A 57,671-nucleotide genomic window follows, 5' to 3' on the forward strand; every position below is an offset into this window, starting at 1 on the left:
GCCTTTTACCAGCAGCAGTGCGCGGTTGCGATACTTGTGCAACAAGCCGGGTACGACGCTGCGTTGTTCATCAAGTGGGTCATTGGTAAAACCGGGTACTGCGATAAACTCTTCGCGTGCGGTCAGCACCTGAAGCAATAATGGGTCAGACGGATCTCCCTGCCGCATACGCGCAACAAAAGCGCGAGGTACTCTGAGAGGGAATAAACGACGAGCCTCAATACCTTGTTGCAGGTTAGGGTGTTCATTTAAGGAAAGAATTCTTAGCAATTCGGCCGGATCAGTAATTACATCGGCGAGTTGTTGCAACCAATCTTCTCTAATTGGCATGTTTCGGGTTACAATACTTGCCATTTTTTAGGCTTAACTACCAGTTTCTTGAGGACCATTATGGCCACTTATTATAGCAACGATTTTCGTCCCGGTCTTAAAATCATGTTCGAGGGCGAGCCTTACGCAGTTGAAGCCAGCGAGTTCGTAAAACCAGGCAAAGGCCAAGCTTTTGCTCGTGTTAAAATGCGCCGCCTGCTGACCGGTTCACGCGTTGAAAAAACCTTTAAATCTACTGACTCAGCCGAAGGCGCAGACGTTAACGATTTGAACCTGACTTACCTGTACAACGACGGTGAGTTCTGGCACTTCATGAATAACGAGACTTACGAGCAGTTGCAAGCTGATGCCAAAGCCATTGGCGATAACGACAAATGGCTGATTGATCAGGCTGAATGTATCGTGACTCTGTGGAATGGTCAGCCTATCGCTGTCAGCCCACCAAACTTTGTTGAACTCGAAATCACTGACACTGACCCTGGTCTAAAAGGTGACACTGCCGGTACCGGTGGTAAGCCTGCAACTCTGAGTACCGGTGCCGTAGTCAAAGTGCCATTATTCGTACAGGTTGGCGAAGTTATCAAAGTTGATACCCGCTCTGGCGAATATGTTTCTCGCGTTAAGTAAGTCTTAATAAATAAGATACGCTGGGAATGAAAGAAAACCGCTTAAACGCGGTTTTCTGCTATCTGGGCCTGTCGGATGTGGGTTTTATCGATAGCGCACTGTTGTGCTGTTAATTGAGTCGGAAAAAGTGCAATGCTGTTTTTTTGACTATCCTTATAAGGTGAGTAAGCCAAATGCCCTATAAGGAGCCTTTATAATGTTGAAGAAAAGCATCGCCATTATTTTTTCATTGTTGGTTATCTCTTCATTGAGTGCCTGCAACACCACGAAAGGTGTTGGCAAAGATGTTCAAAGTGCAGGTAGTGCGATTGAACGTAGCGCTGAATAAACGTCTGTTTATATTCTTAACGGCGGCGATTGCCGCCGGATTTGTTTTTGATCGGTCATAATATTGCTGCTTATTATTTAGCATGATAACGTATCCTTCTTACCTTTCTGCTGTTCGGGACGACCTGGGCACGCATCTGTTTTTCGGGGACGACCCCGCCTGAGCGAGGTGGTTACCATGGCTTGGATTATTCTGGTTATTGCTGGTTTATTAGAAGTTATTTGGGCTATTGGCCTGAAGTATTCTCATGGTTTTACGCGGCTGACACCCAGTGTTATCACTCTGGTGGCGATGGCCGCCAGTGTCTTTTTACTGGCCTATGCCATGAAAACGTTGCCGGCAGGCACGGCCTATGCGGTTTGGACCGGTATTGGTGCGATAGGTACTGCTATTTTAGGTATTGCACTGCTTGGGGAGTCTGCCAGTTTGGCGCGGGTGTTTAGCTTGGGGCTGATTTTGGCCGGAATTATCGGCTTGAAGTTGGCGTCATAACAGGTAGGGGCCTTTAGCGCTTTCGAAATGAAAAGCAGATCGGGTTATAGTTCGATCTGCTGTTACAGATTGAAGGCTAAAACACAGCATTATTACTTGTTAATCTCTGCGCTCGGCCCTTCCTGCTTAACCCATATCAACTGATCAACCGGGAAACCATAATTCCTCGCTACGGCAACCAAGCGATCGCGGGTCTGAGTATCAATCGTTGGCGTACGGGATAAAATCCACAAATAATCCCGATTAGGGCCGGCAATTAAGGCATGCTGATATTTATCATCTAAATCAATGACATTATAGCCACCATAGAAAGGTCCAAAGAATGACACTTTAAGCGAGGCTTGTTGGGGGGAACCAATAAAATAGGCTTTGCCGATACTCTCCTGCCATTGCTGCTTCTGCGGGTTATAACCCCGGTTAATGACTTTTACACCACCATCATCTCGGGGCGTGTAATTAGCGGTGACCCTCTCCAATCCACGTTCAAAAGAGTGGTCCAACCGGGCTATTTCATACCAGGTGCCGAGGTAGCGAGGGAGTTGGAAGTTATCAACCACTTTCACGTCTTTAGGCGGGGTCACGCTACAGGCGACCGAAAGCAGAGTTGCAGTTAATACGGATAGTTTTGACCACAGGCGCATTGGCGTTCCTTAGTTTTCTGATAATTACTCTATGGTTGAGAATAGCTATCAGTTATCAGGGGCGCAAATAGATGAATCTGAGTTATTAGCTGAGTGCGGAAAAAAACGGCCCGCTAAAGAGCAGGCCGCAGATCAGGCATGAATAATTACAGCGTCAGGACACCGATGATAGTGACCACACTCAGAATGGCTGCCAGACCATAGAATACCCATTTCCCGGCAGGGACATGGATTTTCAAATCATGCATGGCGTGATGGATACGGTGTAAACCGCACCACAGTGGCAGAATAATCATCAGCAGCAGGAAGACCCGGCCAATGAAACTCTGACAGAATGCCAGAATACGCTCATAACTCAACGCATCACCAGGGAAGGCACCCAGCGGCAGCAAAATGGCAACCAGCAGAATTACCGCCGGTGCAATGATTGCACTCCACATACCACCCGCGCCAAACAGACCCCAGAAGATAGGTTCATCGGAGCGTTTAGGGACTTGATTCATCTTGTTCTCCTCCGAGTTAGAGTAAGGCAACGGCCAGAATAATCGCGGTAGCCACGACAGTCACAACCCACAGTGCCTTGATAATTGGCTCTGGACCCATTTTTTCGCTATTAACGATAATATTGGCGGCTTTCGGTGCCAGTTCAAACCAGGTTTTGGTATGCAGCACAGCGGCCAATAACGTAATAATATTGAAAAGTAACACCAGTGGGTTTTGCAGGAAACCAACGAAGCCTTCCCACCCCGCCGGGCCACTTTTCAACGCGAACACGCCGTAAATCAACAGAACACTGAACCATACTGTCGGAATCGATGTGCCTTCGCGCACCATATAAAAGCGGTAGAAACCGAGCTTCTGCCACCAGTTTGGGGCCATGGTGCGGACATAAGCTTTACGTTTAGTAGTCATTACTGTCTCCCCTCCCTTATTGTGGTTTAAGCATGGCGATCATGAAGTCTTTAGCACTCTCGACCTTGCCTTGTTGGATAGCAGCAGCCGGATCAACGTGCTTCGGACAAACTTCAGAACAGTAGCCAACGAAGGTACAGCTCCAAACACCATTTTTACCGTTAAGCTGTGGCATACGCTCTTTTTTACCGTGGTCACGGTTATCTAAATTGTAACGGTGCGCCAGGGTAATAGCTGCCGGGCCGATAAACTCAGGATTCAAGCCAAACTGCGGGCAAGCGGCATAGCACAAGCCACAGTTAATACAGCCGGAGAACTGATGGTATTTCGCCATCTGAGCCGGAGTCTGCTTATTCGGGCCGTCTTGCGGTTTCCGCTCGTTACCAATAATGTAAGGTTTGATAGCTTCCAGACTCTCAATAAAGTGAGTCATATCAACGACTAAATCACGTTCAATCGGGAAGTTACCCAGTGCTTCGACTTTCATTCCGCCAGTGTATTCGCGCAGGAAAGTCTTACAGGCAAGTTTTGGAACCTTATTGACCATCATGCCGCATGAGCCGCAAATCGCCATTCGGCAAGACCAGCGATAAGAGAGGTCCGGTGCCAGGTTATCTTTGATGTAGCCCAACGCGTCAAGCAGAGAGGTCTGCTCATCATAAGGTACTTCAAAGGTTTCGAAGTGAGGTTCGCTATCACATTCCGGGTTATAGCGCATGACCTCCATTTTCAGGAGTTTCATATCAGTCATTCGCCTGCTCCTTATCCTTCAAATCTTTTGCATCTTTCGCATCTTGTGCGGTGGCTTCGCCACCATAAACACGTTTTGCCGGTGCCAGCTTGGTAATCTTAACGTCGCTGTATTCAAGGCGTGGGGCGCCACCCGGAGTATGGAAGGCCAGCGTGTGTTTGAGGAAATTAACATCATCACGCTCGGTGCAGCCTTCATCCAGACGCTGATGCGCGCCACGGGATTCTTTACGGTTAAGTGCAGAGTGAGCCATACATTCAGCCACATCCAAGCCGTAACCCAGCTCAATGGTGTACAGCAAGTCAGTATTGAAAACACTGGAGGTATCGGTGATTTTCACGCGTTTGAAGCGCTCTTTCAACTCGGCCAGTTTATCCACCGTTTTCTGCATCAGTTCTGGTGTGCGGTAAATACCACAACCTTCTTCCATTGACAGACCCATCTCATCGCGGATTTTAGACCAATTCTCGGTCCCTTCCTGTTTCATGAGGTTACTTAGGCGGGTTTCCACATCACGGGTTTGTGCATCTAGCGCACTGCCATTTGCCGGGCCGGTTTCCATGGCACGCGCTGCTGCTTGTTCACCGGCAACACGACCAAATACCACTAACTCAGCCAGTGAGTTAGAGCCTAAGCGGTTAGCGCCATGTAAGCCAACAGAAGAACATTCACCTACCGCGAACAGCCCTTTGATACGGGTTTCGCACTGTTGGTTGGTTTCGATACCACCCATGGTGTAATGCGCAGTTGGGCGCACTGGGATGGGTTCTTTGACCGGGTCGACACCGACATAAGCTTTTGCCAGTTCACAGATGAACGGCAAGCGCTCAAGCAGTTTTTTCTCGCCCAAATGGCGCAGATCCAGATAGACCACATCACCACGTGGCGTGGCGATGGTGCGGCCAGCACGCCATTCATGCCAGAAGGCTTGCGAAACTTTATCGCGTGGGCCTAATTCCATGTATTTGTTTTTGGGTTCACCGAGTGGGGTTTCTGGTCCCATCCCATAATCCTGCAAATAACGGTAGCCGTCTTTATTGACCAGAATACCGCCTTCACCACGACAACCTTCGGTCATCAGGATGCCAGAACCTGGCAAGCCAGTTGGGTGATATTGCACAAATTCCATATCTCGCAGCGGAACGCCGTGGTGAAATGCCATCCCCATACCATCACCGGTAACAATACCACCGTTGGTGTTATAACGATAAACTCGGCCTGCGCCACCGGTCGCCATGATTACCGCGTTCGCACGAATTTGTACACGGGTGCCTTCCATCATATTCATGGCAACTACGCCGCGTGCCTGACCGTCATCGACCAGAATATCTAACACGAAATGCTCATCAAATCGTTGAATTTGTGGATATTTCAAAGATGTCTGGAACAGTGTGTGCAGCATATGGAAGCCGGTTTTATCGGCAGCAAACCAGGTGCGCTCAATTTTCATCCCACCAAAACGGCGAACGTTAACCGAGCCATCAGGTTTGCGGCTCCATGGGCAGCCCCAAATTTCTAGCTGTGCCATTTCTTGCGGGCAACTGTGGACAAAATGGTCAACAACATCTTGTTCGCATAGCCAGTCACCACCGGCTACCGTGTCGTGGAAATGATAGTCAAAGGTATCGTGGTCTTGTGTGACGGCGGCTGATCCCCCTTCGGCGGCCACAGTATGGCTACGCATCGGGTATACTTTCGAGATCAGAGCAATCTTCAGTTGGGGGTTGGCTTCCGCTGCGGCTATTGCTGCACGTAAACCAGCGCCTCCGGCCCCGATAATAGCAAGATCGGCGTTAAAGGTTTGCACTGCGCTTCTCCATTGTTCAAGTGAAATACCCTTCATACTTCAAGCTACATGTGCGTTGGCTGCTTTCATTCACCCGAATCATTGACTGGCGTCAACTCATCGGGACTCACTCAATTGCCGCCTTCCTGCAACTCGAATTATTTTGGGTATCTAATTAAAATATATATAATTTTAAATTATTATTAGGCTAACTTATTCGCCGTTAACCAGAATGATGGTATTAAGAATAGCTATTTCTTACTTTTTGTATGGGAATAATTATACCTAATGCTAAGTGCTATAAATTTGATGTGATCGATTGTTTTGTTTTATTTGAACCTACTCAGGGGCATTACTAGCAAAAACGTGATCCCAAACAGGATCTACTAGGCTAAAGTCTTTTTTGCAGCGTGAAATGCTGAATTCAAGTCAAAAATCGGGCTGATGAGTGACAGATTTGTCTGAGTGAGTAGATGCGAGTAGACTGCATCCCCTGTTTGATTTCGGAGTTAACCACCATGAGCGAAACGGCAAGCTGGCAGCCGATTGCACCTATCGCCAATTTGTTGAAACGCGCAGCAATAATGGCAGAGATCCGGCGCTTTTTTGCCGATCGTGGCGTATTAGAAGTTGAAACGCCAACCATGAGCCAAGCGACAGTGACGGACGTTCATTTAGTCCCATTCCAAACCCGGTTTGTTGGCCCGGGCGCTGCCGATGGTATGACGCTGTACATGATGACCAGCCCGGAATACCACATGAAGCGCTTGTTGGCGGCAGGCAGTGGATCTATCTATCAATTGGGGCGCAGTTTTCGCAATGAAGAAGCTGGCCGTCATCACAATCCTGAATTCACCATGCTGGAATGGTATCGCCCACATTATGATATGTATCGCTTAATGAATGAGGTTGATGACCTGTTGCAGCAAATACTGGATTGTAATAGCGCTGAAACCTTGTCTTATCAGCAAGCATTCCTGCGCCACTTAGACATTGATCCATTGTCGGCAGATAAAGCGCAATTGCGTGAAGCCGCGGCAAAACTGGATTTAAGTAATATTGCCGATACAGAAGAAGATCGCGATACGCTATTGCAGCTGCTGTTTACCGTTGGAGTCGAGCCACACATTGGCCGCGATAAACCCGCCTTTGTTTATCATTTCCCCGCGTCTCAAGCTTCACTGGCGGTGATCAGCACTGAAGATCACCGAGTAGCAGAACGTTTTGAGGTTTACTTCAAAGGTATTGAGTTAGCGAATGGTTTCCATGAACTGACTGATGGTGATGAACAACTGCAACGTTTTGAGCAAGATAATCGCATGCGAGCCAAACGGGGTTTACCGCAGAACCCAATCGATATGAACCTAATTGCCGCCTTGAAACAGGGCTTGCCGGATTGCTCAGGAGTGGCGTTAGGTGTTGATCGTCTGGTGATGCTGGCGCTGGGGGCGGAAAGGTTAGATGAGGTTATCGCATTCCCAGTAGGGCGTGCTTAATAACCCCTCGCCCTTGGCGCCGCAGCGGTGTTCGCTACGTTCACTAACACTGATGTAAGCTCATCGGGATTAATGAACTTGCTGCCGTGCTGCAACACCAATGACTTTGGGTAATATTCCTGATTATTGGGCCTGACTCTTCACAGAGTCAGGCCATTTCTCTATCGATACGTCAACTTAATTTACAAGCTACCCGGTGTGCGGCCACGCCCTGAAGTAATAGTGCGGCCAGCGCCACGCCCCAGTGTTTCCAGCCGAGCCTGGAAGGGTGGGAATGGCAGAGTAATGCCGTGCTCACGGTAACCGGCCAGAATCAACTGGTGGATCTCATGGCGCAGTGGCATACGATGGCCCATTTCGGCGGCGTAAATACGCAGTTCGAAAATCTGAATCCCTTGTTGAAGATCAACCAGATAGACCTCGGGTGGTGGGTTATCCAATACCAAGGTACAGCGGCGTGCAGCAGTAAGTAACACCTCAGTCACTTCCTCACTGCTGGTTTCAGCCGGAGCCGGTACTGTGAGTACCACACGGGTAATTGAATCCGACAGTGACCAGTTAATAAATTGCTCAGTAATAAATGCCTTATTCGGCACGATAATTTCTTTGCGATCCCAGTCAGAGATAGTTGTGGCACGGGTATTGATTTTGGTCACGCTACCGGTGAGATCACGTATGGTCACGGTATCGCCGATACGGATCGGTTTCTCGAACAAGATGATCAGACCAGAAACAAAGTTGGCAAAAATCTCCTGCAAACCGAACCCCAAACCTAAACCAAGTGCGGCAACCAACCATTGGAATTTCGCCCACTCGATCCCCAACATAGAGAAACCGAGCAAGCTGCCGAACAGGATCAACAGATATTTGGTGATGGTGGAGATGGCATAGCCCGTTCCCGGCGTCAGATCCAGATGCTGCAATAGCGCCAGTTCCAGTAGGGCAGGCAGGTTACGCACTAGCTGGGTAGTCACAACCATCACTAAAATAGCGATCAGCAGTGATCCCATGGTGATCGCCTGCACCGACTCAATACCGTTAATGGTGGATGACACATCCCACAGGCGAATATTTTCCAGAAAACCAAACGCTGAATGAATCTCAGACCACAATGCTATCACTGAAACCAAGGCGATCATCGTCAGGATCGATCGCACCAGACGCAGAGATTGGGCGCTGATCACATCCAGATCAATTACCGGTTCCTCAACATCAATGGACCCTTCGGTACTGTTATTGTGCGGCGTATCTTCTTCACCGCGGGCGCGCTGCGCCAGAATATCGGCTCGCCGCTGCTTAGCTCGGTCAAAAGCAATACGGCGGCGCTGAATCAGCATCCAACGGCGGATAATATGGTAAACCACCAACAAGAAGAACCAGATGGCAACCGAGGTTTCCAAACGCGCCAGTAGCGCCTGTGAGGTGGTGAGATAACCGAGCGCCGCGGCCAATGCCGCAATCAGTGGGGCAGATAGCAGTAGCCCCCATAACGCCACGTTAATGATGTTCTCGCCCGAGCCTTTTTTATCCAGATAGAGTGGAATACCGGCTCGTTTCAGGCTATTGGTCACCAGACTTAAGGCAACACACAGCAAAATAAAGCACAAGCGGCCCAGGGTGCCAGCGAATTCACGGTCGTTATAATTCTCGAATGTAATCAGTGCCATCATCAATGGGATAATCAACCACACTGACATGCGATAAAAACGCATTGCCCGCCCGACCTGCGCCGGTGACCAGCGGAAGTGGGTGATAAACAGGCCATGAGGATGGGCAAACGAGGCACTTATCATAAACAGCCACAGTACTGGCACGGTGGCAGTGACGGCATTACCAATGGCGATCGCCATCGGATATGACCAGGCGTTTTGCAGGCCATAGCCGAGCGCGGCCCACAATACCGGTAGCGGCAGCGCCATCAGAATTGACCAGAAAACGGTACGTAATGTCAGGGAGAAATGGTCTTGCGTAACCTTACCTACCCGGCTGCTAGCACGCTCCAGGAAGGCATGATAGTGGCGACGCAAGCTGATACTGAAACCGACAAACAGCAAGGCTGCGCTGATCGGTAGCAGTGTCTCCTGGCTGGTCATCATCATGACGAATGCGCCACTTAACTGCGAAAGTGTATCCAGCGACAGTAAGCGGGTCAGGTCATGGGCAACGTTAATCGGGTAAGACAGTGATATTGGGCTGACATCTGCGACCCAAAACAGATAACGGTGAGTGGCCTCGCGAACTTCACTTAGCGCATCCACCAACTGACTGTTGGCCACTTTCAACTTGGTTAATTCTAGAATCTGGGTGTCATAGCCGGACAGCAGAGAATTCAGCAATTCGCGCTGTGTGCGCCATTGAGCATCAAGGATCCGCTGCTGTTCGGTGGTGAGCGGTGTACCATCATTTTGCTTTAATTTGACATTTTGCTGCTGTAACTTCTCCAACATGTCTTCATATTGCAGACGTTGAACCCGCAACTGCGCCATATCACGATCCAGTTGCTGAGATTTCGGTACGTCAGGCAATCTTGCAACCTGTGCCCGCAGTGTTTCCCCCAGTGCGGTTGAAACGCCCAGCCACTGGGCCTGTTCACGAATAGTACTGAGAGCCTGCCGGACTTGTTGGGTCTGGGCTACCGCTTGCCGTTGTTGCGAAGAGATCAGATCAATGCGTTGCGCCTGTTGATTTAGCGCTTGAGATAGCTCGCGGTTGATTTGCAGTTGCTGGATGATTGACTCAGGTAAATCGCCCCCTTGTTCCGCCAGTAACTCGGTGCGCTCAAGTGCCTGTTCAGCCGCCTGCTGACGCTGGTTATTGAGATTATTACGTAAGGTTTGGAGCTGAGCATCAACCCGTTCTTGACGCTTTTTGTATAACTCGGCGCGCAGCCGTGACAGCTCTTGCCGGTTGTTGGCTGAGAGCTGAGAAAGCTCCAGTTCATTGGCTTTAGCCTTACGGGCCACGGCTTCTGCTTGTAGTAATGCAAACTGTGCCTGTGCGACCGGATTGGCGGGGTTACTTTGCGCCTGAAGGCGGGTGCTGATTTCAGTCAGAATTCGCCGAGCTTCTGATTGCTGCTGAGGCAACTGGCTGAGGGATTCACTGATTTCCCGCGCCCGATCCTGTTCTTGTTGCGACAGACGGCTTAATTCCAACAACTGGCTGCTGATTTGCAGCACTTGTTGTTCCAGTTCGGATGTAGACATGTTACTGGGTACGGGCAGGGGTTTATCCCCTTCTTGCGCCAGTTCCTGGCGTAACTCGCGGGTCAGTTTGGGGAAGTCATCAATGGCTTTTTGATACTGCTGGGCGCGGATATCAGACTCTTTTGCATCCGCCAGCCAGCTAAGAGCCGATTGCAGCGCCTGAACAATTTCGGTCTGATTTGGCATCCCTTTATTGGTTTCAGCCTGTTTCAGCTCTTGTCTGAGCTGATCTTCATTAGGCTGAGTTGCCGCATGCAACGGCAAAGACAGCAGCATGACAAATGACAGTAACAGGCCAAAAGAGAGTGATTTACCAAAAGATCGAGAAATTATTAGGCGCACGTAAGGGTTCCTTAACATCGATTACGTTTATACCCGTCATACTCCAAGCTGCATATGCATTGGCTGCTCTCGTTTACCCGAATCATTGACTAGTCTCAACTCATCGGGTTTATTCGCTTGCCGCCTTACTGCAACTCGAATTATTTAGGGTATAGCAGTAGGGACGGCTTCGGCTAATACTTCACCCATGCGGGTAACAGAACCACTGTTTAACTGTGGTGCTAAATAGACTTTACCTTCAGCAAACAGGTTAATCACTGTCGAGCCTAACTTAAAGCGGCCCATTTCTTGCCCTTTTTCCAGCACTACCGCGCCTTCAGTTCCTGCTTGCGGATAGGTCCATCGGCGAATCACACCTTCTCGTGGCGGGGTAATGGTGCCAGCCCAGACGGTTTCTATGCTGCCAACAATAGTGGCACCTACCAGAATTTGTGCCATCGGGCCAAAAGCGGTATCAAAGATGCAAATAACACGTTCATTACGTGCGAAGAGATTAGGCACATTGGCCGCAGTCAATGGATTGACCGAGAACAAATCACCTGGCACATAAATCATTTCGCGCAAGATACCGTCACACGGCATATGGACGCGATGGTAGTCACGTGGAGCCAGATAGGTGGTGACAAAATGGCCATTTTGGAACTCAGCAGCCAACATATAGTTACCGGCGAGTAGGGCTTCCAGCGTGTAGTTGTGGCCCTTTGCCTGCAAAATTTGCCCGTCATGAATTGCGCCTAACTGGCTAATAGCGCCGTCGGCAGGTTGGGCCAAGAGGTTTTCTTCCGTTACAACAGGGCGCACACCCGCGCGCAGTGGGCGCACAAAGAACTCATTAAACGAACGATAAGCAGAGAACTCAGGGTCCTGGGCTTCCTTCATATCAACATGGTAGTAGCGGGCAAATGCCTTGATCACCAGTTGGGTCAGCCAGCCACCTTGCTTATCTGCCCCCCAGCCTGCCAAACGAGTCAGGCCAAGTTTTGGGAGTAAATATTGTAATCTGATTTTGATACTGTCCAGCACGTAGACCTCTGGGTAAACGGTAAAATTAATGAGGGGGCGCATTATACTCGTCGCCCTTCAAGATACAGGGGTGTTGGCTGCCTTTACTCACACCAGTCACTTACTTGAGTAAGCTCCTGAGGCTTCGCTCAATTGCCGCCTACCTGCATCTTGAAGTCACTGGGTATATATCTTTCTGCGCCCACAGTTTTTAGCTAAAGCATGTTCAACAGGACTATTGAGACATCATTTCTCGTCGCTATCAGATGTCTTACGCGGCTTCGCCTGTTCCATACTTTCCAGGATTCGATGGTAATTATCGAAACGCTCTTCAGCGATTTTGCCTTGTTCTACCGCTTCGCGCAGTGCACAACCGGGATCGGTGGTATGGCTGCAATCACGGAATTTGCAATGGCCGAGATAATCACGGAATTCGACAAATCCTTGAGTGATTTGTTCCGGTGCCAGATGCCAGAGGCCAAATTCACGCACCCCCGGTGAGTCAATCACATCGCCGCCTTGCTGGAAGTGATATAAGCGGGCTGCGGTGGTGGTGTGCTGACCCAGACCTGAATTACCCGATACCGTATTCACCAGAATTTCGTTATCCGTTGGTGGTAACAGGGCATTCAGCAGGCTGGATTTACCCACGCCGGACTGACCGGCAAAGATACTGATGCGCCCGGCCAGTGCCTTTTCAAAGGCTTCCATCCCTTCACGGGTTTGACTTGAGACTTCCAGCACGTTGTAGCCAATGCGCCGGTAAATCTCCATCATGCCATCAACGAATTTACGGCCATCGGCATCCAGTAAATCGATTTTGTTCAACACAATTAACGGTTCGACTTCCAGTGTTTCACAGGCCACCAGATAGCGATCGATAATATTAAGAGAAAGTTCAGGTAAGATCGCCGAAACGATCACTATCTGATCGATATTTGCGGCGATCGGTTTCACGCCGTCGTACAGGTCAGGGCGTGTCAGCACGGATGTACGCTCATGTACGGCTTCGACAATGCCTTTAACCCGCACACCTTCCTGAGCTTGCAGGCCTGGACGCCAGACCACACGGTCACCGGTAACCAGTGATTTAATGGTACGGCGGATGTTACAACGGTGTTGAACACCATCGGTGGCTTCGACATCGGCGTGCTGACCGAAACGACTGATTACGATACCTTCTTGCGCATCGCCAAGCTGAGAGTCATCTAACTCAGGTTTTCTATCAGTGCGTAGCCGACGCTGATGGTTTGCCTGCACACGGCGTTGTTGACCTTTCGACAGTTTATTCTTACTCACTGCGCCTCACTTGAATCTGCATTAATACCCTTCATACTTGAAGCCGCTAGGGCCACTCGCTTCACTCCCCCGCATCGGTGTAATCTTATCGGGATTCGTTTGCTTGCTACCTACCTGCAACGCCAATTTCTTTGGGTATATCGCTGGTTGCGACCAAAAGGGCTATGATACACATTATTTTATCAATTAACCGTTTGTTCGGTAGTCTCACCCGCTAACAGGCAGGAAATATTATGGCAGAGAATCAAAATAATCTGATCTGGATCGATCTGGAAATGACCGGCCTTGATCCTGAGCGCGATCGGATCATTGAGATAGCCACTCTGGTCACCGATGCTAATCTCAATATTCTAGCCGAAGGCCCAGTATTGGCGGTTCATCAGTCAGATGAACAGCTTGGGCTTATGGATGAATGGAATGTGCGTACCCATACCGGCAGTGGTTTAGTGGAACGGGTTAAAGCCAGCCCATTTAGCGATAGTGATGCTGAATTACAAACCATTGAATTCTTGAAACAGTGGGTTCCAGCAGGCGCTTCACCTATCTGTGGTAACAGTGTCGGCCAAGACCGCCGCTTCCTGTTCCGTTATATGCCAGAGCTTGAAGCTTATTTCCACTACCGCTATCTGGATGTCAGCACGCTAAAAGAGCTGGCACGCCGCTGGAAACCAGAGATTCTGCCTGGTTTCAAAAAACAAAATACCCATCAAGCACTAGACGATATCCGTGAATCTGTGGCTGAGCTTGCCTATTACCGCGAGCATTTTATTCAATCTTAATCCCCTGCGGCCTTGAAGTAGCAGGGGTGTTAGCTGCACTCACTTACCCGAATCACTTACTTATGTAAGCTCATCGGGATGCGTTTGCTGGCTGCCTGGCTGCTACTCCAATGACTTTGGGGATTTGCTGCGGCCTTGAAGTAGCGGGGGTAGCTGCGTTTACACCCCTGCTGTTTCAATAACTTTGGGTATATACTTTGCCCGGCGCTGGTAAAAGCGCCACATTGCTGTTTTAATCGGCACTTGAACCAAAAAATGATTTTTTTGCTTTTAGGGGCTTGCGGCAAAACGGATTTCTCGTATAATGCGCACCCCGTACCGATGAAGAATTCGCAAACATGCGCAGACCGATTTAGTACGAGTTATGTGTAGAAAAAGTTGTAAAAAGTAAGACGGCACCAAGCGGGAATAGCTCAGTTGGTAGAGCACGACCTTGCCAAGGTCGGGGTCGCGAGTTCGAGTCTCGTTTCCCGCTCCAATCTTTAACCATAAAGATAGTGACCGGCAGTACAGCAGCTTTAGTTCAGAAGTCAGAAATATAAGTGATACGTTATTATGACGTATGGCAGCGACGCGGGAATAGCTCAGTTGGTAGAGCACGACCTTGCCAAGGTCGGGGTCGCGAGTTCGAGTCTCGTTTCCCGCTCCAAAATTTATTTCTGAATAAGCAGTAAATATCAAATGCTGTCACATACAGCAGGGTGCAAAAGCATCTCAATGCGGGAATAGCTCAGTTGGTAGAGCACGACCTTGCCAAGGTCGGGGTCGCGAGTTCGAGTCTCGTTTCCCGCTCCAAAATTTTTATTCAATTCTATTATTTTTATCCACAGCTACATAACGCGCCATGCCGCGTTGTACATACAATGTATTAACTTCGTCAACAGACTTATCCACAGATTCTGCTCTTTTTATATCCAGCTCATATTTTATCCACTGCGCAACCCTCTTTCATATCTCTTTGATTTAGCGATATATATTTTTCTGTGAAAACGTTATACCGATCACTTGCGCTTTTTTTCGCACTTGATTGCCAAGGTGTTTTTATTTTTATGCACAGGAAAACTCCGAGTTCATTCATTATAAAAATACATAAAAAAAAGCCATACTAAACAGCATATAGTTTCAGGTAAAGGGGGATATCAGGCATCCCGTGGTAGGCCTTTCTCAATAGCCCGCACCAGCCTTTTTTTCTGTGGCGATTGAACAGCCACAGTCAGTGTAGACCGTCTTTTCAATTGTTGTGAGATTGACCACTCAATATGTTCATCTAGCATTGGATCAATCCCGCGGCGCGCTTCCAGTGCCAATACGATACTGTCGAGATAGGGGGCATTGCCCAGTGCTACCGAGATATTACGTAGCCAGCGTAGGTGACCAATGCGGCGGATGGCGGAACCCTCCGTAACCCGCAAAAATTTCTCTTCATTCCAGGCAAATAAATCCAATAACTGTGGCGTGTGTAGCACGGCGCGTGGGCTGAAATCTTCCTCATCAGTTAATTGTGAGAAGCGGTTCCAGGGGCAGATAAGCTGACAATCATCACAGCCATAAATACGATTTCCCATTAGTGGACGAAATTCTTCTGGTATCGCCCCTTCAAGTTCAATGGTTAGGTAGGAGATACAGCGGCGAGCATCAACGGTATAGGGTGCAACGATAGCGCCGGTCGGGCAGGTGGTGATACAGGCAACGCAACGGCCACATTGCTCCTCTTGCGGCTTATCTATAGGCAGCGGCAGATCAATTAATAATTCGCCAAGAAAGAACCAGGAACCCGCATCACGATTTAAAATCAGTGAGTGCTTACCAACCCAGCCAATTCCTGCTTTTGCAGCCAATGACCGCTCCATAATGGGGGCAGAATCGACAAATGGGCGGAAATTGATGTCACCGTGAGCCTGCTCCAGACAGTAACTCTGAATCATATCGCCCAATCTTTTCAGCCGCTGGCGCAGCAATTTATGATAATCACGGCCCAGCGCATAGCGACTGACATAACCTAACTCAGCATTGTTCAATGTGCTGGCAAATGCAGCCTTGGCAGGGAGATAATTCATCCGCACGCTAATCACCCGTAAGGTTCCGGGTAATAATTCATGGGGCCGCGCGCGCAGCATACCGTGGCGAGCCATCCAGGCCATCTCGCCATGATATTGTTTATCAAGCCAAGTTTGTAACCGCGGTTCTTCCGCAGACAAATCCGTATCGCAGATACCGACTTGCTGGAAACCTAGCGATTGCCCCCATTGCTTGATATGTTGGGCTAATTGATTCAGATCGAGGGGGTGTGCCATGACGGACCATAGTAAGAAACAAATCGGTGTCAGCTTACCACACTCTGTTTTTTCTGCGGACTGGGTACGTCAGAACGAGGCTGTGGCCGCGGCACACTTTTCTCTAACGTTGTTTGATCTGATGGTCAGAGCGGGCGATGCGGCCTTTGAACTGGCGCGTAAACAGTACCCAGCGGCGCGTCACTGGTTGATATTGTGTGGCCACGGTAATAATGGTGGCGATGGTTATATCGTTGCGAATCGGGCATTAGCGGCTGGGCTGAATGTTACGCTTATTGCCTGCCCCGGCAATCGGCCATTACCCGCACAAGCGCATCAGGCGCAATCCCAATGGCTGGCGGCAGGTGGCATAATTCATCAACCTGAGACACCGTGGCCACAACATGTTGATTTGATTATTGATGCATTGTTGGGTATTGGCCTGCGAGCGGCACCGCAAGGCGCTTATGCTACGCTGATTGACACCGCGAATCGCCATCGGGCCGCAAAGATTGCCTTGGATATTCCTTCTGGACTCAGTGCCGATAGCGGTGCTGCTCCCGGATCTGTTATTCGCGCAGACCACACCCTGACTTTTGTCGCGCTGAAACCAGGTTTGCTCACCGGTCAGGCCCGTGATTGGGTGGGGCATTTACACTGCAATGACTTGGGGCTGACAGCATGGCTGCTCACTCAACCGCTACAAATTGAGCGAATGACCGCAGATCACCTACCGCAATGGCTACAGCCACGCCGCCCTTGTGCTCATAAAGGGGAACATGGCCGATTGTTGCTGGTGGGCGGAGATAAAGGGCTGGGAGGTGCGATTCGCATGGCTGGTGAAGCCGCTCTGCGCAGTGGGGCTGGCTTGGTGCGAGTGCTCACTCACATTGAGCATGTGGCACCGATTCTGGCGGCAAGGCCCGAGTTGATGGTACAAGAGTTAACGCCGGAAACTCTTGAGCAAGGTATTGGCTGGGCTGATGTCCTGGTTGTCGGCCCGGGGTTAGGGCAGTCCGATTGGGGCCGGAATGCTCTGAATTTATTGCAACAAAGTGATAAACCAGCATTATGGGACGCAGATGCGCTCAACTTGCTGGCATTAAATCCACATAGGCGTCAGAATCGGGTATTGACCCCACATCCAGGGGAAGCTGCTCGTCTGCTTGGTTGTCGCGTCGCTGATATTGAGAGTGACCGCTTACTTTCGGCCCGAAACATCGTTAAACAATATGGTGGTGTGGTGGTATTGAAAGGTGCTGGTACCCTGATTGCCAGTGAGCAGGGTGAGATGGCGATTGCTGATGTTGGTAATGCAGGGATGGCCTCCGGCGGCATGGGGGATATTCTGTCCGGTATTATTGGTAGTTTGATAGCACAAAAGCTGGTGCTGTATGATGCTGCCTGTGCAGGTTGTGTCGTGCATGGCGTTGCCGCAGACAAACTGGCTGAAGTTCAAGGCACCCGGGGTTTACTGGCAACAGATTTACTGCCAGTTATTCCGAAGTACGTTAATCCTGAGTTAGCAAGATAGATATCACAGAATGAAAGAACTCGTTTTACCTCTGCCTGATGAGGCAGCGACCGTTGCATTAGGGGCTAGTTTGGCCCATGCCTTCAATGGTGCTAGCGTTATTTATCTGTTCGGTGACTTAGGTGCCGGAAAAACAACTTTCAGCCGCGGCTTCCTTCAGGCCCTTGGCCACATTGGTCATGTTAAAAGCCCTACTTATACCTTGGTTGAACCTTATGCATTAACTCCAAGACCGGTTTACCATTTTGACCTATATCGTCTGGCGGATCCTGAGGAGCTGGAGTTTATGGGTATTCGTGATTATTTCGATGAGCGGGCAATTTGCCTGGTGGAATGGCCACAGCAAGGTGAGGGGTTCTTACCTCGGGCCGATATAGAGTTACATTTGGCGTATCAGGCTGAAGGGCGTGAAGCCCGTCTGGTTGCCCTTTCTGATGCGGGTGCGGATGTATTGCGCCGTTTAGCTGCTGTGCAAGGATAATTTGATAATGATGCATAGCTTGATGCTAATAAATCGCTGCCAACGATCGTTTACCGCAGTCATGCTGGTTATGGTGAGTTTATTAAGCCTACCTTCCGCCTTGGCTATGAAACTCACCGATATTAAGGTGAACAATGGCCCGACGGAAAGCCGGGTGACGCTCAGTTTTGATGGCAAACCGATTTATGCCTTTTTCTCGTTGAGTTCGCCTGAGCGAGTGGTGTTGGATGTCCGCCAAAGCGGTAATCTCTCTGGTTTGCCCTTGGAGTTCAGTGGACAGAATCTGCTGAAAAGAATTCGCTCCAGCACCCCGAAAGATGAGCAAAGCACCCGTCTGGTGCTGGAATTGACGCAAAAAGTTAAAACCCGCGCGGTGACACAGCAGTCGGGCAGTAACTACACGGTGGTCATTACCATGACCGCAGCCGCCCCTGCTCGTCAGGTACAAACCACGTTAAGCCCAAACAATACGTTAAGCTCAAACAATACGTTAAGTCCAAACAATACGTTAAGTCCAAACAGTAGACCACTCAGCCAAACCAATACCCCTAGCCCGAATGCTGGGCGTTTGACGCCGCCGGTCAATAACGTGAATACGGCACCGCGCGTGACCAGTTCAAACACCACATCGGAGGCTAAAAACCCGTTTAACAATAAGCCGACCGTGGTTGTCAGCAGTGATACCGTCACCACCAATACCGCCCGCCCGATTAAAGCCAGCCGTGTTGCTAATAGTGATCGTGTAGTGGTGGCAATCGATGCCGGTCACGGTGGGCAAGACCCAGGTGCAATCGGGCAAAATGGCCTGAAAGAGAAGAATGTCACGATTGCCATCGCCCGCCGACTTGAAGCATTGCTTAATAGCGACCCGATGTTTAAACCGGTTTTAACCCGCAATGGCGATTACTTCATTTCGGTGATGGGCCGTTCGGATGTGGCCCGTAAGCAGGGGGCTAACGTGCTGGTTTCTATTCATGCGGATGCGGCACCTAACCGCAGTGCTACTGGGGCTTCGGTCTGGGTTCTGTCAAATCGCCGTGCTAACAGTGAAATGGGTAACTGGCTGGAACAGCATGAGAAACAATCTGAATTGCTCGGTGGCGCAGGTGACGTGTTGGCGAATACCGCGTCAGACCCCTATTTGAGTCAGGCAGTATTGGATCTCCAATTCGGCCACTCCCAGCGGGTGGGCTATGACGTAGCGACCAAGGTGCTGCGTGAGCTACAAACAGTAGGTGACATTCATAAACGTCGGCCTGAACACGCCAGTCTTGGGGTGTTACGTTCACCGGATATTCCATCGTTATTAGTGGAAACCGGCTTTATCAGTAATAGTACGGAGGAGCGGCTGCTTGGCAGTAGCGCGTATCAGGAGAAGATTGCTCAGGCCATTTATAAAGGCTTGCGCAGTTATTTCCTTGCGCATCCGCTACAAGCCGACCCAAAGGTCGAAAACCGTCCGCTAATAGAAACAGCGGCGGTTGATTCTTCAGTACAGCGTTCAAGTGTTAATCAGCCAGAACCGATTGTCAGCAATGCGCAAAGCGGCAGAGTCTCTGCCGTCAAGCCTGTGGCGACAGGGAAAAGCCAAATCCATAAAGTACAACGTGGTGAAACCTTATCCGGCATTGCGAGCCAATACGGTGTCAGCATGGCGCTATTGCGACAAAACAATACGCTGAAAAATGATGTGGTGTGGGTGGGTCAGCGTTTGAAAGTGCCGGCATCGGGCAGCACGGTAAAGGCTGCGGCACCAAAAACCCAAACAATTGCTAAAAACAAAACAGTAAAACATCAGGTAAAACGGGGTGATACGCTATCAGCCATTGCGGCCAGATATGGCGTGTCGATGAGTGAGATTGAGCGGGCGAACAAGATAAAGTCAGGTAATGTCCAGCTAGGGCAAACCCTCACGATCCCACAATCGTAAGCGAAAGGAACTGCTATGCCGATTCATATTCTGCCACCACAGCTTGCTAACCAAATTGCCGCCGGTGAAGTGGTAGAGCGGCCTGCGTCGGTGGTTAAAGAGTTGGTAGAAAACAGTCTGGATGCAGGAGCCACCCGGATTGATATCGATATTGAACGGGGTGGCGCCAAACTGATTCGTATCCGCGATAATGGCTGCGGCATCGGCAAAGACGATTTATCACTGGCGCTGGCGCGCCATGCCACCAGTAAGATAAGTTCGCTAGAAGATCTGGAAGCTATCCTCAGCATGGGCTTTCGTGGCGAAGCACTGGCCAGTATCAGTTCAGTCTCACGTCTGATTCTGACTTCCCGCACTGCCGAACAAAATGAAGCCTGGCAGGCTTATGCGGAAGGGCGTGATATGGCCGTCACTATCAAGCCAGCGGCGCATCCAGTGGGGAGTACCCTTGAAGTGCTGGATCTGTTTTATAACACGCCAGCGCGCCGCAAATTTATGCGCACTGAAAAAACCGAGTTCGGTCATATTGATGAAGTGGTGCGGCGCATTGCGCTGGCGCGCTTTGATGTGGCGATCAATCTGAGTCATAACGGTAAGTTAATGCGTCAGTACCGCGCAGCCCCTGACCCTTCACAGCACGAGCGTCGGCTGGCGAGCATCTGTGGCCCGGCGTTTTTGCAGCATGCACTGGCCATTTCCTGGCAACATGGTGATTTGACTATTCGTGGTTGGGTGGCTGATCCTGCCGCCAGTCGTACACTCAGTGAAATGCAGTATTGTTACGTCAATAATCGCATGATGCGTGATCGGTTGATTAATCACGCTATCCGTCAGGCCTATCAAGATTTACTCAAAGATGATCAACAACCCGCTTATGTTTTGTATCTGGATATTGATCCACATCAGGTGGATGTAAATGTGCATCCGGCGAAACATGAGGTGCGTTTCCATCAGGCGCGGTTGGTACATGACTTTATTTATCAGGCTGTTACCACTGTTTTACAGCAGACTGCCTCGCCAGTGCTAAATATCAATGAAGATGGTGAAGAGATAGAAGCACCACGCTGGCAGCCGGAAAATCGTGTGGCGGCGGGGGGGAATAAATATGCGCAACCGGAGCCTGCAAAAGCGCCAGCGGCAGAACGGACACGGGTTTCAGATAAAGTATCGTCTTCAGAACCCACGCTAGCGGCAGCGCGGTCTCCTGCCCGTGAACAGGCAGCACCTGGCTATAGCGCTGGGCAACCCTACCAAAAGCAGCAAGGCGAATTGTATCGTCAATTGGTGCAACCGGCCGCTGTGAGCCAAGCCATAGAACAGCCTGCATCGGTGCCAGCCCCGCGCTTTGCATCAGCAGATGAACCACTTCATGGCGATTATTACAGCTTTGGCCGAGTATTAACGGTATTCCCACCTTGCTATGCTTTGATTGAATATAAGCAAGGTGTGGCATTATTGGCACTGACTGTTGCCGAGCGCTGGCTGAAACAAGCTCAACTGAATCCGCCAGCCGAGGGTTTACGCCCTCAGCCATTACTTATTCCATTAAAACTGACATTAGATAAGAATGAGGCCGCAGCCTGTCTGCGCCATCAGAACTTATTGGTTACTATGGGGATAGAATTGACTGTTGAGCAGACAAGAGCCACTTTACGTGCGGTATCTTTACCATTACGCCAACAAAATTTACAAAAACTGATACCGGAACTGTTAGGCTATCTGTCGCAGCATGAAGAGATATCGCCAGATGTTCTGGCCACATGGATTGCCCGCCACCTTGGCAGCGAACATGAGGTTTGGAATATGTCTCAAGCGATACAGTTATTGACGGATGTGGAACGTCTTTGTCCGCAGTTGGTGCAATCACCGCCTGCTGGATTATTACAACCTATTGATATAAAGGCTGCATTGGCAACCCTAACACATGAATGATATTGAAAATCTAGACCGGCCACCGGCAATTTTTATTATGGGGCCAACCGCTTGTGGTAAAACAGCGCTCTCCATTGCGCTTCGTCAGCGGTTACCTGTGGAGTTAATCAGCGTCGATTCTGCCTTGATCTATCGTGGCATGGATATCGGCACCGCTAAACCTGGTGCTGAAGAACTGGCGTTAGCACCACACCGGCTGATTGATATCCGTGACCCGGCTGAATCCTACTCAGCCGCTGATTTCCGTAAAGATGCATTGAAAGAGATGGCCGATATTACCGCTGCCGGGCGAATTCCGCTGCTGGTGGGGGGGACCATGCTGTATTTTAAAGCGCTGTTGGAAGGATTATCTCCGTTGCCACCTGCAGACCCGCAAGTGCGCGAGCGTATTGAACAGCAGGCCGCTGAGCTGGGTTGGGAGGCATTGCATCAGCAATTGGCCAAGGTAGACCCGGTTGCTGCGGCGCGAATTCATCCTAATGATCCCCAACGGCTCTCTAGAGCACTGGAAGTTTTTTTTATTTCAGGTAAAACTTTAACGGAACTGACTAAAATTTCGGGTGAAACCTTACCCTATCGGGTTCACCAATTTGCGATTGCGCCTGTTAGCCGGGAACTGTTGCACCAGCGGATTGAATTACGTTTTCATCAGATGCTGGATGCAGGGTTTGAAACAGAGGCTAGGGCGCTTTTTGACCGCGGTGATTTGCATACGGATTTGCCTGCCATTCGTTGTGTGGGATACCGGCAGATGTGGTCTTATCTGTCCGGTGAGATTGATTACGACGAAATGGTTTACCGTGGAGTTTGTGCGACACGTCAACTGGCAAAGCGCCAAATGACTTGGTTACGGGGCTGGAGTTCAGTTCAGTGGCTCGACAGTGATAAGCCGGGAGAGGCTTTAGACTCTGTAATACAGGTTGTTAGTGCATAGGTTGAATGATTGTGTACAATTGATTAGTACTCAACGCGCGGATTTTTTTTACGCAGTTTATTTTCGAGCCGATAGGTTCTTAGTTAAAAACAACAAGCAAATAAGGAAAATATAGAATGGCTAAGGGGCAATCTTTGCAAGATCCGTTCCTGAACGCATTGCGTCGTGAACGGGTTCCGGTTTCTATTTATTTAGTGAATGGCATTAAACTGCAGGGCCAAGTTGAGTCTTTTGATCAGTTTGTCATTCTGTTAAAAAACACAGTCAGCCAGATGGTCTATAAACACGCCATCTCTACTGTAGTGCCTTCTCGCCCGGTTTCGCATCACAGCAATACGCCGAGTGGAAGCACCAATAATTATCATGGTAGTAATCCGTCTGCGCCGCAACAACCGCAGCAGGATAGCGATGACGCTGAATAAAGCGCATTGCTGGTCGACCATGACGGGGAACATAAACAACGGATTCGGGTTTATGTTCTCCGCACTAGCGGTTTTAATCCGTTTGAGAGGTTGCACGTTTGTTTGACCGCTATGAAGCCGGTGAGCAGGCCGTACTGGTTCATATCTATTTCTCGCAAGACAAAAACTCAGAAGATCTGCGTGAATTTGAAGCGCTGGTATCTTCTGCGGGCGTAGAAGCTTTGCAAATTGTGACGGGTAGTCGCAAAGCACCGCACCCTAAGTATTTTGTCGGTGAAGGAAAGGCCGAAGAAATTGCTGACGCGGTGAAAGCCAGTGGCGCGTCTGTTGTCTTGTTTGATCATGCCCTTTCTGCAGCGCAAGAGCGAAACCTTGAGCGTTTGTGTGAATGTCGGGTCATTGATCGTACTGGACTAATCTTAGATATTTTTGCCCAACGGGCCCGTACCCACGAAGGTAAATTACAGGTCGAATTAGCGCAATTACGCCATATTGCGACCCGTTTGGTACGTGGCTGGACGCATCTTGAGCGTCAAAAGGGGGGGATTGGCCTAAGAGGGCCAGGTGAAACCCAGTTGGAGACCGACCGCCGTTTGTTACGTGACCGTATCAGCTTGATTTTGAGCCGTTTGGAGCGGGTGGCAAAGCAGCGTGAGCAGGGGCGACGTGCGCGTACCCGTGCTGAAATTCCGACAGTATCTTTGGTGGGATATACCAACGCCGGTAAATCCAGCCTGTTTAACAAAATTACGGCAGCTGATGTTTATGCGGCTGACCAATTATTTGCCACGCTGGATCCTACTTTACGCCGTATTAATGTGGCGGATGTGGGCGATACAGTGTTGGCGGATACGGTAGGTTTTATCCGGCATTTGCCGCATGATTTGGTCGCTGCTTTTAAAGCGACATTACAAGAAACACGGCAAGCCTCATTACTGTTACACATTATTGATGCAGCAGACCCTCGGGTAACCGAGAATATGGCCGCAGTTGATTCTGTTTTGGCAGAAATCGAAGCGGATGAAATACCTACATTATTAGTAATGAATAAAATTGATTTGTTGGATGATTTTGTCCCGCGAATTGATCGCAACGAAGACAATCTGCCAGTCAGAGTTTGGCTTTCGGCCCAAACCGGCGCAGGGATCTCGTTGCTCTTTCAAGCGTTGACGGAGCGTCTTTCAGGTGAGATCGCACACTTTGAATTACGTTTGCCACCTCAGGCAGGTCGTCTACGTAGCCGTTTTTACCAGCTTCAGGCAATTGAAAAAGAGTGGATAGACGAGGACGGAAACGTCGGTATGGTGGTCAGAATGCCTATCGTTGATTGGCGTCGTCTCTGTAAACAAGAGCAAGATTTGGTCAGTTATATTATTAATTAGTCGGTGCGACTAATTAGTTGATTACCTGATCTTTTTTGTGAGATTAAGAGCCAGCTTCTTTGGCATGTGCTCTTGGCCTGAAGAAAACCAATCATAGAAGAATGGAGCTAAAACATGGCGTGGAATCAGCCCGGTAATAACGGACAGGACCGCGATCCGTGGGGGAGCAGCAATAATAATGGCGGCAACTCTGGCGGAAATAACAATAATAAAGGTGGTCGTGACCAAGGGCCGCCTGATCTGGATGATATCTTTCGAAAACTGAGCAAAAAACTGAGTAGCCTCGGTGGTAAAGGTGGCGGCAGCGGCAATGATAACAGTGGTACGACAAGAGGCCCTGGTTTCAGTGGCCGGATTGTGGGCATTGCTGTGGTTGCTGTGGTGGTTATCTGGGCGGCAAGTGGTTTCTATACAATTAAAGAAGCCGAGCGCGGTGTCGTTACTCGCTTGGGTAAATTAAGCCACATTGTACAGCCTGGTTTGAACTGGAAACCGACCTTTATCGATGAAGTAACGCCAGTTAACGTTGAATCGGTACGTGAATTGGCAGCGTCCGGCGTGATGCTGACTTCTGATGAGAACGTGGTTCGCGTCGAAATGAACGTGCAGTACCGTGTGACTGATCCGGCCGCTTATCTGTTTAGCGTGACTAACCCGGACGACAGCTTGCGTCAGGCAACTGACAGCGCAGTACGTGGTGTTATTGGTAAATACACCATGGACAAAATCCTCACCGAAGGCCGTACCATCGTTCGTAGCGATACTCAACGTGTACTGGAAGAAACTATTCGTCCATACAATATGGGTATAACGCTGCTGGACGTTAACTTCCAGGCGGCGCGTCCACCAGAAGAAGTTAAAGCGGCATTTGATGATGCGATTGCAGCCCGTGAAAACGAACAACAGTATATTCGTGAAGCGGAAGCTTACACCAACGAAGTCCAACCACGGGCGAATGGTCAGGCGCAGCGTCTGTTAGAAGATGCGCGTGCTTATGCCGCACGTAAAGTGTTGGAAGCACAAGGTGAAGTCGCAGGTTTTGCTAAGTTGTTGCCTGAGTATAAGGCGGCACCAGAAATTACCCGTGAGCGCCTATACATCGAAACGATGGAGAAGGTCCTCGGTCATACCCGCAAAGTACTGGCGAGTGATAAGGGTAATAGTCTGATGGTGTTACCACTGGACCAAATGCTGCGCGGCCAAGGTGCAGATAAGGCAGCGGATGGCAATAAAGACACAAGCCTGATTCGTCTGAATCCGCCTTCTTCTGCTAATAGCAGTCAAGAGTCTGGTGCAAGCAACGCCAATACCAGCTCAACCAGTGGCTCTATCATGGATCAGCGCCGGGCGAATGCTCAGCGTGATACTTCCACTCGCGTAGGGAGAGAATAACCAATGCGTAAGTCTTTTTTACTTATCGTCGTTGTGGTGTTAATCGCACTCTACGCTTCTCTGTTTGTGGTACAGGAAGGCCAGCGCGGCATCGTGCTACGCTTTGGCAAGGTATTACGTGATAGTGATAACAAGCCGCTGGTGTATGCACCGGGCTTGCACTTCAAGATACCGTTTATCGAAACAGTGAAAAGGTTGGATGCCCGTATTCAAACCATGGACAACCAGGCTGACCGTTTCGTTACCAACGAGAAGAAAGACCTGATTGTTGACTCCTATTTGAAATGGCGTATCAGCGATTTCAGTCGTTACTATCTGGCCACCGGTGGTGGTGATGTTTCTCAGGCCGAAGTGCTGCTGAAACGTAAGTTTAGTGACCGTTTGCGTTCTGAAATTGGTCGTTTGAACGTGCGTGACATCGTTACTGACTCACGTGGGCGTTTGACTTCAGATGTCCGTGATGCGCTGAACACCGGTAGTGTGGGTGATGAAGCTGTGACCACCGAAGCTGATGATGCAATTGCCTCTGCGGCAGCCCGTGTTGAGCAGGAAACCCGTGGCAAACAGCCTGCGGTTAACCCTAACAGTATGGCGGCGCTAGGGATTGAGGTTGTTGACGTGCGAATCAAGCAGATCAACTTACCGGCTGAAGTGTCTGATGCTATCTTCCAACGTATGCGTGCTGAGCGTGAAGCGGTAGCCCGTCGTCATCGTTCACAAGGTCAGGAAGAAGCAGAGAAGTTGCGTGCAACAGCTGACTATGAAGTAACACGTACACTGGCAGAAGCAGAACGTCAGGCGCGTATTACTCGTGGTGGCGGTGATGCAGAAGCAGCTCGTCTGTTTGCTGACGCATTCAGTAAAGACCCAGACTTCTATGCCTTCATTCGTAGCTTGCGTGCGTATGAAAACAGCTTCAACAGCGGCAATGATGTGATGGTTCTGAGCCCGGATAGCGATTTCTTCCGTTATATGAGGTCGCCGGATAACTCCAGCAAACGTCCATAACGGCTGTCGTTACAGCTCGTCTTGACCGTAACAGTAAGGCCCGTTAACGCGGGCCTTTTCCATTTGAGACAAACAATGAATTCAACCATCTTATTAGCATTGGGTCTGGTTTTGGTGCTCGAAGGGCTTGGCCCGATGCTGTACCCCAAAGCCTGGCGCAAAATGATTCAGGCGATGACCCAATTACCGGATGCCACTTTGCGCCGTTTTGGTGGCGGATTAGTGGTTGCTGGTGTGGTTATCTACTACATGTTGCGTAGCCGCATGGGTGGCTGAATGTAAGCACAAAAATTGTTCAGTTATGTGTTAAAAAGTACTGAAAGCAGCCGAATGAGATGTTAGAATCCTTTTTTAAGCAACCTGGTGATTTTTGAGATGGGTAAGAACGTCGTCGTACTGGGCACCCAATGGGGTGACGAAGGTAAGGGCAAGGTCGTTGACCTGCTGACTGAACGGGCTAATTATGTTGTGCGCTATCAAGGTGGTCACAACGCTGGCCATACTTTGGTTATCAACGGTGAGAAAACCGTTCTTCATTTAATTCCCTCAGGTATTCTGCGTGAAAACGTAACCAGCATCATCGGCAACGGTGTTGTATTGGCACCTGACGCTTTAATGAAAGAGATGACAGAACTTGAAGCGCGCGGTGTGCCTGTACGTGAGCGACTGTTACTCTCCGAAGCATGCCCATTAATCCTGCCTTATCATGTGGCTTTGGATAATGCGCGTGAAAAAGCACGTGGTGAAAAAGCGATTGGTACTACCGGCCGTGGTATTGGTCCTGCTTATGAAGACAAAGTTGCCCGCCGTGGTCTGCGCGTAGGCGATTTGTTCAACAAAGAAACCTTCGCTATCAAACTGAAAGAAATTGTGGATTACCACAACTTCCAGTTAGTGCATTACTACAAAGCTGACGCAGTTGACTACCAAACAGTGCTGGATGAAGTATTAGCTATTGCTGATATTTTGACCGCCATGGTGGTTGATGTTTCTGACTTGTTGGACAGCGCCCGCAAGCGCGGTGATCTGATCATGTTCGAAGGCGCACAAGGCACCTTACTGGACATCGATCACGGTACTTATCCGTATGTAACTTCATCTAACACCACTGCTGGTGGCGTAGCCACAGGCTCTGGCTTGGGTCCACGTTATGTTGATTACGTCTTAGGTATCGTTAAAGCTTATTCCACCCGTGTAGGTGCAGGTCCATTCCCTACCGAGTTGAATGATGAAACTGGCGAATTCCTGCGTAAGCAAGGTAACGAATATGGCGCAACAACAGGCCGTAGCCGTCGTACCGGTTGGTTGGATATCGTTGCAGTGCGTCGTGCCGTGCAGATCAACTCCCTGTCTGGTTTCTGTATGACCAAACTGGACGTGTTAGATGGTCTGAAAGAAGTGAAGCTGTGTGTTGGCTACCGCATGCCAGATGGTCGCGAAGTTGATACTACCCCACTGGCTGCTGAAGGTTGGGAAGGTATCGAGCCAATTTACGAAACCATGCCAGGCTGGTCAGAAACCACCTTTGGTGTGAAAGAACATAGCAAGTTGCCACAGGCAGCCCTGAACTACATCAAACGAGTAGAAGAGCTGACCGGGGTTCCGGTTGATATTATCTCTACCGGTCCTGATCGTGAAGAAACCATGATCCTGCGCGATCCATTTGATGCATGATTCGTTTGATTTATGATTAAGTGGCTAACCGCCAAATAGTCAGAATTCAGACTTTAATAAGCCGGGCTTAAGTCCGGTTTATTGTTTATACCCGTCATACTTCAAGCTGCATGTGCGTTGGCTACGTTCGTTACTCGGCCCGTCCATGGGCCTCGCCTCTGCGAGGCTGCTGCAAGCAGCGTTCAAATCGGTTCCTGACCGATTTGTCACCCGAATCACTTACCTCATGTAAGCTCATCGGGGTTCTCTCTCTTGCCGCCTTCCTGCAACTCGAATTATTTAGGGTATATACCCGTTATACATTGTTAACTGCAAAGCCAGCTATTTTGGGTATAATTAGATGCAGAAGTGACCTCGGATATGCCGTTTTATACCAAAAGCGCCACCCTTCACCTAAATGATTAGCCGCAAGCTTTATGGCTGGTTTATCATTCAAAGAATATATCCGTCATACTTCAAGTTGCATGTGCGTTTGGCTGCCTTCATTCACCCTAATCACTTACTGATGTAAGCTCTTGGGGATTCGCTTAGTTGCCGCCTTCCTGTAACTCGAGTTATGTAGGATATGAGTTTTCTGAATCACACTTATAACCTATCCAAAAAGTGTTATTTCCGATGGGGTTAAGCCGGGTAAATTGATACTCAGGGGTATACGTGCAGTTAACAAGTTTTACTGATTATGGTTTGCGGGCGCTTACTTATATGGCCTCGCTACCGGAAGGCCAAATGACCAGCATTTCTCAGGTAACTGAGGTATATGGCGTGTCTCGCAATCATATGGTTAAAATAATCAATCAGTTGAGCCGTGTCGGTCTGGTGACCGCCGTGCGGGGCAAAAATGGTGGTATACGGTTGGGTAAACCGGCTAACCAAATTCTAATTGGTGATGTTGTGCGCCAACTGGAGCCACTGTCTCTGGTGAATTGCAGTAGTGATTTTTGCCACATAACACCCGCTTGTCGTCTGAAACAAGTGCTTAATCAGGCGGTACAGAGTTTCCTTAACGAGCTGGATAACTATACTTTGGCTGACATGGTTAAAGATAATTCCCCGCTCTACAAACTGTTACTTGTTGAGTAGATTTTTGCTTAATCAAAGATATATATACCCAAAGAACTTGGAGTTGCAGGTAGGCTGCCAGTAAACGAATCCCGATGAGCTTACACTGGTAAGTGATTCGGGTGAGAGCGCGCAGCTAACACCCCTGCGACTTCAAGTACGCAGGGTATAAGACCTGCTGCTGACAACGGAGGAACCGCAATGTCACAAGATCCATTCTTGGAACGAGAAGCAGAAAAATATGAGTCACCGATCCCTAGTCGGGAATTCATTTTGGCTCATCTCGCGAAGCGCGAAACACCTGCCAGCCGTGAAGAGCTGGCCAATGAACTTAATTTAACCGGCGAAGAGCCTTTAGAGGCACTGCGTCGCCGCCTGCGCGCTATGGAGCGCGATGGGCAATTGGTCTTCACCCGTCGTCAGTGCTACGCCTTGCCTGAGCGTCTCGACTTACTGCGTGGGACTGTTATTGGTCACCGTGATGGTTTCGGCTTTTTACGCGTTGAAGGCAGTAAAGACGACCTGTATCTCTCCGCAGAACAGATGAAAACCGCCATTCATGGTGATGTGGTATTGGCCCAAGCAGTTGGCGCAGACCGCAAAGGTCGCCGTGAAGCGCGTATTGTGCGCGTATTAGTACCGAAAACCAGCCAGATTGTTGGTCGTTACTTTACTGATGCCGGTACCGGTTTTGTGGTACCAGATGATGGTCGATTGAGTTTTGACATTCTGATCCCGCCAGAGGCAATCAACGGTGCGCGGATGGGTTATATGGTGGTGGTCGAGTTGACTCAGCGCCCGACCCGCCGGACTAAAGCGGTAGGTAAGATTGTTGAAGTGCTCGGCGAGAACATGGGCACCAGCATGGCGGTGGATATCGCACTGCGTACCCATGAGATCCCCCATACCTGGCCGCCACAAGTTGAAAAACAAGTTGTGGATCTGAAAGAACAAGTACCGGAAGAGGCGAAAAAAGGGCGGGTGGATTTACGCAACCTGCCATTGGTCACTATTGATGGTGAAGATGCCCGCGACTTCGATGATGCTGTTTACTGCGAGAAGAAACGCGGTGGTGGCTGGCGCTTGTGGGTGGCGATTGCTGATGTCAGCTATTATGTGCGCCCGCGCACCGCGCTGGATGATGAAGCTCGCAGCCGTGGTAACTCGGTTTACTTCCCGTCGCAAGTGGTTCCGATGCTGCCGGAAGTGCTCTCAAACGGCCTTTGCTCCCTGAATCCGCAGGTAGACCGCCTGTGCATGGTGTGTGAGATGACCATCTCCTCACAGGGTAAGCTGTCGTCGTATAAGTTCTACGAAGCAGTGATGAGCTCCCACGCACGTCTGACCTACACCAAAGTGTGGCGGATTATTGATGGTGAAGAGACACTGCGTGAGCAATATAAGCCGCTGGTACCGCATCTGTTAGAACTGCATACCATGTATAAAGCGCTGGATCAGGCCCGTGCTGAGCGTGGTGGTATCGCGTTCGAAACCGAAGAAGCCAAGTTTATCTTCAACGCTGAACGGCGCATTGAACGAATTGAATCGACGGTGCGCAATGACGCGCATAAGTTGATTGAAGAGTGCATGATTTTGGCGAATATTGCAGCCGCTCGTTTTGTCGAAAAACACAACGAACCTGCATTATTCCGTGTACATGACCGCCCAAGTGATGACCATATCTCCGCACTGCGTAGCGTGCTGAATGAACTGGGCCTGACCTTAGGTGGCGGCTTGAAGCCAGAGCCGAAAGATTACGCTGTACTGATGGATGAAGTTGCCGATCGCCCGGACCATGAAATGCTGCAAACCATGTTGCTGCGCTCAATGAAACAGGCAATTTACGATCCAGAAAACCGGGGTCACTTTGGCCTGGCATTGGCCTCTTATGGCCATTTCACCTCACCAATCCGCCGTTATCCCGACTTGGCGATGCACCGCGCTATCAAGTACCAGCTCGCCAAAGAGCAAGGCAATCAGAAAGAGCGCTGGACACCAACCGGTGGCTGGCACAGTGAATACGAAGATATGCTGCAATTGGGCGAACACTGCTCAATGACTGAACGCCGCGCTGATGAAGCTACCCGTAACGTAGCGGACTGGCTGAAGTGTGATTTTATGCAGGATCAGGTTGGTAAAGTCTTCACCGGGATCATTGCCAGTGTTACCGGCTTTGGTTTCTTCGTGCGTTTGGATGATCTGTTTATTGATGGTTTGGTGCATGTTTCCAGCCTGGATAATGACTATTACCGTTACGACAACATCGGCCAACGTCTGATCGGCGAATCCTCAGGTCAGGTTTACCGCTTGGGTGATACCGTAGAAATTCGGGTTGAGGCGGTACATATGGATGAGCGCAAAATTGACTTTGCTCTGGTCTCCAGTACCCGTAAGCCGCGCGGTGAGGGTAAAACAGCCCGTGATAAGGCGAAGAAAGCTGATGGGCAGCGCACGATGCGTGATACCTCAACCGGTCGTGGTGGGCGTGGCAGTTCATCTGGTGCTCCGCGCCGTGATGGCGCGCCAGCCGGTGGTGGTCAGCAACGGCCTCGTCGGGCAAAAAAACCAGTGAACTTCGAGCCGGATAGTGCATTCCGCCCAGCAGATGCCGCCGCTAAGCCGGACGATAAAGCGCTGGCTGAGAAAAAAGCCAAAGCGAAAGCAAAACGAGCGTCCGCTAAAACCAAAAAAATTGCCGCCGCCACCAAGGCCAAGCGTGCGAAGAAGAAAACCAGCAGCGACCAGTAATGGCCTGCTGATTGTCGGGTGGCTTTGGTCACCCGCATTAATTTAATCATTTATACCCGTCATACTTCAAGCTGCATGTGCGTTGGCTACGTTTAATCACCCGAATCACTTACAACACCGTAAGCTCATCGGGATTCTCTCACTAGCCGCCTTCCTGCAACTTGAATTATTTAGGGTATATGTTTAATCATTTATTATAAAAGAGCATCATGAGCGAAATTATTTACGGTATTCACGCCGTCAAAGCCCTGCTAGACAATGATCCGCAACGGTTCCTGGAAGTTTTTATTCTGAAGGGCCGTGATGATCGCCGTCTGCAACCTTTGGTCGCGGAACTGGAAGCTGCCGGTTTAGTGATTCAGGTGGCTAGCCGCCAATGGCTGGACTCCCAGGTTGAAGGGGGTGTCCATCAGGGGATCGTAGCGCGAGTGCGTGAAGGGCGTCAGTATCAGGAAAATGACTTACCTGCCCTGCTGGAAAGTGTGGATATGCCGTTCTTGCTGGTGCTGGATGGCGTAACTGACCCGCACAATCTCGGTGCATGTTTGCGTAGCGCCGATGCCGCTGGTGTCCATGCGGTTATTGTGCCACGCGATCGTTCAGCGCAGCTTAATGCTATTGCCAAGAAAGTGGCCAGTGGTGCCGCTGAGAATGTGCCATTGATTAAAGTGACTAATCTGGCGCGTACCCTGCGGTTACTGCAAGAACACAATGTCTGGATTGTTGGCACTGCCGGTGAAGCAGACCACACCTTGTATCAGAGCAAAATGACTGGCCCGATGGCGCTGGTGATGGGGGCTGAAGGTGAAGGCATGCGCCGTTTGACCCGTGAGCATTGCGATGAACTGATCAGTATTCCAATGGCGGGTACGGTTTCTTCGCTAAACGTCTCGGTTGCCACTGGGGTTTGCTTATTTGAAGTTGTGCGCCAGCGAGCATTGAAAGCGTAATATCTCTTTTGCTATTGAGTTCAGAAAGCCAGCATTTACGGATGCTGGCTTTTTTATAGGGATTTTAATTAAATCATCAGTGATATAGAGGGCTTTCATCCCCGTTTGTGATGAGCCTGCCAGCAAAAATTCGCGCCTGCACCATACTTAACCCTGATTTATGAATGCCGATGGTACAGTTACTTTGGATAGAGTACCGAAATGGAGGAAGGTATGGAGTGGCAGACTCACTTGGTTTTCAATCAGCCGGAGCCATTATCGAACAGTAATTTATTTTTGTCTGACATGGCGTTGCGGGAAGCCGTGATGCGTGAACACGCTGGTTGGGATGGAGAGACTCTCTCTTTGATCGGGCTACAATTGGGATCACAGGAGTCTCTTGAACTTGGGCGGCTGGCAAACACCAATCCTCCTGAGTTATTGCGCTACGATGCTATCGGGCAGCGGTTGAACCAAGTGCGATTTCATCCCGCGTGGTATATGTTAATGCAAGAGCTGGTCAATCATCGCCTGCATAATCTACCGTGGCAGGAAGATGCTCGAATCGGTTCTTTTGCCGCCCGTGCGGCGCGTTTTATCCTGCATGCGCAGGTGGACGCGGGCACGCTCTGCCCAATAACCATGACCTTTGGTGCTATCCCACTACTACAGCAAACGCTCCCTCCACTATTTCAAAACTGGCTATCGCCACTACTTTCTGATCGCTTTGATCCCCATCAGTCCATTGGTAGCCAGAAACGGGGCTTGTTGATAGGAATGGGCATGACAGAAAAACAGGGTGGCTCCGATGTACTCAGTAATACTACCCGGGCTGAGCCGCTGGAGGGGCGGGGCAATGGTGAGGCTTATCGTCTGGTGGGGCACAAGTGGTTTTTCTCTGTACCACAAAGTGATGCACACCTGGTGTTGGCGCAGACCGATGGCGGGCTATCCTGCTTCTTTTTGCCTAAAATATTGCCGGATGGCAGCTATAACGCCATTCGATTAGAACGGCTGAAAGATAAACTTGGCAACCGCTCCAATGCCAGCAGTGAAGTTGAGTTTGATAATGCGACTGCTTGGTTATTGGGGGATGAGGGCGACGGTGTGCGCCAAATTTTAAAAATGGGGGGCTATACCCGTTTTGATTGTGCACTGGGTAGCCATGGTCTGATGCGGCGTGCCTTCTCCGTCGCGCTGTATCATGCGTGGCAGCGGCAGGCCTTTGGTAAGCCACTGGTAGACCAGCCTTTGATGCGACAAGTGCTGAGCCGCATGGCATTGCGTCTGGAGGGGCATACAGCACTGCTGATGCGCTTAGCTAGCGCCTGGGAAAAGTCAGATGAGGCTCATGAGAAGATATTTAGCCGTCTACTGACTCCTGCGGCTAAATATCGGGTATGTGGGCAAGGCAGTGGGTTTGTTGCCGAGGCGATGGAGGTGCTGGGTGGGATTGGCTATTGTGAGCAGAGTGAACTGCCACGGCTCTATCGTGAAATGCCGGTAAACAGTATTTGGGAAGGTTCCGGCAATATCATGTGCCTTGATGTACTGCGCACATTTCGCAAACTACCGGCAGCCCTCGAGATGCTACAGCAGGAGTTCTATCCGGTTCGCGGGCAGAATCGATTGTTTGATCGTGGGTGGCGGCAATTACAGCAGCGGCTGAAAAACCCCAAAGAGGAACAAGGGCGGGCATTAACTCAGCAACTGTTCGATCTGTGTTGTGCTTCTCAGCTACTGCGTTTTGCCTCACCACCACTGGCCGATGCCTGGTGCCGCATGACCTTGGATCACCGTGATCAATATATGCTGCCGGAAGCGGTTTGCGCGCTACTGCTCAATCGCGGCAGCGGCTTTCAATAGGGAAATCAGCAGTCAGCAGCAATGAGTTACTTATACAGCAGTGCGTTGGCATACCAGGTGCCGGGATAAATGCTGTCGGACAACATAATAATCAAATAGTAGGGCGCGCCACTGGCATTAGCCCTACGTTGAATTTCGGCTTCTATATCCATCGGGCTACCAAATACCTGTGCTGAAACGGTGCCTACTTTTTGCAAATTAAGGCTCTGGGCGCGGGTAATTTCTTGTGCATAAGGCTGGATTGCAGGAGGGGGTGCTGGTGTCGTATGAAAAACACTACAACCCGAAAGCCCGAGCGCCAGCAGCAAAACCCCCATCACACGTTTTATCTTCATTTATTGCCTCTTTATCAACGGCGCGGTTACCGTAGTACCCCAAGGTGAAGCGTAATATCTTGGAAGAAATTGATTTAAGACTTTATATCCTCATTTTGGCACACTGCCTTGTTCCTTGGGTATATTACGCTGGTTTTTCCTGTTTACGCTCCGCTGCATCAATAAAGGATTTTTGCCATGATTGAGATATCGCTGGAAAATATTAATGGTATTGAGGTGATTCATGCTGCCCCTGCGGGTAAACGCCAGCAGCCGCTACCGACCATTTTTTTCTATCATGGCTACACCTCATCAAAAGAGGTCTATTCCTACTTCGCCTATGCCTTCGCACAAGCCGGTTTTCGCACCATCTTGCCAGATGCGGATATGCACGGTGCGCGGTTTAACGGTGATGAATCACAGCGCTTATCCTATTTCTGGGAGATCCTGAAATCAAACATTGATGAGTTGCCTGCGATTAAACAACATTATCAACAAGCAGGATTGATTGACGGTGATCGCATTGGCGTGGCGGGGGCATCAATGGGCGGTATGACCACATTGGGAGCGTTTGCTCGCTATCCATGGGTGAAAGTGGCCGCAGACTTTATGGGGTCAGGTGATTTTACCTCACTGGCCCGCTCGCTGTTTCCGCCATTGAAAGCAGGGCAGCCGGTCAACGCTGCTGAATTTGAGCGCCGTTTAGCGCCGCTGGCGGATTATGAACTGCACCATCAGCTAGAAAAAATTGCAGAGCGGCCCTTATTGGTCTGGCATGGCGAGGCTGATGAAGTGGTGCCTGCAGCAGAAAGTACGCGATTGGTACAGGCGTTAAGGGCAAGCGGGCGCGCTAATCAGCTAACCTATATTACCGAGGCCGGTATTGGCCACAAAATTACCCCAAGTGCATTAAAGGCTGGAGTCACATTCTTCAGCAGCCACTTATAAAAAAGCCCCCAAAGGTCTGGGGGCAAGGGCATATCAAAGGGCTTTTTTGGTTGTTGGTCGTCGTATTCACTGGTGTTGTATCTATACTGCTGCGTCTAACGGTAAATCTCAGCATTGACCCGAATTGAGCTGTTGCTACCCGGCTCATGCATCTGAGTAATGTGGTATGCCGTAGCGCCGCGCTCATCAGCCATTTTGCTGATTTGTGCCACGGCGTCATCCGGTGACACCACATTATGGTTAAGAGAGATTTCGCCGATACTGACACGCTGCTGCTGCATCGCTTCCTGGCGGCTGATTTCTGTGGCGGCAAACGTGTTGGCGGATAGGAGCAAACTGACCGTGGCTGCGATGATGAGAGTGTGTTTCATAGGTGACTCCAATATCTTTTACCCGTCATACTTCAAGTGGCAGGCGCGTTGGCTGCCTTCGTTCACCCCAGTCACTTACTGGTGTAAGCTCCTGAGGATTTGCTCAGTTGCCGCCTTCCTGCAACTCGAATTATTTAGGGTATGTTTATATACTTTGAATAACTTTCGATTAACGCTACCGCTTAATATGCGGTGGATGTAAATAATTCTAGTCGCTTTTGTTAATTTAAAAATACGTAGTAATTGATTCACTTGGTCAAAAAAAATGAATGATATTTTCACTGAGCCAATGATTTTATTGAAAGATTTAATAGACTAATGGATCTACATCCATTGGTTATTTAATGAACAAAAAATGCCTTTTTAGCGAAGTAAGGGCCAGAACAAGAATAAATCCCCGTCAGTCCTTGAGTTTCAAACCGCCCGCAAGTATAGTTACGCGTCATTTTTCAGCCGCACACAAACACGTTCCTTGCCTCCATGGGCCGCGGTTGACCCTATCAGGAGGCTGAATAATCCGTAAGGAGCAATAATCGATGCGTCATTACGAAATCGTTTTTATGGTCCATCCTGACCAAAGCGAACAGGTTCCGGGCATGATCGAGCGCTATAGTGCAACTATCACTAATGCTGCTGGTACGATCCACCGTCTGGAAGACTGGGGCCGCCGTCAACTGGCTTACCCGATCAATAAACTGCATAAAGCTCACTACGTTCTGCTGAACGTTGAAGCCCCGCAGGAAGCGATCGATGAGCTGGAAACAAACTTCCGCTTCAACGACGCCGTTATCCGTAGCATGGTTATGCGCGTTAAACACGCGGTAACTGAAGCATCACCAATGGTTAAAGCGAAAGACGAACGCCGTGAGCGTCACGACTTCGCATCAGAAGCCAATGATGATTCTGAAGCTGGGGATTCTGAAGAGTAATTGCCGTGGTGACCACTAATCGTCTGGTACTTTCTGGCACAGTGTGCAAGACGCCGGTTCGAAAAGTAAGTCCTTCTGGTATTCCGCATTGTCAATTTGTGCTTGAGCACCGATCAACACAGCAGGAAGCCGGATTTAGCCGACAAACATGGTGCAGAATGCCGGTTATTGTCAGCGGACAAAAGTCACAAGCATTAACTCACAGTATAACGGTCGGCAGTCAGTTAACCGTTGAAGGCTTCATTAGCTGCCATCAAGGTCGCAATGGGCTGAACAAATTGGTTCTGCATGCCGAGCAGATTGAATTTATAGATTCTGGAGACTAGCCAAATGGCACGTTATTTCCGTCGTCGCAAGTTCTGCCGTTTTACCGCGGAAGGCGTTGTAGAGATTGATTATAAAGATATCGCTACGCTGAAAAACTATATCACTGAAAGTGGTAAAATTGTCCCGAGCCGTATTACCGGTACTCGCGCAAAATACCAGCGTCAGCTCGCCCGTTGTATCAAGCGCGCACGCTACCTGTCTTTGTTGCCGTACACTGATCGTCATCAGTAATCGGCCACTGTCCATTAACGACTTTGAGAGGATAAGGTAATGCAAGTTATTCTGCTTGATAAAGTAGCAAACCTGGGCAGCCTGGGTGACCAAGTGAACGTTAAAGCGGGCTATGCTCGTAACTTCCTGGTTCCACAAGGTAAAGCTGTTCCGGCAACGAAGAAAAACGTAGAGTTCTTTGAAGCACGCCGTGCAGAATTGGAAGCCAAATTGGCTGGCGTTCTGGCTGCTGCACAAGCTCGCGCAACCAAAATTAACGAACTGGGCAGTGTCACCATCGCTTCTAAATCTGGCGATGAAGGCAAACTGTTCGGCTCTATCGGTACTCGTGATATCGCTGACGCAGTAACTGCGGCTGGCGTTGAAGTTACCAAGAGCGAAGTTCGTTTGCCGAATGGCGTTCTGCGTACCACAGGTGATCATGAAGTTCACTTCCAGGTACACAGCGACGTGTTCGCTAAACTGAACGTGATCGTGGTTGCAGAAGCGTAAGTTACGCTGCTGTTAACCTGCTAAAACGCCAGCCTCGTGCTGGCGTTTTGCTATCTGGTGGTTGATGAAAATAGTCATCTGCATGTTTGGCTCAACACGAAAAGCTTAACCCGCCGCTAAAATTTCAAACTTGCACTCTTCGGCGGCAACACCGGAACACTGGTAAATTTCTAGAAAAGGATTTTGTTGATACACCCAGAGTGGTTGCCCACTGACCGATACTGACCAAGTTTTATTGCCGTAGAACATATCTATCTGCCTACCTTGCGCCTGCAAGTTATAGGTACACTTTTGAAACTCACCCTGTCCAACGATATTGTTTTTATCACTATCAATGATGATCAGCGCTTCACTAAAATTTTTAACTGAACTGTTTGGTGGAAGGGTACCTTGTAATATGCCAACCCATTCTTCATTACCTGCCGCAGGTGCATTGTAAACGCCACCAATCTGTTTAATTGTATCCACTGGCGGGCAATGCAACTGAGCTAAGGTACCAAACGAGGTGAATAGCATTAAAAAAGGTAATTTGTATTTCATATCATAGTCACTCCCTTTATTTCTACCCGCTATCTTTCAGGCTGCTGGTGTGTTGGCGATAGTCATGACTCTTGGGGACGTTCATCGGGATCTATGCGCTTGTCGCCTGGCTGCATCTTGAAATCTGTTGGGTATATGAATGTGGTTATCAATGGTGGATGGCGTTAACCATCCAGAAAACAACCTAATTCGGGAGAGACGACGTGACAATATCAAAGAAGGTAACGGGCAGGACAAAAGTGGCTATGGATAACGGCGATTAACGGTCACGACGATAACTGCCATCGCTCTGTCGGGTAAACAGCACTTCTGTATTATTGGTGGTTTCAATGGCCAGTGCGGCGACTACACCTTGAGCGTCCAACATAATTTTGATTTCTTGCCCAGCTTTCAGATTACTCAATGGCTTATCGCTACCCTCAACCTGTGCCATCGCAAAAACTTCATTGACCGGCAGGTTATTATCACGGAATAACTGTGCCAGTGTTTTCCCTGATTGAATTTGATAACTTTGCCAATTTCCCTGCGTCAAAGTCGGTGGTTCGGGTTCGGGAGACGCCACCGTTGGAGGTGGCGGAGCATCAAGATTGCCCTGTAATTGGGCTTGTAGTGGCGCGCTGCTGGACGGCGCGCTCACTGGGAAGGAAAGGTTGGTGTTATCCCGCGCTGCGGGCCACAGCAGTGCCAGCAGCAATACAGCGGTGGCGACAATAACCCAGCGGCGATGGAACAGAGGCAAAGGTTCCATCCATTCGAAACTGTCCGGCAAATGCCAGATTTTCAGCAGCAGACCTTTGATCCCCTTTTCTGCTGTGGCGGTTGCCACGGATTCAGGGGGCACATTAACGTTTGCAGCAACGCTATCTTCGGTAGTAACAACGTTCTCCGCAGAGGCTGTGTGCTCAGGCGCACTGATTTCAGACATCAGGTTTTGCTCATCGGCAGCTTTAGAATCCGGCATGATCTTCTGCCTAATCGTCAGCCAGGTGTGCAGCAGTGGTTGATAAACCCGATTATTCTTCCTTCTCCTGGGCGCGATTCTGCCCATGGTAACCTCTCTTCAACAACGTAAAACAACATAAAATTAAATATGGGCGGTAACCCCATAGGCTTCTAAGTATATACCTTTATCCCCGTTACCTTCCAAACTACGGTTTGTTGGGTGCTTTTAATTACCCGAATCACGGGCTTGAGCCATTCAACGGGGTCCACGCGCGGGGTGTCATTGTTTCTTTTTCTTCGACAAAAGTCATCATTCACGACGCAAGATTTTACCGCGCTCCCCTGCTGCTGTTATGCTGGCAACTTCAATATGATGAGTGACTAAAGGAAAATCCATGACGACCCCTTCTTTTGATAGCGTTGAAGCGCAAGCGAGCTACGGAATTGGTTTACAAATCGGGCAGCAATTGCAAGAGTCCGGGCTGGAAGGTTTATTGCCAGAAGCACTGTTGGCAGGTTTGCGTGACGCGATGGAAGGGAATGCACCGACCGTCCCGGTTGATGTAATACATCGCGCACTACAAGAAGTGCACGAAAAGGCTGATAAAGTGCGAGTTGATCGCCAGCAAGCTCTGGTAGAAGAAGGCAAAACCTTCTTAGAAGAAAATGCCAAGCGTGATGATGTGACCACCACTGAGTCTGGCTTACAGTTCTCCGTGTTACAGGCAGGTGATGGCCCGATCCCATCCCGCCAGGACCGTGTTCGTGTGCACTATACGGGCCGTCTGGTTGACGGTACGGTATTTGATAGCTCAGTTGAACGTGGTCAGCCAGCAGAATTCCCGGTCAGTGGTGTTATTCCAGGCTGGATTGAAGCCTTATCCATGATGCCAGTAGGTTCTAAGTGGAAGTTGTACATCCCGCACGGCCTGGCTTATGGCGAGCGTGGCGCGGGTGCGACTATTCCACCTTTCAGCGCATTGATGTTTGAAGTGGAACTGCTGGAAATTCTGTAATTTCTGCATGCGGTGAAACCAGAAAGGGCGGCGTGATGTCGCCCTTTTGCATTTATTGATGCCGGCCATGACCAATAGCGAGATTATTCGCCTTTTAGCGCGCGCGGAAACAGCAAATTGTTTTCCAGATGAATATGTTCCATTAGATCAGTTATGAATTCATTGATACCGGTGTAGAGTGCCCGCCAGGTATTGCAGGCCCCTTCTGGTGGGGTGACATTTTGTGTTAACTGTTTTACCACTTCTAGCTGCTGCCCAACAGCATCGTGTTCCGCTTCCATCACAAATATTGGCCCACCAGCCTGAGACCCCATACCACGAGTTATCATTGGGAACAGAATTTGTTCCTCTTTGTACATATGCTGGGTTAGCTCTTCTAAAATTGCAGTAAGTTCAACCGCCAGTCCACGCGGACAGGCTGGTTTCTCGCCGTGTACCCGTTCAACTTTTTCCGCCATCAGAATTAATTCCGGTAACTGCTCACGATGGCGGTTATGGTAGCGGCTGATAATAAAATCGATGATATTAGCCAGTGGCTGCTGTTGCCAATCTTCAGATGACTGAGGTTCGGATTGCAAGGCACTCAGTTGTGCTTCCAGCTCATCGATATCAAGATTCAGCTTATTGGCTGCACGTAGCAGTGTCTGTTTACCACCACAGCAGAAATCGAGCTGGTGGTGACGGAATAATTTTGTGGCTCGTGGAATAGCGATAGCCAGGGCACCGAGAGACTGATTGCGGTAATCCATAATGACACCTCATTGGGTAATTAAATATTTATAACATGCATAATAAATGCATGTTATAGATTGCGATATAACCACAAAGAGGTACTTGTGAAAAATAACAGCGCGTTGAAGCGCTGTTATCCGAGATTATTTGTTCTGTAAGTCGATTTGATAAACGGCAAAGCCAATTTCATCAGTACCTTGTACTTTCATCGGGTACTGCGCTTTTTGCTTGATAAATTCAGCGGCTTTAGCACTTGGCGACGTTTCAAAGCGGATATCCAGTGGCTGCTTGCTGTCGATCGTTGCCAGACGCCAGTTATTATCAGCCTGTGGGGTAACTTGCCCGTGTTTCTTGGTTTCAGCACTGATATAAGCCGACAGTACCGCCCGGTTTTCATCAGGAGAAGCAAATGCAATATGGCTGTCACCCGTACCGGCAAATTTACCGCTATAAGCCCGATAGTTGTTGGTCGCAATCAGGAATGTGGCTTTCGGATCGATAGGTCTGCCATTAAATGTCAGGTTTTTAATCCGTTCAGCTTTATCGTTGATCAGTGCGCATTCACCGTCATAGCGCGCAGGTTGGCTGATATCGATTTCATATTTCACACCATCGATAACATCAAAATTATAAGTGCGGAAACCATCCCAGTTAATCAACGATTGTGGCTTGCTGCTGGTCACATCAATTTGATTGAATTGCGCGGCAGAGCACTCTAACCATTGCTTAACTTCCGCCCCACTGGCTTTCACCACCACCAGTGTGTTCGGGTACAGATAGAGATCGGCGGCATTACGGAAGGTCAGCTCACCTTTTTCCACTTCAACAAAACTGGCGGGATCATTTTTACGCCCGCCGGCTTTGAAGGGGGCGGCGGCAGAGAGCACCGGCAGATTGGCTAAATCGGGGTCGCCTTGAATAAAGTGTTCGGTATAGGCGCGTTGAGCATTGTTCACAATCTGCACTGTCGGATCGTCTTGGATGAGTGCCAGATAGCTGTACATATTGTCCGATGCTTTGCCGATCGGCTGACTGACGAAGTCACGAGTACCCTGATGGTCTGCTGCTAGCACTTTTACCAGATTGGCATCTTCGGTTGCCAGCGATTTTTGTGCTGCTTTATCATAGATTGGGCGTGCTTCAGCTTTGGCTTCAGTAACTTGCCATGGGCCTTTATCATTATTCAGGACGAAATCGACCACCCCCAGATGATCACCCCACTGGCCCGGCATCACTGCTGCAATACCATTTAAAGTGCCTTGAGCGATATCAGCACCTTTGATGGCGGCAAAATCTTTACTGGGGAAAACGGCATGGGCGTGGCCGAACATGATGGCATCGATCCCCGCAACCTGGCTGAGATAATAAACTGAGTTTTCCGCCATGGTTTTATAAGGATCACTGGAAAGCCCGGAGTGCGGGATAGCCACCACCAAATCAGCACCTTGCTTGCGCATCTCAGGCACCCATTTCTTGGCCGTTTCAGTGATGTCGTTAACGGTCACTTTCCCGCTCAGATTCGCTTTATCCCATATCATCACTTGTGGCGGGACAAAACCAATGTAACCAATGCGCAAGTTATGGGTTTTACCTTCACGATCTTGCACTGGCGTGTCGACAATCAGATAAGGCTGGAACAGCGGCTTACCGGTTTTCACATCAATCACGTTGGCATTCACATAGGGGAATTTTGCGCCAGCTAGCGATTTTTTCAGATAATCCAGACCGTAGTTAAACTCATGGTTACCGATATTCCCTACCGCATAATCCAGCGTATTCATAGCTTTGTAGACTGGGTGAATTTCTCCGGTTTTCAATCCCTTGGCTGCCATATAGTTACCAAGCGGGCTACCTTGGATCAGGTCACCGTTATCCACCAGTACGCTGTTGGTCGCTTGTTGGCGGGCAGCACTGATCAGGCTTGCAGTGCGCACCAGACCAAACTTTTCGGTAGGTTTATCTTTGTAGTAATCAAAATCCATCATATTGCTGTGCAGGTCGGTGGTTTCCAATACCCGCAAATCAACGGTAGCAGCAGTTGCTACAGACATTGAGGTCGCGACAGCAATCAGGCTGGCAAGAAGAGATAACGTCAGCGGACGCGTGATCATGGCTTTCTCCATTAAAATCTATTCGACATGTATCGCAAAAGAATATGTAACTTTAATTAATTGCTACAACAAAATGTGAAGTTTGGCAGAAAATGCCCCAGGATAACGCGCAGAAGTTCACAGTTGTGGCAGGTTAATCCCACTGATTTTATTGGAAGTTACCGACATTGATGGCTATTTGGTAGGAATCTTATTAGTCTGCAACTCTGATGATTGAGGGCATATCCCCGTTATCTTGTCACTTGCAGGTCTGCCGGTGGCACTTGTTGCCTTCATCTGGAAATCTACTGGGCTTAGATAATTAATTTTTACGTTTGCGTTCTAAACTGTATATATGGCGAACGAGTAGCGCGAGCCACTATATTGGTCTAAACAATCACTATTGGTCTAAATAATCACTATTGGTCTAAACAATCACTATCGATTTAAACAGCCATTATCAGTATCCGGCATGACTCATAATACCAAGGGGTGGATGATGTTAGAGCAAATTTGCCAGTTGGCCCGCGAGGCAGGCGTGGCGATTATGGCGGTCTATCAGGGGGATAAACCCCTTGATGTGGCCCATAAGAAAGATGATTCGCCAGTGACAGCGGCTGATCTTGCCGCTCACCAGATTATCAAAGCCGGATTGGCGGCACTGACTCCCGATATCCCGCTGTTATCTGAAGAAGATCCGCCGGTTTGGGCGGTACGTCAACACTGGCAGCGCTACTGGCTGGTTGATCCTCTGGACGGTACTAAAGAGTTTCTGCATCGGAATGGCGAGTTTACCGTTAATATCGCGTTGATTGACCAAGGAGTACCGGTGCTTGGCGTGGTATATACCCCGGTGACTGAAGTGATGTACAGCGCTGAAAACGGCCAGGCGTGGAAAGAGGAATGTGGCAGGCGCATGCAGATTCAGGTGCGTGCTGCGCTACCGCCGTTAGTGGTAGTCAGTCGCTCCCACAGTGATGCTGAACTGGAAGATTATTTGTCGCAATTAGGTGAACACCAGACTGTATCAGTCGGTTCGTCACTCAAGTTTTGTCTGGTGGCGGAAGGGAAGGCGCAACTGTACCCGCGCTTTGGGCCTACAAATGTATGGGATACTGCCGCCGGGCATGCAGTAGCCATTGCTGCCGGAGCACTGGTTCACGATTGGCAGGGTAAACCACTCTCTTATACCCCACGTGAATCTTTCCTGAACCCCGGCTTTAGAGTGTCTTTATTCTAACCACATAGCCAAAGGGGGTGGCGTTGCAGGGAGGTGGCACGCAAACGAATCATATAATTCGGGTGCGTGCCCGCAGCGAATCCCCAGTAGCTTCAAACCTTAAGAGGAGATTACTGTTTCACCAGTTGGTGCAATTGATCGATCACCTGCTGTACTTCCTGCGGTGTCAATGCGCCATCTTTGGCAAATTTCACCTTCCCTTGTGGGTCCAATACCACAATCGCCGAGCCTTTTTCCGCTAGACCCCAGGCCTTTTTGACATTCCCGTCGCTATCGACCACAAATTGTGACCAGGGAAAGTCGCGTTTATTGCTTTCAATGCTGTTACGCACAAACACTGCCGTGCCGATGATGGCGTCATCAGTATTGACGATTGTCGTCGTTTGGTAATGTTCGTGTGGCAGATTAGCGTGCTTAATGGCTTCCACTAACGGGGCATTCAGCTCTTTTGCCGAGGTGCGGCCAGCAATATGTTGGATGACCCGCACTTTGCCGGGCAGTTGCGAGCTATTCCAGTTTTTGTAGCTAAACTGATCAGTAGCTTTATCATAATTTAATTCGCCTTTATCGCTGACACCCACCGGCGGTACCCGCTGGTTGATTTGTAGGGTGTGAGCGCAGGCCATTAGTGGTGTGAGTAGTAGTGACAGTATCAGCAGGCTATTTTTTATCATGGCATGTCCTTGTGGGATCTTATGGGTAATGTCGGGTACTAAGTCCTGCATGCAGGTCTACCCGTAGTCTTTCAAATTGCAGCGGTGTTGGCAGATTATGTTTGCCGCTTGCCAGCATCTTGAAACCTATTGGGCATCAGTTTTCCAATAATAGGTGCAGATCAGAGGTCTGTCCTGTTTCGCTACAGTATTTATTTCTGACACTTACTAGATGGTTATTCTGTAATTAAGTCTCATTTTATCTATATGGCCCTGTAATTTTGTGTAAATCCAGCAGCAATGACTGGTTTTGGCGGAACTAAAGCCCATACTCTAGGTCTATTACTCTGCAATTATATTACGTTACCTGTGATCTTGGTCGCTAAGGCACCAGAGGGAGCGTATTGATGTCATGGGAGGAAAGTAAAAAAATGAGGATCTTCCAACGTTACAATCCGGCTAAAGTGGCGATGTATGTCAAAACGCTTTTCCGAGGGAGGTTATATATCAAAGATATGGGGGCTTTTGAGTTTGACAAAGGTAAGATTTTAATCCCGAAAGTTAGGGATAAACGCCACTTTGAGGTGATGTCTGAGGTTAATCGGCAGGTGATGCGTTTGCAGGCTGAAATGTAAAAAACTCACCCCGAACAAATTTAATTGCGGCCCCTATTTTGGGGCCGCTAATGTTTTAAATAATGACTGATTTAAACTTTCACTAGGCATCACTGCTTTCGTGTGGGGCTTTTGGCAGGATTGGGGCTGGTAGGTCACTGAGTTTAGTCACCAGTAGCTGATCGATTTTGTAGCTATCGATATCGACTACTTCAAACTTGTAGCCGGCATATTTGACGAAATCAGTGCGTTTGGGAATTTTGCGCAGCATATACATCATAAAGCCGCCGATGGTTTCATAATTGCCAGACTGCGGGAACTCATCGATATGCAGCACTCGCATTACATCTTCAATCGGGGTGCCGCCCTCAATCAGCCATGAACTTTCATCACGAGCAACAATTTGCTCTTCCTGCCCCTGACCGACCAAATCCCCCATCAGCGTGGTCATCACGTCATTCAGGGTAATGATACCAACCACCAGGGCGTATTCGTTGAGGATAACGGCAAAGTCTTCACCGGCGGTTTTAAAGCTCTCCAGTGCCTCGGAGAGTGTCAATGTGTCTGGCACAATCAGGGCTGAGCGAATTTGCACGCCACTGCTCAGTACCAGACTCTGGTTACCTAATACCCGGTTCAGCAAGTCTTTAGAGTCGACATAACCCACAACTTGATCGATATGACCATCACATACCAAGAATTTAGAGTGTGGATGGGTCGAAATCTTCTCTTTTATGCTGTCTTCGCTTTCCCGCAGATCAAAATAAATCACACTTTCACGTGACGTCATCGACGAAGGAACAGTACGTGACTCCAGTTCAAAGACGTTTTCGATCAATTCATGCTCTTGCTTACGTAACACCCCGGCTAATGCACCTGCTTCCACGACGGCATAGATATCATCTGATGTGATGTCATCATTGCGTACCATTGGTAGCTTGAATAGTCGGAAGATTAGATTCGCCATCCCATTGAAGAACCAAACTAGTGGGCGACAAATCATCAGACAGAAGCGCATCGGGTTGACGATCCGAACGGCAACCGCTTCAGGTGAAATCATACCGATGCGTTTCGGGGTTAAGTCGGCAAAAAGAATAAATAAACTGGTGACCAGAACAAACGAGCAAATGAAACTCACCTGGTCGGCAAGCTCTGGTGACATGAAGCGCTCAAACACCAATTTAAAGGAGGGAGAAAACGCAGCATCACCGACGATACCCCCCAGAATGGCGACGGCATTCAAGCCAATCTGGACCACGGTGAAGAAAATCCCCGGAGTCTCTTGTAATTTAAGTACCCGCAAGGCGTTGATATCGCCTTCATCCGCCAGAAGTTTTAGTTTAATTTTGCGCGAAGCTGCCAGTGAAATCTCTGATAATGAGAAGAAGGCACTCACCGCAATTAAAAAAAGAATCAGTAAAATACTGTTTAACATAATCTGTCCGTGTCGTACCGACAATCGCGCCGGCGATCGTAAGGAAGGCCATACATTTGTTTGAATTAAAAAATACTGTTTAAATTTAAGATAACGGCAGAAAGCCGCCATCGGGCCGAGTGAACAGCCCGAATAGTATAACCCGTCTTACTTTAAGTTGCAGCGGAGTTAGCTAGGTTCATTACTCCGGCCATGCTTGAAATCCCTCTGTGGGCTAGCATAAATGCTGTTCAAACCGCATTCCAAGCGATTTGTCATTCCCTTGCTGCCAACCTGCAACTCTACGCAATTTGGGGATAATCGCAGCGATAAGCGCGTGGGCAACCTTACAAATCAGGCGGCATACACACGCCAATACCACCAAGGTTACAATATCCATGTGGATTTTTGTGCAAATATTGCTGGTGGTCATCCTCGGCATAGTAAAACGGCAGTGCAACCGCCACTTCACTGGTAATCAACCGGCGATCACCAGCTTGCTCCATGGCTTGCTGGAACAAGGCTTTGCTCTCGTTAGCTTGCACTTGCTGCTCAGGTGTCAAAACGTAAATGGCTGAACGATATTGTGTTCCGACATCTCCGCCTTGACGCATTCCTTGGGCGGGATCGTGATTTTCCCAGAAAATCTGCAATAGTTGCTTATAGCTGATGATGGCCGGATCAAAGACAACACGAACCACTTCTGCATGGGCTGTGCGGCCACTACAAACTTCATGATAGGTTGGGTTTGGCGTGTAGCCACCGCAATAACCTGCGGCAGTACTGTAGACGCCAGGCAGTTGCCAGAACAGGCGCTCAACACCCCAGAAGCAGCCCATGGCGAAGATAGCGATCTCCATTCCGTCAGGGATATGTGTCATGGAATGCCCATTCACCACATGGAGAGTTGCGACTGGCATTGGTGTGATTCGCCCGGGTAAGGCATTCGCCGCATCAATGACGGCAGTTTTGTCAAAATTTTGCACCAAAATAGGCTCCAATATTTACAGTGAATTTGAAGTTTACAGTAAATTAATAACAAGATGTTTACAGTGAATAGGTATAGACAGTTGTATCTGATTGCGAGTTTGCACACAATAAGAGCCATTCTGCGTTAATGTATCGGCTTAAGGTGGAGTTTTAGGGATAACAGGCTTAAATCGGTCTTTAAGTGCGGAATGATTGCGTAAGTGATAAAAAGTCCGTCAGATCGTTTTTACAGGAAAATATACCCAATAGGTTTCAAGATGCGGTAAAGCGGCAAGGGAGAGCACCCTGATGAGCTTATAGGGTAAGTGATTCGGATGACAAATCTGCTGGGAGCAGATTTAAATGCTGCTTGCAGAGGTCAGGTCGAGTAATGAGAGTTGCCAATACACCTGCAATTTGGAAGATGGCAGGTATAAAATTAATTAGGAGTACGCGTGCCACGATACCCTATTTTGTGTTTTTTGTGCGTATTGCTCGCCACACCTCTTGCCTACGCTGCCAATGTGCGGTTGCAGGTCGAAGGTCTTAGCGGGGATTTAGAGAGAAACGTCAGGGCGCGTTTATCAACAATTGGTACGGATGAAGTGACGTCCGATGGCCGTTTCCGCTCAAGGGTGGATGACGCCATTCGTCAGGGGCTACGCGCGTTAGGTTATTACGACCCCACCATCACCTTTGATTTGCAGCCGCGCCCGGCACCTGCACGTTCCGTTTTAATTGCCAAAGTGATTCCTGGTGAACCGGTTTTGATTGCTGGTGTTGATATTGTGCTGCAAGGTGGGGCGAAAACTGATCCTGATTATCTATCACTGGTACGCCGCGATACCCCTAAAATTGGCTCAGTCCTCAATCATGGTGATTTTGATAATTTCAAAAGTTCACTGACGGGCTTAGCGTTACGCCGTGGTTATTTTGACGCCAATATGATCAAAAGCCAGTTGGGCGTTGCTGCTGAGTTGCGCAAAGCTTTTTGGGATATTGATTTTGACAGTGGCGAGCGCTACCGGTTTGGTAAAGTTGCCTTCCAAGGCTCGCAAATCCGTGAAGATTTTCTGCAAAATTTGGTGCCCTTTCATGAAGGTGAGTTTTATACCTCTGATGAACTGGCCGAATTGAACCGCCGTCTGGCTGCGACTAACTGGTTTAACTCGGTGGTGGTTTCACCGGATTTTCGCGACGCGAGAAAAACCAAAGTCCTGCCACTGGATGCGGTCGTCACTCCACGTACTGAAAATACGGTTGAATTGGGGGGCGGTTATGCGACCGATGTCGGTCCACGTCTGACGGCCAGTTGGCGTAAGCCGTGGATGAACTCCTACGGGCATAGTCTAACCACCAGTACTACACTTTCCGCGCCCGAACAGACGCTGGATTTCAGCTATCGAATCCCACTGTTAAAAAACCCGCTGGAACAGTATTACCTGCTACAGGGTGGGTTCAAACGCACCGATCTGAATGATACAAAATCTGACACCACCACCCTGAACGTTGCCCGTTTCTGGGATCTGTCCAGTGGTTGGAAACGTTCAGTTAACCTGCGTTGGAGTTTGGATCACTTTACTCAAGGTAGTGTCACCGATACCACCATGTTGCTGTATCCGGGGGTGAACATCAGCCGTACCCGTCAGCGCGGCGGCGCTATGCCGGTGTGGGGGGATAGTCAGAATTATTCTATTGATGTGTCTGATACCACATGGGGGTCAGATGTCGATTTCGCCATATTCCAGGCGCAAAACGTGTGGATTCGTACTTTGGGTGAGAAGAACCGTTTTGTCGTTCGGGGTAACTTAGGCTGGATTGAAACCAATGATTTCGACCGGGTACCGCCGTCACTGCGCTTCTTCGCCGGTGGGGATCGCAGTATTCGTGGCTATAAATTCCGTGATATTTCCCCACGCGATAGCGAAGGTAAATTAACCGGTGCCTCTAAACTGGCAACCGGTACGCTTGAGTATCAATATAACGTTACCGGAAGATGGTGGGGGGCTGTATTCGTCGATTCGGGTGAAGCGGTTAACGATATTCGCAAGAGCGATTTCAAAACTGGCGCCGGGGTTGGGGTCCGTTGGGCTTCTCCGGTCGGTCCGATCAAGCTAGACATCGCCAAACCTATTGGTGACAACGAAGCACGTGGCGTGCAATTTTATATCGGTTTGGGGCCTGAACTATGATGTTGGTAAAGGGAGGGAGGTGGATAAAGAGACTCAGTATCGCATTTCTGCTCATTATCCTGCTGCTGGTCGGGGCTTTGGCGGGTTTGTTAGGCACCACCAGTGGTCTACATTTTGTGATAAACAGCGCCGCACGTTGGGTTCCCGGGCTGGATATCGCCAGTGTCAGTGGGGGGTGGCGTGACCTCACCTTAAAAGGCATTCAATATCAAATGCCGGGTGTCACTGTTAAAGCAGGGCAGTTCCATCTTTCATTACAGCTCTCTTGTCTAAAACGCAGTGAGTTGTGCATTAATGCCCTGACGGCACAAGATATTGATGTGGTGGTGGATACCAACGCCATGCCGCCTGCGGCCCCTGCTCCTGCCAGTAGTGAACCGATGGGGGAACTTAGTACTCCGTACCCCATTACATTGCGTATGCTGTCGCTGAATAATGTCAAAGTCACTATTGATGACACCGCGATTTCACTGGATGAATTCCGCACTGGAGCACATTGGCAACAGCGCGCACTGGCACTAATGCCGACCAAAATCAGTGGGTTATTGATAGCTTTACCAAAAACGGTGCCAGCGATGGTGCCGGATGCGGCTAAACCTGCGGTTGAAACGGCTATCGCGGTAAAAGAAGCGGTTGAGCAACAGGCAGCCGCGCCATCAGAGCAGGAAGCTCCGCTAGGTGAAACGTTAAAAGCGCTGTTTGCTAAACCGTTACTGCCAGAATTGCCGGACTTCCGCTTGCCGCTGGATTTACAGATTAAAGAGATCTCAGGGCAACAACTCCGGCTTACAGGTGATACCGACGTACTTATCAGTAGTCTTTTGCTGCAAGCCAGCACGCAACAAAACCAAATAACACTGGATAAGCTGGAGATTAAATCGCCACAGGGTGGGCTGTCAGCACAGGGTGACGCCACGCTGGCCGATAAGTGGCCAGTGAGTATGGTCATCAATAGTGCGCTGAACATTGAGCCGTTGAAAGGCGAAAAAGTAAAATTAACTGTCGGTGGTGCGCTGCGCGAAAAACTCAACGTGGCACTCAATCTGTCAGGCCCGGTGAGCGCGCAACTGGATGCAGAAACTGCGCTGGCACAGGCTGGTTTGCCACTGGCGTTAACTCTACAAAGCAAGCAACTGCGTTGGCCGTTGAGTGGCGAACCGCAATATCAAATTGATAATCTTCGAATGCGCCTCAATGGGCAGGCGACAGATTACGCACTCTCGATCCGTTCTGATTTTAAAGGCACTGACCTGCCACCGGCAGTGTTCACTCTTGACGGTAAAGGGAGTGTTGAGCAATTCAATCTGACCCGTTTACGTCTGGCGGCATTGCAAGGTAACACTGACCTGACTGGCGTAGTGGATTGGAGTAAAGCAATCAGTTGGAACTCGGTATTAACCTTATCGGGTATTAACACTGCGAAGCAGTGGCCGGAGTGGCCAGCAAAACTGGATGGTAGAATTGTCACCCGTGGCAGTATCCACGGTGGTAGTTGGCAATTACAAGTACCGGAGCTGGTACTGGACGGGAATGTGAAACAAAACCGTGTGACGGCCCGTGGCTCCCTGACAGGGAATGCGGCAGGCCAGTGGCATATTCCGGGCATTAATCTGGCATTGGGCCGTAATAGGCTAGATGTGAGAGGTAACCTTAGTGACACCTGGCAGCTCGATGCCACTGTGGATGCGCCACAACTTGATGGTGCGTTACCGGGATTGGGAGGCGTGATGAAAGGGGCGCTGAAATTGCGCGGCAACCTTACAGCACCACAACTGTTAGTGGACCTCACCGCCAGCCGCCTGCAATGGCAGGAACTGACCATTAACCGGGTTAAGATTGATGGCGACGTTCGCTCCACGGATCAGATTCAGGGTCAATTGGCCGTTAGGGTTGAGCAACTCAAGCAAGCGGAGTTGGTTGTAAGTTTATTGACGCTAGATGCCCGGGGTAGCGAAAAACAGCATCAGGTGCGCCTGAATATACAAGGGGAACCCGTTTCCGGTCAGTTGGCGCTGGATGGGAGCTTCGATCGCCAACAACAACGTTGGCGCGGTTCGCTTAATAACACGCGTTTCGATACGCCGGTAGGTGAATGGCGTTTAAGCCGTGCGATGGCATTGGATTACCAAAATAGCCAACAGCGGGTCACCATCGGACCCCACTGTTGGCTTAACCCAAATGCAGAACTTTGTGTTCCTCGGGCCATTGAAGCTGGCCCTAGTGGGCAGGCGAGTGTGGTGCTTAATCGCTTTGATTTAGCGATGATAAAACCATTCCTTGGGCCGGATACCACCATGAGTGGCGTGTTCACTGGCCGGGCCGATGTCAGTTGGACGGCCGGTGGTAACCTGCCAGATGTACGGGTATCGCTCAGTGGCAATGGGGTTAAAGTGCAGCAAATGGTGCAAGGGAACCCGCTACCGATTGCTTTTGAAACGCTGAATCTCAATGGTGGCCTAACCAATGGGCAAGTGCGGGCTGATTGGTTGATTAAACTGGTGAATAACGGCCAGTTCTCCGGGCAGGTACAGGTTGCTGATCCACAAGGGCGGCGCAATTTGTCCGGTAATATTGCTATCAGTAATATTTCTTTGGCAATGATTAACCCGATACTGAGTGATGGTGAAAAAGCCGCTGGTACATTAAACGCCAATCTGCGTTTAGGGGGGAATGCGAAGAGCCCGCTAGTCTTTGGTCGTTTGGCGCTGGATAATGTCGATGTTGATGGTAGCTGGATGCCATTTGATATTACCGAAGGGCGTCTGGTGATGAACTTCGACGGTATGACCTCAACGTTGGAGGGGTTAATTCGGACTTCTCAAGGGCAGCTCAATCTCTCCGGTGATGCCGATTGGCGTGATATCAATGCCTGGCGTGCCCGAATCGCCGCAAAAGGCAATAAGTTACGGGTCACGGTTCCACCGATGGTGCGGATTGATGTTTCACCGGACATTGTTTTTGAAGCGACACCGCAGTTATTCACCCTCAATGGTTCGGTCGATATTCCATGGGCGCGGATAACGGTGCAGGAAGTGCCGGAAAATGCGGTGGGTGTCTCATCAGATGAGGTGATGCTCAATAACGATCTGAAACCTATCTCCCCACGGACGGCCAGTATTCCAATCAACAGTAATCTGGTGATTCGGGTAGGTAATGATGTGCGTCTGAATGCATTTGGTTTGAAAGCCCGTTTGCAAGGTAATTTGAAAATGATCCAGGATCAGCGCGGGTTGGGCTTGAACGGGCAAATTAATATTCCGTCGGGTAGCTTCCGTGCTTATGGTCAGGATTTAATCGTCAATAAAGGGATATTGCTGTTCTCCGGCCCGCCGGATCAGCCGCTACTCAATATTGAAGCGATACGAAATCCAGATGCTACGGCAGACGGTGTTACTGCTGGTGTGCGGGTTACCGGGATGGCTGATGCTCCACGGCTAGAAGTATTCTCGGATCCGGCTATGTCACAGCAGGAGGCGTTATCATACCTGTTGCGTGGTCAGGGGTTGAGTAATTCGGGGGCCGACAGTGGCATGATGACCTCAATGCTTATTGGCATGGGGGTTGCGCAGAGCGGTAAACTTGTGGGTAAAATCGGCGAGGCATTTGGTGTCAGTAACCTGGCACTGGATACGCAGGGAGTCGGTGATAGCTCACAAGTCGTGGTAAGTGGTTATGTCACTAAAGATCTGCAAGTAAAATACGGTGTGGGTATATTTGACTCGCTGGCGACGTTAACATTACGTTATCGATTGATGCCAAGGTTGTATCTGGAAGCGGTGTCTGGTATTGATCAGGCATTAGATGTGCTTTATCAGTTTGAGTTCTAACCATGCGAATTATTGTCTACGGTAGTTTACGGCGCAAGCAAGGTAATAGTCATTGGATGACGGACGCCCAGTGGTTGGGTGAACATGACCTTGCAGGCTTTGATATGTACAACTTAGGTCATTATCCGGCGGTTATCCCCGGAGACGGCACTGTGCATTGTGAGGTTTATCGGATTAACTCATCTATTATGAATGAGTTAGATGAACTTAAAAGTAATACTAAGGATTACCGGCGCGAGCTGATTCAGACGCCTTATGGTAGCGCGTGGATATACCTTTATCGCTTACCGCTCGAAGGTGTGCCACGTATCTACAGTGGCGATTGGCTAAAACGCCATGAAGAGAGCGACAAGCCGTAAAATTAAGCTGTTATTAGCAAAAAAAAACACCGCTCACAAGGCGGTGTTTTTACTTTTCGCGCTTAAAGCATCCTCAAGAGGCGCTTTTTGGCATGCGAAACGGGAAATTACTTCTTCGCACGTTCGAAAGAGGCCAGGATCTCGGCTTTAGCTGCGGCGGCGTCTTCCCAACCATCCACTTTCACCCACTTGCCTGTTTCCAAGTCTTTGTAATGTTCAAAGAAATGTTTGATCTGCGCTTTCAGCAGTTCTGGCAGATCATTTACATCTTTAACGTGGTCGTATTCTTTGGTCAGTTTGCTGTGTGGAACCGCAACCAGCTTGGCATCTTCGCCCGCTTCGTCAGTCATTTTTAACACGCCAACCGGACGGCAACGAATCACGGAACCTGGTTGCAACGGATACGGTGTTGGCACTAGCACATCAACCGGGTCGCCATCTAATGACAGGGTGTTGTTGATATAACCGTAGTTACATGGATAGAACATGGCAGTAGACATGAAGCGGTCTACAAACAGCGAGCCAGTCTCTTTATCGATCTCATATTTGATCGGATCCGCATTCGCAGGGATTTCGATCACTACGTAGATATCTTCTGGCAGGTCTTTACCTGCGGGTACTTGGTTCAAGCTCATGTCGGTTTCCTTTTATCAAACCAGAAATGGAGTGCTGGCTATTATAGCCAACTCTTTTGTGAATTCCCGCCCTTTTCACTGTCAGATAGCGGTGAGATTGCCTGAGTGAGGGCCATTTCAGTGAGATAAAATCCCGTCATTCGCTAAATGTATCTATTTTGAGCTGTTTTTCCGGTGAGAGTTCAAGCTGACATCTGTATAGCCGATAACTTAATCAAACAATAAGACCGTCCGCTGTAATGCTAACGCTTTGTAATCTTAACCATTTGCACATAACCGGAAAAAAACCGATGTTAAAAAAGATTACCATTAAGAATGGGCTTATTGCCCAGCTAAGCTTTATGTCGTTGATTTTATTAGTTGTCAGTGTTATCGGGATTAATTCAATTCAGGAAAGTTCGCGCTCGTTGCAAATCATAAATCAAATCCAGGGGGAGGAACTGGGATCTCTATCTAATAGCTTTAATGCCACGTTAAGCGCCAGAACTGAAGCAGCTCTGGCGATCCATCAGTTAGAAATTGGTCTGATTGAGGAATCGTTACAAACGGCAAAACAGGCTGAAGGTTCACTGGCATTATCGCAAAAAGAGATGGCACGTTTTGTCAGTGCGGTATCTGACCGGGGAGACGGGCAGGGATTGGCGATAAATATCCAGAAAAGTTATAAAAATTATATTGATAAGGGCGTAATACCCATGCTGACCGCGATCAAGGCGGGGTATGCTGACGAGTATTACGCTGTATTGGAAAAGAGTATTACCGACATTAGTAAAGCCTTTAACAATGATGTCACTGCCTTTCGCAGCTATGCACTGGATGCTGGTCAATTGCAAATCGCCAATGCAAATAATGCCGCCAAAATTAAACTGACGATCATTGTAGCTGCTGGGGTGATCACGTTGATCTCTGCGGTACTGGCATGGTTTGCGCTCAAATACATTATTTTGCAGCCGTTGGTGCAATCAATTCATCAGTTGGAATATATAGCTGCTGGTGATTTAACTCACAGTATCAATAGTGAGGGCAACACTGAATTGGCCCGATTGGCAAAGGCGTTACAGACGATGCAGCAATCGCTGGTGGCGTCAGTGAGTAATGTACGGGATGTGGGTGGGCAGATTGGTATTGGCTCGCGGGAATTAGCTGCCGGTAACAGTCATTTGGCTGAACGTACAGAGGAGTCGGCGTCTTCTTTGGAACAGACTGCGGCCAGCATGGAGCAGTTGACCTCAACCGTAAAAATGAATGCTGAAAACTCGGATCAGGCTAATCGTTTGGCGA

The 57,671-nt window shown here is 49.3% G+C and carries 52 protein-coding genes and 3 tRNA genes (2 of these 55 cut by a window edge); 35 read left to right on the forward strand and 20 right to left on the reverse strand.

The window, feature by feature from the left end; all coding sequences use genetic code 11:
• Positions 1-354, reverse strand: partial view of an EF-P beta-lysylation protein EpmB gene (epmB, locus tag V1956_RS04390; RefSeq protein WP_372557812.1) — the start only. Its footprint begins 678 nt before the window's first position; 354 of the gene's 1,032 nt are visible here — the first part of the coding sequence; it begins with the start codon at positions 352-354; its stop codon lies beyond the left edge, outside the window.
• A gap of 36 nt (positions 355-390) precedes the next feature.
• On the opposite strand from epmB, the gene efp reads away from it, so the two are divergent.
• The 3 genes from efp to sugE all read left to right on the forward strand — a co-directional run bounded on the left by efp (position 391) and on the right by sugE (position 1,777).
• Positions 391-957 (forward strand): elongation factor P, encoded by a 567-nt coding sequence (efp, locus tag V1956_RS04395; protein ID WP_083161001.1) that lies wholly within the window; start codon positions 391-393, stop codon positions 955-957.
• Positions 958-1,153: 196 nt separating this feature from the next.
• Positions 1,154-1,285, forward strand: a complete 132-nt coding sequence (locus V1956_RS04400) for an entericidin A/B family lipoprotein (RefSeq protein WP_004392446.1) — start codon at positions 1,154-1,156, stop codon at positions 1,283-1,285.
• 177 nt (positions 1,286-1,462) lie between these two features.
• Positions 1,463-1,777 carry a quaternary ammonium compound efflux SMR transporter SugE gene (gene sugE, locus V1956_RS04405; protein WP_050085676.1) on the forward strand — a complete coding sequence of 105 codons (315 nt, stop codon included), beginning with the start codon at positions 1,463-1,465 and terminating at the stop codon, positions 1,775-1,777.
• A gap of 92 nt (positions 1,778-1,869) precedes the next feature.
• Here the strand turns inward: sugE and blc are convergent, their stop codons facing one another.
• The 5 genes from blc to frdA form a co-directional block, all read right to left on the reverse strand.
• Positions 1,870-2,418, reverse strand: coding sequence for an outer membrane lipoprotein Blc (gene blc, locus V1956_RS04410; protein WP_420071542.1), 549 nt, complete (start codon positions 2,416-2,418; stop codon positions 1,870-1,872).
• A 146-nt stretch (positions 2,419-2,564) separates the two neighbouring features.
• A complete protein-coding gene (gene frdD / locus V1956_RS04415) occupies positions 2,565-2,921 on the reverse strand; it encodes a fumarate reductase subunit FrdD (RefSeq protein WP_372557814.1) in 357 nt (118 codons plus the stop codon).
• Between the two features lie 16 nt (positions 2,922-2,937).
• Positions 2,938-3,330 carry a fumarate reductase subunit FrdC gene (frdC, locus tag V1956_RS04420; RefSeq protein ID WP_372557815.1) on the reverse strand — a complete coding sequence of 131 codons (393 nt, stop codon included), beginning with the start codon at positions 3,328-3,330 and terminating at the stop codon, positions 2,938-2,940.
• A 16-nt stretch (positions 3,331-3,346) separates the two neighbouring features.
• Positions 3,347-4,081, reverse strand: coding sequence for a succinate dehydrogenase/fumarate reductase iron-sulfur subunit (locus tag V1956_RS04425; protein ID WP_372557816.1), 735 nt, complete (start codon positions 4,079-4,081; stop codon positions 3,347-3,349).
• Positions 4,074-5,888, reverse strand: a complete 1,815-nt coding sequence (gene frdA, locus V1956_RS04430; protein WP_372557817.1) for a fumarate reductase (quinol) flavoprotein subunit — start codon at positions 5,886-5,888, stop codon at positions 4,074-4,076. The genes V1956_RS04425 and frdA overlap by 8 nt, the downstream gene beginning before the upstream one ends.
• A gap of 497 nt (positions 5,889-6,385) precedes the next feature.
• Here frdA and epmA point away from each other — a divergent pair, with 497 nt between their 5' ends.
• A complete protein-coding gene (epmA, locus tag V1956_RS04435) occupies positions 6,386-7,363 on the forward strand; it encodes an elongation factor P--(R)-beta-lysine ligase (protein ID WP_372557818.1) in 978 nt (325 codons plus the stop codon).
• Positions 7,364-7,545: 182 nt separating this feature from the next.
• Here epmA and mscM read toward each other — a convergent pair whose 3' ends face one another.
• The 3 genes from mscM to rsgA form a co-directional block, all read right to left on the reverse strand.
• Positions 7,546-10,929, reverse strand: coding sequence for a miniconductance mechanosensitive channel MscM (mscM, locus tag V1956_RS04440; protein ID WP_372557819.1), 3,384 nt, complete (start codon positions 10,927-10,929; stop codon positions 7,546-7,548).
• A 126-nt stretch (positions 10,930-11,055) separates the two neighbouring features.
• A complete protein-coding gene (gene asd, locus V1956_RS04445) occupies positions 11,056-11,934 on the reverse strand; it encodes an archaetidylserine decarboxylase (protein WP_442825780.1) in 879 nt (292 codons plus the stop codon).
• Between the two features lie 225 nt (positions 11,935-12,159).
• Positions 12,160-13,212, reverse strand: a complete 1,053-nt coding sequence (rsgA, locus tag V1956_RS04450) for a small ribosomal subunit biogenesis GTPase RsgA (RefSeq protein WP_005187493.1) — start codon at positions 13,210-13,212, stop codon at positions 12,160-12,162.
• Positions 13,213-13,445: 233 nt separating this feature from the next.
• Here rsgA and orn point away from each other — a divergent pair, with 233 nt between their 5' ends.
• The 4 genes from orn to V1956_RS04470 all read left to right on the forward strand — a co-directional run bounded on the left by orn (position 13,446) and on the right by V1956_RS04470 (position 14,786).
• Positions 13,446-13,991 (forward strand): oligoribonuclease, encoded by a 546-nt coding sequence (gene orn, locus V1956_RS04455; RefSeq protein WP_005187496.1) that lies wholly within the window; start codon positions 13,446-13,448, stop codon positions 13,989-13,991.
• Between the two features lie 402 nt (positions 13,992-14,393).
• Positions 14,394-14,469 (forward strand) — tRNA-Gly (locus tag V1956_RS04460).
• Between the two features lie 95 nt (positions 14,470-14,564).
• Positions 14,565-14,640 (forward strand) — tRNA-Gly (locus tag V1956_RS04465).
• 70 nt (positions 14,641-14,710) lie between these two features.
• Positions 14,711-14,786 (forward strand) — tRNA-Gly (locus V1956_RS04470).
• Between the two features lie 344 nt (positions 14,787-15,130).
• On the opposite strand, the gene queG is transcribed toward V1956_RS04470, so the two are convergent.
• A complete protein-coding gene (gene queG / locus V1956_RS04475) occupies positions 15,131-16,285 on the reverse strand; it encodes a tRNA epoxyqueuosine(34) reductase QueG (protein WP_372557820.1) in 1,155 nt (384 codons plus the stop codon).
• Here queG and nnr point away from each other — a divergent pair.
• The 15 genes from nnr to V1956_RS04550 all read left to right on the forward strand — a co-directional run bounded on the left by nnr (position 16,284) and on the right by V1956_RS04550 (position 35,555).
• Positions 16,284-17,798 (forward strand): bifunctional ADP-dependent NAD(P)H-hydrate dehydratase/NAD(P)H-hydrate epimerase, encoded by a 1,515-nt coding sequence (nnr, locus tag V1956_RS04480; RefSeq protein ID WP_372557821.1) that lies wholly within the window; start codon positions 16,284-16,286, stop codon positions 17,796-17,798. The two genes, queG and nnr, sit on opposite strands and share 2 nt — an antisense overlap.
• A gap of 10 nt (positions 17,799-17,808) precedes the next feature.
• Positions 17,809-18,279, forward strand: coding sequence for a tRNA (adenosine(37)-N6)-threonylcarbamoyltransferase complex ATPase subunit type 1 TsaE (gene tsaE, locus V1956_RS04485; protein WP_083160981.1), 471 nt, complete (start codon positions 17,809-17,811; stop codon positions 18,277-18,279).
• 61 nt (positions 18,280-18,340) lie between these two features.
• Positions 18,341-20,209, forward strand: coding sequence for an N-acetylmuramoyl-L-alanine amidase AmiB (gene amiB / locus V1956_RS04490; RefSeq protein ID WP_420074212.1), 1,869 nt, complete (start codon positions 18,341-18,343; stop codon positions 20,207-20,209).
• A 15-nt stretch (positions 20,210-20,224) separates the two neighbouring features.
• Positions 20,225-22,141: a DNA mismatch repair endonuclease MutL gene (gene mutL, locus V1956_RS04495; protein WP_442824845.1), complete on the forward strand. Its 1,917-nt coding sequence runs from the start codon at positions 20,225-20,227 to the stop codon at positions 22,139-22,141.
• On the forward strand, positions 22,134-23,075 hold the full coding sequence (miaA, locus tag V1956_RS04500) for a tRNA (adenosine(37)-N6)-dimethylallyltransferase MiaA (protein WP_420070679.1): 942 nt from the start codon (positions 22,134-22,136) through the stop codon (positions 23,073-23,075). The genes mutL and miaA overlap by 8 nt, the downstream gene beginning before the upstream one ends.
• A gap of 116 nt (positions 23,076-23,191) precedes the next feature.
• Positions 23,192-23,497 (forward strand): RNA chaperone Hfq, encoded by a 306-nt coding sequence (hfq, locus tag V1956_RS04505; RefSeq protein WP_002209151.1) that lies wholly within the window; start codon positions 23,192-23,194, stop codon positions 23,495-23,497.
• A gap of 98 nt (positions 23,498-23,595) precedes the next feature.
• Positions 23,596-24,879, forward strand: a complete 1,284-nt coding sequence (gene hflX / locus V1956_RS04510) for a ribosome rescue GTPase HflX (protein ID WP_083160975.1) — start codon at positions 23,596-23,598, stop codon at positions 24,877-24,879.
• A 114-nt stretch (positions 24,880-24,993) separates the two neighbouring features.
• Positions 24,994-26,271, forward strand: coding sequence for an FtsH protease activity modulator HflK (gene hflK / locus V1956_RS04515; protein ID WP_083160973.1), 1,278 nt, complete (start codon positions 24,994-24,996; stop codon positions 26,269-26,271).
• A gap of 3 nt (positions 26,272-26,274) precedes the next feature.
• Positions 26,275-27,279: a protease modulator HflC gene (hflC, locus tag V1956_RS04520; protein ID WP_083160971.1), complete on the forward strand. Its 1,005-nt coding sequence runs from the start codon at positions 26,275-26,277 to the stop codon at positions 27,277-27,279.
• Between the two features lie 75 nt (positions 27,280-27,354).
• Positions 27,355-27,555, forward strand: a complete 201-nt coding sequence (locus tag V1956_RS04525; protein ID WP_005193214.1) for a DUF2065 family protein — start codon at positions 27,355-27,357, stop codon at positions 27,553-27,555.
• A gap of 99 nt (positions 27,556-27,654) precedes the next feature.
• Positions 27,655-28,953 carry an adenylosuccinate synthase gene (locus V1956_RS04530; RefSeq protein WP_083160969.1) on the forward strand — a complete coding sequence of 433 codons (1,299 nt, stop codon included), beginning with the start codon at positions 27,655-27,657 and terminating at the stop codon, positions 28,951-28,953.
• A gap of 654 nt (positions 28,954-29,607) precedes the next feature.
• Positions 29,608-30,033 carry a nitric oxide-sensing transcriptional repressor NsrR gene (nsrR, locus tag V1956_RS04535; protein WP_083160967.1) on the forward strand — a complete coding sequence of 142 codons (426 nt, stop codon included), beginning with the start codon at positions 29,608-29,610 and terminating at the stop codon, positions 30,031-30,033.
• Between the two features lie 180 nt (positions 30,034-30,213).
• Positions 30,214-32,760: a ribonuclease R gene (gene rnr / locus V1956_RS04540; protein ID WP_372557824.1), complete on the forward strand. Its 2,547-nt coding sequence runs from the start codon at positions 30,214-30,216 to the stop codon at positions 32,758-32,760.
• A 209-nt stretch (positions 32,761-32,969) separates the two neighbouring features.
• On the forward strand, positions 32,970-33,710 hold the full coding sequence (gene rlmB, locus V1956_RS04545; protein WP_005193288.1) for a 23S rRNA (guanosine(2251)-2'-O)-methyltransferase RlmB: 741 nt from the start codon (positions 32,970-32,972) through the stop codon (positions 33,708-33,710).
• A 201-nt stretch (positions 33,711-33,911) separates the two neighbouring features.
• Positions 33,912-35,555 (forward strand): isovaleryl-CoA dehydrogenase, encoded by a 1,644-nt coding sequence (locus V1956_RS04550; protein ID WP_442824846.1) that lies wholly within the window; start codon positions 33,912-33,914, stop codon positions 35,553-35,555.
• A gap of 26 nt (positions 35,556-35,581) precedes the next feature.
• On the opposite strand, the gene bsmA is transcribed toward V1956_RS04550, so the two are convergent.
• Positions 35,582-35,890, reverse strand: a complete 309-nt coding sequence (bsmA, locus tag V1956_RS04555) for a biofilm peroxide resistance protein BsmA (protein ID WP_005193286.1) — start codon at positions 35,888-35,890, stop codon at positions 35,582-35,584.
• A 177-nt stretch (positions 35,891-36,067) separates the two neighbouring features.
• Between bsmA and yjfP the strand changes: the two genes are divergently transcribed.
• On the forward strand, positions 36,068-36,817 hold the full coding sequence (gene yjfP, locus V1956_RS04560) for an esterase (RefSeq protein ID WP_372557826.1): 750 nt from the start codon (positions 36,068-36,070) through the stop codon (positions 36,815-36,817).
• 95 nt (positions 36,818-36,912) lie between these two features.
• Here yjfP and V1956_RS04565 read toward each other — a convergent pair whose 3' ends face one another.
• The gene (locus V1956_RS04565) at positions 36,913-37,188 is read right to left on the reverse strand and encodes a DUF1471 domain-containing protein (protein WP_372557827.1); all 276 of its coding nucleotides are present in this window, start codon (positions 37,186-37,188) and stop codon (positions 36,913-36,915) included.
• A 536-nt stretch (positions 37,189-37,724) separates the two neighbouring features.
• Here V1956_RS04565 and rpsF point away from each other — a divergent pair.
• The 4 genes from rpsF to rplI are packed head-to-tail and all read left to right on the forward strand — an operon-like array spanning position 37,725 to position 39,167.
• Positions 37,725-38,117, forward strand: a complete 393-nt coding sequence (gene rpsF / locus V1956_RS04570) for a 30S ribosomal protein S6 (protein ID WP_002210153.1) — start codon at positions 37,725-37,727, stop codon at positions 38,115-38,117.
• 5 nt (positions 38,118-38,122) lie between these two features.
• On the forward strand, positions 38,123-38,443 hold the full coding sequence (gene priB / locus V1956_RS04575; RefSeq protein ID WP_049613473.1) for a primosomal replication protein N: 321 nt from the start codon (positions 38,123-38,125) through the stop codon (positions 38,441-38,443).
• 4 nt (positions 38,444-38,447) lie between these two features.
• Entirely contained in the window at positions 38,448-38,675 is a 228-nt protein-coding gene (gene rpsR / locus V1956_RS04580; RefSeq protein WP_002210155.1) for a 30S ribosomal protein S18, read from the forward strand.
• A gap of 39 nt (positions 38,676-38,714) precedes the next feature.
• Positions 38,715-39,167: a 50S ribosomal protein L9 gene (gene rplI / locus V1956_RS04585; RefSeq protein ID WP_372557828.1), complete on the forward strand. Its 453-nt coding sequence runs from the start codon at positions 38,715-38,717 to the stop codon at positions 39,165-39,167.
• A 105-nt stretch (positions 39,168-39,272) separates the two neighbouring features.
• On the opposite strand, the gene V1956_RS04590 is transcribed toward rplI, so the two are convergent.
• Positions 39,273-39,707: a DUF3757 domain-containing protein gene (locus V1956_RS04590; RefSeq protein WP_420074206.1), complete on the reverse strand. Its 435-nt coding sequence runs from the start codon at positions 39,705-39,707 to the stop codon at positions 39,273-39,275.
• A 259-nt stretch (positions 39,708-39,966) separates the two neighbouring features.
• Positions 39,967-40,755: a LysM-like peptidoglycan-binding domain-containing protein gene (locus V1956_RS04595; protein ID WP_372557830.1), complete on the reverse strand. Its 789-nt coding sequence runs from the start codon at positions 40,753-40,755 to the stop codon at positions 39,967-39,969.
• A gap of 289 nt (positions 40,756-41,044) precedes the next feature.
• On the opposite strand from V1956_RS04595, the gene V1956_RS04600 reads away from it, so the two are divergent.
• Positions 41,045-41,665: a peptidylprolyl isomerase gene (locus V1956_RS04600; protein ID WP_372557831.1), complete on the forward strand. Its 621-nt coding sequence runs from the start codon at positions 41,045-41,047 to the stop codon at positions 41,663-41,665.
• An 83-nt stretch (positions 41,666-41,748) separates the two neighbouring features.
• On the opposite strand, the gene ytfE is transcribed toward V1956_RS04600, so the two are convergent.
• Positions 41,749-42,414 carry an iron-sulfur cluster repair protein YtfE gene (gene ytfE / locus V1956_RS04605; RefSeq protein ID WP_420070713.1) on the reverse strand — a complete coding sequence of 222 codons (666 nt, stop codon included), beginning with the start codon at positions 42,412-42,414 and terminating at the stop codon, positions 41,749-41,751.
• 126 nt (positions 42,415-42,540) lie between these two features.
• Positions 42,541-44,520, reverse strand: a complete 1,980-nt coding sequence (locus V1956_RS04610) for a bifunctional 2',3'-cyclic-nucleotide 2'-phosphodiesterase/3'-nucleotidase (protein WP_442824847.1) — start codon at positions 44,518-44,520, stop codon at positions 42,541-42,543.
• 466 nt (positions 44,521-44,986) lie between these two features.
• On the opposite strand from V1956_RS04610, the gene cysQ reads away from it, so the two are divergent.
• Positions 44,987-45,727 (forward strand): 3'(2'),5'-bisphosphate nucleotidase CysQ, encoded by a 741-nt coding sequence (gene cysQ, locus V1956_RS04615; RefSeq protein WP_193784743.1) that lies wholly within the window; start codon positions 44,987-44,989, stop codon positions 45,725-45,727.
• Between the two features lie 110 nt (positions 45,728-45,837).
• Here cysQ and V1956_RS04620 read toward each other — a convergent pair whose 3' ends face one another.
• Positions 45,838-46,401, reverse strand: a complete 564-nt coding sequence (locus V1956_RS04620) for a YtfJ family protein (protein ID WP_442825781.1) — start codon at positions 46,399-46,401, stop codon at positions 45,838-45,840.
• A gap of 410 nt (positions 46,402-46,811) precedes the next feature.
• Here V1956_RS04620 and V1956_RS04625 point away from each other — a divergent pair, with 410 nt between their 5' ends.
• Positions 46,812-47,015, forward strand: coding sequence for a DUF1107 domain-containing protein (locus V1956_RS04625; protein ID WP_372559806.1), 204 nt, complete (start codon positions 46,812-46,814; stop codon positions 47,013-47,015).
• Between the two features lie 82 nt (positions 47,016-47,097).
• Here the strand turns inward: V1956_RS04625 and V1956_RS04630 are convergent, their stop codons facing one another.
• A complete protein-coding gene (locus V1956_RS04630) occupies positions 47,098-48,429 on the reverse strand; it encodes a hemolysin family protein (protein ID WP_083160941.1) in 1,332 nt (443 codons plus the stop codon).
• A 326-nt stretch (positions 48,430-48,755) separates the two neighbouring features.
• Entirely contained in the window at positions 48,756-49,394 is a 639-nt protein-coding gene (msrA, locus tag V1956_RS04635) for a peptide-methionine (S)-S-oxide reductase MsrA (protein ID WP_372557834.1), read from the reverse strand.
• Positions 49,395-49,832: 438 nt separating this feature from the next.
• Between msrA and tamA the strand changes: the two genes are divergently transcribed.
• The 3 genes from tamA to V1956_RS04650 are packed head-to-tail and all read left to right on the forward strand — an operon-like array spanning position 49,833 to position 55,755.
• On the forward strand, positions 49,833-51,569 hold the full coding sequence (gene tamA, locus V1956_RS04640) for an autotransporter assembly complex protein TamA (RefSeq protein WP_102970484.1): 1,737 nt from the start codon (positions 49,833-49,835) through the stop codon (positions 51,567-51,569).
• Positions 51,569-55,396, forward strand: a complete 3,828-nt coding sequence (tamB, locus tag V1956_RS04645) for an autotransporter assembly complex protein TamB (RefSeq protein WP_420074211.1) — start codon at positions 51,569-51,571, stop codon at positions 55,394-55,396. The genes tamA and tamB overlap by 1 nt, the downstream gene beginning before the upstream one ends.
• Positions 55,397-55,398: 2 nt before the next feature.
• The gene (locus V1956_RS04650; RefSeq protein ID WP_372557835.1) at positions 55,399-55,755 is read left to right on the forward strand and encodes a gamma-glutamylcyclotransferase family protein; all 357 of its coding nucleotides are present in this window, start codon (positions 55,399-55,401) and stop codon (positions 55,753-55,755) included.
• A 107-nt stretch (positions 55,756-55,862) separates the two neighbouring features.
• Here V1956_RS04650 and ppa read toward each other — a convergent pair whose 3' ends face one another.
• Positions 55,863-56,390 carry an inorganic diphosphatase gene (gene ppa / locus V1956_RS04655; RefSeq protein WP_083160937.1) on the reverse strand — a complete coding sequence of 176 codons (528 nt, stop codon included), beginning with the start codon at positions 56,388-56,390 and terminating at the stop codon, positions 55,863-55,865.
• 290 nt (positions 56,391-56,680) lie between these two features.
• Here ppa and V1956_RS04660 point away from each other — a divergent pair, with 290 nt between their 5' ends.
• Positions 56,681-57,671, forward strand: the 5' portion of a protein-coding gene (locus tag V1956_RS04660; RefSeq protein WP_420070715.1) for a methyl-accepting chemotaxis protein. 590 nt of this gene lie beyond the right edge of the window; 991 of the gene's 1,581 nt are visible here — the first part of the coding sequence; its start codon is at positions 56,681-56,683; its stop codon lies off the right edge, out of view.

The organism is Yersinia sp. 2540 StPb PI (assembly GCF_052217165.1).
GTDB lineage: Bacteria > Pseudomonadota > Gammaproteobacteria > Enterobacterales > Enterobacteriaceae > Yersinia > Yersinia enterocolitica_E.

Coding starts and splice junctions, on each gene's coding strand:
- V1956_RS04530 (WP_083160969.1), top strand. CDS start 27,655: ATGGGTAAGAACGTCGTCGTACTGGGCACCCAATGGGGTGACGAAGGT.
- rpsR (WP_002210155.1), top strand. CDS start 38,448: ATGGCACGTTATTTCCGTCGTCGCAAGTTCTGCCGTTTTACCGCGGAA.
- V1956_RS04550 (WP_442824846.1), top strand. CDS start 33,912: ATGGAGGAAGGTATGGAGTGGCAGACTCACTTGGTTTTCAATCAGCCG.
- rpsF (WP_002210153.1), top strand. CDS start 37,725: ATGCGTCATTACGAAATCGTTTTTATGGTCCATCCTGACCAAAGCGAA.
- miaA (WP_420070679.1), top strand. CDS start 22,134: ATGAATGATATTGAAAATCTAGACCGGCCACCGGCAATTTTTATTATG.
- cysQ (WP_193784743.1), top strand. CDS start 44,987: ATGTTAGAGCAAATTTGCCAGTTGGCCCGCGAGGCAGGCGTGGCGATT.
- ytfE (WP_420070713.1), bottom strand. CDS start 42,414: ATGGATTACCGCAATCAGTCTCTCGGTGCCCTGGCTATCGCTATTCCA.
- frdC (WP_372557815.1), bottom strand. CDS start 3,330: ATGACTACTAAACGTAAAGCTTATGTCCGCACCATGGCCCCAAACTGG.
- V1956_RS04600 (WP_372557831.1), top strand. CDS start 41,045: ATGACGACCCCTTCTTTTGATAGCGTTGAAGCGCAAGCGAGCTACGGA.
- V1956_RS04595 (WP_372557830.1), bottom strand. CDS start 40,755: ATGGGCAGAATCGCGCCCAGGAGAAGGAAGAATAATCGGGTTTATCAA.
- mscM (WP_372557819.1), bottom strand. CDS start 10,929: ATGTTAAGGAACCCTTACGTGCGCCTAATAATTTCTCGATCTTTTGGT.
- V1956_RS04630 (WP_083160941.1), bottom strand. CDS start 48,429: ATGTTAAACAGTATTTTACTGATTCTTTTTTTAATTGCGGTGAGTGCC.
- epmA (WP_372557818.1), top strand. CDS start 6,386: ATGAGCGAAACGGCAAGCTGGCAGCCGATTGCACCTATCGCCAATTTG.
- nnr (WP_372557821.1), top strand. CDS start 16,284: ATGACGGACCATAGTAAGAAACAAATCGGTGTCAGCTTACCACACTCT.
- sugE (WP_050085676.1), top strand. CDS start 1,463: ATGGCTTGGATTATTCTGGTTATTGCTGGTTTATTAGAAGTTATTTGG.
- V1956_RS04650 (WP_372557835.1), top strand. CDS start 55,399: ATGCGAATTATTGTCTACGGTAGTTTACGGCGCAAGCAAGGTAATAGT.
- V1956_RS04620 (WP_442825781.1), bottom strand. CDS start 46,401: ATGATAAAAAATAGCCTGCTGATACTGTCACTACTACTCACACCACTA.
- V1956_RS04525 (WP_005193214.1), top strand. CDS start 27,355: ATGAATTCAACCATCTTATTAGCATTGGGTCTGGTTTTGGTGCTCGAA.
- V1956_RS04400 (WP_004392446.1), top strand. CDS start 1,154: ATGTTGAAGAAAAGCATCGCCATTATTTTTTCATTGTTGGTTATCTCT.
- ppa (WP_083160937.1), bottom strand. CDS start 56,390: ATGAGCTTGAACCAAGTACCCGCAGGTAAAGACCTGCCAGAAGATATC.
- frdD (WP_372557814.1), bottom strand. CDS start 2,921: ATGAATCAAGTCCCTAAACGCTCCGATGAACCTATCTTCTGGGGTCTG.
- V1956_RS04610 (WP_442824847.1), bottom strand. CDS start 44,520: ATGGAGAAAGCCATGATCACGCGTCCGCTGACGTTATCTCTTCTTGCC.
- hflC (WP_083160971.1), top strand. CDS start 26,275: ATGCGTAAGTCTTTTTTACTTATCGTCGTTGTGGTGTTAATCGCACTC.
- mutL (WP_442824845.1), top strand. CDS start 20,225: ATGCCGATTCATATTCTGCCACCACAGCTTGCTAACCAAATTGCCGCC.
- rlmB (WP_005193288.1), top strand. CDS start 32,970: ATGAGCGAAATTATTTACGGTATTCACGCCGTCAAAGCCCTGCTAGAC.
- tamB (WP_420074211.1), top strand. CDS start 51,569: ATGTTGGTAAAGGGAGGGAGGTGGATAAAGAGACTCAGTATCGCATTT.
- blc (WP_420071542.1), bottom strand. CDS start 2,418: ATGCGCCTGTGGTCAAAACTATCCGTATTAACTGCAACTCTGCTTTCG.
- bsmA (WP_005193286.1), bottom strand. CDS start 35,890: ATGAAGATAAAACGTGTGATGGGGGTTTTGCTGCTGGCGCTCGGGCTT.
- hflK (WP_083160973.1), top strand. CDS start 24,994: ATGGCGTGGAATCAGCCCGGTAATAACGGACAGGACCGCGATCCGTGG.
- queG (WP_372557820.1), bottom strand. CDS start 16,285: ATGGCACACCCCCTCGATCTGAATCAATTAGCCCAACATATCAAGCAA.
- amiB (WP_420074212.1), top strand. CDS start 18,341: ATGCTGGTTATGGTGAGTTTATTAAGCCTACCTTCCGCCTTGGCTATG.
- tsaE (WP_083160981.1), top strand. CDS start 17,809: ATGAAAGAACTCGTTTTACCTCTGCCTGATGAGGCAGCGACCGTTGCA.
- V1956_RS04590 (WP_420074206.1), bottom strand. CDS start 39,707: ATGAAATACAAATTACCTTTTTTAATGCTATTCACCTCGTTTGGTACC.
- orn (WP_005187496.1), top strand. CDS start 13,446: ATGGCAGAGAATCAAAATAATCTGATCTGGATCGATCTGGAAATGACC.
- hfq (WP_002209151.1), top strand. CDS start 23,192: ATGGCTAAGGGGCAATCTTTGCAAGATCCGTTCCTGAACGCATTGCGT.
- rplI (WP_372557828.1), top strand. CDS start 38,715: ATGCAAGTTATTCTGCTTGATAAAGTAGCAAACCTGGGCAGCCTGGGT.
- efp (WP_083161001.1), top strand. CDS start 391: ATGGCCACTTATTATAGCAACGATTTTCGTCCCGGTCTTAAAATCATG.
- V1956_RS04425 (WP_372557816.1), bottom strand. CDS start 4,081: ATGACTGATATGAAACTCCTGAAAATGGAGGTCATGCGCTATAACCCG.
- V1956_RS04565 (WP_372557827.1), bottom strand. CDS start 37,188: ATGAAACACACTCTCATCATCGCAGCCACGGTCAGTTTGCTCCTATCC.
- yjfP (WP_372557826.1), top strand. CDS start 36,068: ATGATTGAGATATCGCTGGAAAATATTAATGGTATTGAGGTGATTCAT.
- rnr (WP_372557824.1), top strand. CDS start 30,214: ATGTCACAAGATCCATTCTTGGAACGAGAAGCAGAAAAATATGAGTCA.
- V1956_RS04625 (WP_372559806.1), top strand. CDS start 46,812: ATGAGGATCTTCCAACGTTACAATCCGGCTAAAGTGGCGATGTATGTC.